This window comes from Marinobacterium sp. BA1 (genome assembly GCF_041155135.1).
GTDB classification, from domain to species: domain Bacteria; phylum Pseudomonadota; class Gammaproteobacteria; order Pseudomonadales; family Balneatricaceae; genus Marinobacterium; species Marinobacterium iners.
This window is the reverse complement of record NZ_BAAFHC010000001.1, coordinates 115,344-173,014: the sequence shown is the minus strand read 5'-3', so window position 1 is coordinate 173,014 and position 57,671 is coordinate 115,344. Positions and strand designations below refer to the sequence as shown.

At 52.2% G+C, this 57,671-nt stretch carries 54 protein-coding genes and 3 pseudogenes (2 of these 57 cut by a window edge); 14 read left to right on the top strand and 43 right to left on the bottom strand.

Annotated features, from left to right (window positions below):
• The 8 genes in view from ACAM29_RS00875 to ACAM29_RS00840 are tightly spaced (at most 52 nt apart) and all read right to left on the bottom strand, a layout consistent with a single transcriptional unit that may run on beyond the window.
• On the bottom strand, positions 1–189 hold the beginning of the coding sequence (locus ACAM29_RS00875; RefSeq protein ID WP_091824766.1) for a YaeQ family protein. The gene continues 360 nt to the left of window position 1, outside the view; 189 of the gene's 549 nt are visible here — the first part of the coding sequence; its start codon is at positions 187–189; the stop codon falls past the left edge of the window.
• Positions 190–241: 52 nt separating this feature from the next.
• Positions 242–949 carry a response regulator transcription factor gene (locus tag ACAM29_RS00870; RefSeq protein ID WP_369622870.1) on the bottom strand — a complete coding sequence of 236 codons (708 nt, stop codon included), beginning with the start codon at positions 947–949 and terminating at the stop codon, positions 242–244.
• Between the two features lie 22 nt (positions 950–971).
• Positions 972–2,888, bottom strand: a complete 1,917-nt coding sequence (locus ACAM29_RS00865; protein ID WP_369622869.1) for a 7TM-DISM domain-containing protein — start codon at positions 2,886–2,888, stop codon at positions 972–974.
• Positions 2,888–4,999 carry an HlyD family efflux transporter periplasmic adaptor subunit gene (locus tag ACAM29_RS00860; RefSeq protein ID WP_369622868.1) on the bottom strand — a complete coding sequence of 704 codons (2,112 nt, stop codon included), beginning with the start codon at positions 4,997–4,999 and terminating at the stop codon, positions 2,888–2,890. Before ACAM29_RS00860 ends, ACAM29_RS00865 begins: the two co-directional genes overlap by 1 nt.
• Positions 4,993–6,333, bottom strand: coding sequence for an efflux RND transporter periplasmic adaptor subunit (locus ACAM29_RS00855; protein WP_369622867.1), 1,341 nt, complete (start codon positions 6,331–6,333; stop codon positions 4,993–4,995). Before ACAM29_RS00855 ends, ACAM29_RS00860 begins: the two co-directional genes overlap by 7 nt.
• 9 nt (positions 6,334–6,342) lie before the next feature.
• The gene (locus tag ACAM29_RS00850; protein WP_369622866.1) at positions 6,343–14,127 is read right to left on the bottom strand and encodes a DUF4347 domain-containing protein; all 7,785 of its coding nucleotides are present in this window, start codon (positions 14,125–14,127) and stop codon (positions 6,343–6,345) included.
• Positions 14,128–14,175: 48 nt separating this feature from the next.
• A complete protein-coding gene (locus ACAM29_RS00845; RefSeq protein WP_369622865.1) occupies positions 14,176–14,916 on the bottom strand; it encodes an efflux RND transporter periplasmic adaptor subunit in 741 nt (246 codons plus the stop codon).
• Positions 14,916–16,472 carry a TolC family protein gene (locus ACAM29_RS00840; protein ID WP_369622864.1) on the bottom strand — a complete coding sequence of 519 codons (1,557 nt, stop codon included), beginning with the start codon at positions 16,470–16,472 and terminating at the stop codon, positions 14,916–14,918. The genes ACAM29_RS00845 and ACAM29_RS00840 overlap by 1 nt, the downstream gene beginning before the upstream one ends.
• Positions 16,473–16,695: 223 nt before the next feature.
• On the opposite strand from ACAM29_RS00840, the gene ACAM29_RS00835 reads away from it, so the two are divergent.
• Positions 16,696–18,033: a magnesium transporter gene (locus ACAM29_RS00835; protein WP_369622863.1), complete on the top strand. Its 1,338-nt coding sequence runs from the start codon at positions 16,696–16,698 to the stop codon at positions 18,031–18,033.
• A 3-nt stretch (positions 18,034–18,036) separates the two neighbouring features.
• Here ACAM29_RS00835 and ACAM29_RS00830 read toward each other — a convergent pair whose 3' ends face one another.
• On the bottom strand, positions 18,037–18,597 hold the full coding sequence (locus ACAM29_RS00830; protein ID WP_369622862.1) for a DUF1285 domain-containing protein: 561 nt from the start codon (positions 18,595–18,597) through the stop codon (positions 18,037–18,039).
• A 102-nt stretch (positions 18,598–18,699) separates the two neighbouring features.
• Here ACAM29_RS00830 and ACAM29_RS00825 point away from each other — a divergent pair, with 102 nt between their 5' ends.
• A complete protein-coding gene (locus ACAM29_RS00825; protein WP_091824742.1) occupies positions 18,700–19,662 on the top strand; it encodes a methylenetetrahydrofolate reductase in 963 nt (320 codons plus the stop codon).
• Here the strand turns inward: ACAM29_RS00825 and ACAM29_RS00820 are convergent.
• The 13 genes from ACAM29_RS00820 to ACAM29_RS00760 form a co-directional block, all read right to left on the bottom strand.
• Positions 19,653–20,402, bottom strand: a complete 750-nt coding sequence (locus ACAM29_RS00820; RefSeq protein ID WP_369622861.1) for a TIGR02281 family clan AA aspartic protease — start codon at positions 20,400–20,402, stop codon at positions 19,653–19,655. The two genes, ACAM29_RS00825 and ACAM29_RS00820, sit on opposite strands and share 10 nt — an antisense overlap.
• A 19-nt stretch (positions 20,403–20,421) precedes the next feature.
• A complete protein-coding gene (locus ACAM29_RS00815) occupies positions 20,422–20,796 on the bottom strand; it encodes a translation initiation factor Sui1 (protein WP_369622860.1) in 375 nt (124 codons plus the stop codon).
• Between the two features lie 58 nt (positions 20,797–20,854).
• Positions 20,855–22,171 carry a deoxyguanosinetriphosphate triphosphohydrolase gene (locus tag ACAM29_RS00810; RefSeq protein ID WP_369622859.1) on the bottom strand — a complete coding sequence of 439 codons (1,317 nt, stop codon included), beginning with the start codon at positions 22,169–22,171 and terminating at the stop codon, positions 20,855–20,857.
• Positions 22,172–22,178: 7 nt separating this feature from the next.
• The gene (locus tag ACAM29_RS00805) at positions 22,179–22,589 is read right to left on the bottom strand and encodes a type IV pilin protein (RefSeq protein ID WP_369622858.1); all 411 of its coding nucleotides are present in this window, start codon (positions 22,587–22,589) and stop codon (positions 22,179–22,181) included.
• Positions 22,586–22,918 (bottom strand): hypothetical protein, encoded by a 333-nt coding sequence (locus tag ACAM29_RS00800; RefSeq protein ID WP_369622857.1) that lies wholly within the window; start codon positions 22,916–22,918, stop codon positions 22,586–22,588. The genes ACAM29_RS00805 and ACAM29_RS00800 overlap by 4 nt, the downstream gene beginning before the upstream one ends.
• A gap of 13 nt (positions 22,919–22,931) precedes the next feature.
• Positions 22,932–26,021: a pilus assembly protein gene (locus ACAM29_RS00795; protein ID WP_369622856.1), complete on the bottom strand. Its 3,090-nt coding sequence runs from the start codon at positions 26,019–26,021 to the stop codon at positions 22,932–22,934.
• 10 nt (positions 26,022–26,031) lie between these two features.
• Positions 26,032–26,541, bottom strand: a complete 510-nt coding sequence (locus tag ACAM29_RS00790; RefSeq protein ID WP_369622855.1) for a PilX N-terminal domain-containing pilus assembly protein — start codon at positions 26,539–26,541, stop codon at positions 26,032–26,034.
• Complete coding sequence (locus ACAM29_RS00785; protein WP_369622854.1) at positions 26,538–27,554, bottom strand: PilW family protein; 1,017 nt, start codon at positions 27,552–27,554, stop codon at positions 26,538–26,540. Before ACAM29_RS00785 ends, ACAM29_RS00790 begins: the two co-directional genes overlap by 4 nt.
• Positions 27,555–27,556: 2 nt before the next feature.
• Positions 27,557–28,009 (bottom strand): type IV pilus modification protein PilV, encoded by a 453-nt coding sequence (gene pilV / locus ACAM29_RS00780; RefSeq protein ID WP_369622853.1) that lies wholly within the window; start codon positions 28,007–28,009, stop codon positions 27,557–27,559.
• Positions 28,006–28,524 (bottom strand): GspH/FimT family pseudopilin, encoded by a 519-nt coding sequence (locus ACAM29_RS00775; protein ID WP_369622852.1) that lies wholly within the window; start codon positions 28,522–28,524, stop codon positions 28,006–28,008. Before ACAM29_RS00775 ends, pilV begins: the two co-directional genes overlap by 4 nt.
• 246 nt (positions 28,525–28,770) lie before the next feature.
• Complete coding sequence (locus ACAM29_RS00770; protein WP_369622851.1) at positions 28,771–29,025, bottom strand: hypothetical protein; 255 nt, start codon at positions 29,023–29,025, stop codon at positions 28,771–28,773.
• Between the two features lie 57 nt (positions 29,026–29,082).
• Positions 29,083–29,607, bottom strand: coding sequence for a hypothetical protein (locus ACAM29_RS00765; RefSeq protein WP_369622850.1), 525 nt, complete (start codon positions 29,605–29,607; stop codon positions 29,083–29,085).
• A 33-nt stretch (positions 29,608–29,640) separates the two neighbouring features.
• On the bottom strand, positions 29,641–30,642 hold the full coding sequence (locus ACAM29_RS00760; protein ID WP_369622849.1) for an Rpn family recombination-promoting nuclease/putative transposase: 1,002 nt from the start codon (positions 30,640–30,642) through the stop codon (positions 29,641–29,643).
• Positions 30,643–30,905: 263 nt separating this feature from the next.
• Here ACAM29_RS00760 and ACAM29_RS00755 point away from each other — a divergent pair, with 263 nt between their 5' ends.
• Positions 30,906–31,214 (top strand): nucleotidyltransferase family protein, encoded by a 309-nt coding sequence (locus ACAM29_RS00755; protein ID WP_369622848.1) that lies wholly within the window; start codon positions 30,906–30,908, stop codon positions 31,212–31,214.
• Between the two features lie 55 nt (positions 31,215–31,269).
• Here ACAM29_RS00755 and ACAM29_RS00750 read toward each other — a convergent pair whose 3' ends face one another.
• The 5 genes and pseudogenes from ACAM29_RS00750 to ACAM29_RS00730 form a co-directional block, all read right to left on the bottom strand.
• Entirely contained in the window at positions 31,270–31,614 is a 345-nt protein-coding gene (locus ACAM29_RS00750; RefSeq protein WP_369622847.1) for a type II toxin-antitoxin system HicB family antitoxin, read from the bottom strand.
• The gene (locus ACAM29_RS00745; protein ID WP_369622846.1) at positions 31,611–31,859 is read right to left on the bottom strand and encodes a type II toxin-antitoxin system HicA family toxin; all 249 of its coding nucleotides are present in this window, start codon (positions 31,857–31,859) and stop codon (positions 31,611–31,613) included. The genes ACAM29_RS00750 and ACAM29_RS00745 overlap by 4 nt, the downstream gene beginning before the upstream one ends.
• Before the next feature lie 100 nt (positions 31,860–31,959).
• Positions 31,960–32,148: an Rpn family recombination-promoting nuclease/putative transposase gene (locus tag ACAM29_RS00740; RefSeq protein WP_369622845.1), complete on the bottom strand. Its 189-nt coding sequence runs from the start codon at positions 32,146–32,148 to the stop codon at positions 31,960–31,962.
• A gap of 254 nt (positions 32,149–32,402) precedes the next feature.
• Positions 32,403–32,648 carry a CopG family transcriptional regulator gene (locus tag ACAM29_RS00735; RefSeq protein WP_369622844.1) on the bottom strand — a complete coding sequence of 82 codons (246 nt, stop codon included), beginning with the start codon at positions 32,646–32,648 and terminating at the stop codon, positions 32,403–32,405.
• Positions 32,638–32,763: pseudogene (locus ACAM29_RS00730) on the bottom strand (BrnT family toxin); the annotation flags it as partial. The pseudogene ACAM29_RS00730 and the gene ACAM29_RS00735, both read right to left, overlap by 11 nt.
• A gap of 281 nt (positions 32,764–33,044) precedes the next feature.
• Here ACAM29_RS00730 and ACAM29_RS00725 point away from each other — a divergent pair.
• On the top strand, positions 33,045–33,281 hold the full coding sequence (locus ACAM29_RS00725; RefSeq protein ID WP_369622843.1) for a hypothetical protein: 237 nt from the start codon (positions 33,045–33,047) through the stop codon (positions 33,279–33,281).
• Positions 33,250–33,579: a type II toxin-antitoxin system RelE/ParE family toxin gene (locus tag ACAM29_RS00720; protein ID WP_369622842.1), complete on the top strand. Its 330-nt coding sequence runs from the start codon at positions 33,250–33,252 to the stop codon at positions 33,577–33,579. The genes ACAM29_RS00725 and ACAM29_RS00720 overlap by 32 nt, the downstream gene beginning before the upstream one ends.
• Positions 33,580–33,618: 39 nt before the next feature.
• Here ACAM29_RS00720 and ACAM29_RS00715 read toward each other — a convergent pair whose 3' ends face one another.
• A complete protein-coding gene (locus ACAM29_RS00715) occupies positions 33,619–33,933 on the bottom strand; it encodes an excalibur calcium-binding domain-containing protein (RefSeq protein ID WP_369622841.1) in 315 nt (104 codons plus the stop codon).
• Between the two features lie 96 nt (positions 33,934–34,029).
• On the opposite strand from ACAM29_RS00715, the pseudogene ACAM29_RS00710 reads away from it, so the two are divergent.
• A pseudogene (locus tag ACAM29_RS00710) lies at positions 34,030–34,167 on the top strand (integrase core domain-containing protein); the annotation flags it as partial.
• 48 nt (positions 34,168–34,215) lie between these two features.
• Here ACAM29_RS00710 and ACAM29_RS00705 read toward each other — a convergent pair.
• A complete protein-coding gene (locus ACAM29_RS00705; protein WP_369622840.1) occupies positions 34,216–34,560 on the bottom strand; it encodes a type IV pilin protein in 345 nt (114 codons plus the stop codon).
• Between the two features lie 463 nt (positions 34,561–35,023).
• Positions 35,024–35,137: pseudogene (locus tag ACAM29_RS00700) on the bottom strand (prepilin-type N-terminal cleavage/methylation domain-containing protein); the annotation flags it as partial.
• 287 nt (positions 35,138–35,424) lie between these two features.
• Between ACAM29_RS00700 and pilB the strand changes: the two are divergent.
• The 5 genes from pilB to ACAM29_RS00675 are packed head-to-tail and all read left to right on the top strand — an operon-like array spanning position 35,425 to position 40,082.
• Positions 35,425–37,143, top strand: coding sequence for a type IV-A pilus assembly ATPase PilB (pilB, locus tag ACAM29_RS00695; RefSeq protein ID WP_369622839.1), 1,719 nt, complete (start codon positions 35,425–35,427; stop codon positions 37,141–37,143).
• 12 nt (positions 37,144–37,155) lie between these two features.
• Positions 37,156–38,397, top strand: coding sequence for a type II secretion system F family protein (locus ACAM29_RS00690; RefSeq protein WP_369622838.1), 1,242 nt, complete (start codon positions 37,156–37,158; stop codon positions 38,395–38,397).
• A gap of 3 nt (positions 38,398–38,400) precedes the next feature.
• The gene (locus tag ACAM29_RS00685) at positions 38,401–39,258 is read left to right on the top strand and encodes an A24 family peptidase (protein WP_369622837.1); all 858 of its coding nucleotides are present in this window, start codon (positions 38,401–38,403) and stop codon (positions 39,256–39,258) included.
• Positions 39,258–39,869, top strand: coding sequence for a dephospho-CoA kinase (coaE, locus tag ACAM29_RS00680; RefSeq protein ID WP_369622836.1), 612 nt, complete (start codon positions 39,258–39,260; stop codon positions 39,867–39,869). The genes ACAM29_RS00685 and coaE overlap by 1 nt, the downstream gene beginning before the upstream one ends.
• Positions 39,870–40,082, top strand: a complete 213-nt coding sequence (locus ACAM29_RS00675; protein ID WP_091824692.1) for a DNA gyrase inhibitor YacG — start codon at positions 39,870–39,872, stop codon at positions 40,080–40,082.
• 18 nt (positions 40,083–40,100) lie between these two features.
• Here ACAM29_RS00675 and ACAM29_RS00670 read toward each other — a convergent pair whose 3' ends face one another.
• The 8 genes from ACAM29_RS00670 to ACAM29_RS00635 all read right to left on the bottom strand — a co-directional run bounded on the left by ACAM29_RS00670 (position 40,101) and on the right by ACAM29_RS00635 (position 48,677).
• Positions 40,101–41,387 carry a sugar transferase gene (locus ACAM29_RS00670; RefSeq protein WP_354406902.1) on the bottom strand — a complete coding sequence of 429 codons (1,287 nt, stop codon included), beginning with the start codon at positions 41,385–41,387 and terminating at the stop codon, positions 40,101–40,103.
• Positions 41,388–41,465: 78 nt separating this feature from the next.
• Entirely contained in the window at positions 41,466–41,921 is a 456-nt protein-coding gene (locus ACAM29_RS00665) for a nuclear transport factor 2 family protein (protein WP_369622835.1), read from the bottom strand.
• Positions 41,922–41,932: 11 nt separating this feature from the next.
• Entirely contained in the window at positions 41,933–42,715 is a 783-nt protein-coding gene (locus tag ACAM29_RS00660) for an SDR family NAD(P)-dependent oxidoreductase (protein ID WP_369622834.1), read from the bottom strand.
• A complete protein-coding gene (locus tag ACAM29_RS00655) occupies positions 42,712–43,428 on the bottom strand; it encodes a DUF6134 family protein (RefSeq protein WP_369622833.1) in 717 nt (238 codons plus the stop codon). The genes ACAM29_RS00660 and ACAM29_RS00655 overlap by 4 nt, the downstream gene beginning before the upstream one ends.
• Before the next feature lie 83 nt (positions 43,429–43,511).
• Positions 43,512–45,194, bottom strand: a complete 1,683-nt coding sequence (locus ACAM29_RS00650) for a methyl-accepting chemotaxis protein (RefSeq protein ID WP_369622832.1) — start codon at positions 45,192–45,194, stop codon at positions 43,512–43,514.
• 203 nt (positions 45,195–45,397) lie between these two features.
• Complete coding sequence (locus tag ACAM29_RS00645) at positions 45,398–45,871, bottom strand: RES family NAD+ phosphorylase (protein WP_369622831.1); 474 nt, start codon at positions 45,869–45,871, stop codon at positions 45,398–45,400.
• Positions 45,868–46,401 (bottom strand): antitoxin Xre/MbcA/ParS toxin-binding domain-containing protein, encoded by a 534-nt coding sequence (locus tag ACAM29_RS00640; protein ID WP_206835445.1) that lies wholly within the window; start codon positions 46,399–46,401, stop codon positions 45,868–45,870. Before ACAM29_RS00640 ends, ACAM29_RS00645 begins: the two co-directional genes overlap by 4 nt.
• 38 nt (positions 46,402–46,439) lie before the next feature.
• Positions 46,440–48,677: a heavy metal translocating P-type ATPase gene (locus tag ACAM29_RS00635; protein ID WP_369622830.1), complete on the bottom strand. Its 2,238-nt coding sequence runs from the start codon at positions 48,675–48,677 to the stop codon at positions 46,440–46,442.
• A gap of 259 nt (positions 48,678–48,936) precedes the next feature.
• Here ACAM29_RS00635 and ACAM29_RS00630 point away from each other — a divergent pair, with 259 nt between their 5' ends.
• The 3 genes from ACAM29_RS00630 (at position 48,937) to ACAM29_RS00620 (ending at position 50,396) form a co-directional block, all read left to right on the top strand.
• Entirely contained in the window at positions 48,937–49,635 is a 699-nt protein-coding gene (locus ACAM29_RS00630; protein ID WP_369622829.1) for a hypothetical protein, read from the top strand.
• A 339-nt stretch (positions 49,636–49,974) separates the two neighbouring features.
• Positions 49,975–50,193, top strand: coding sequence for a hypothetical protein (locus tag ACAM29_RS00625; RefSeq protein ID WP_369622828.1), 219 nt, complete (start codon positions 49,975–49,977; stop codon positions 50,191–50,193).
• Between the two features lie 17 nt (positions 50,194–50,210).
• A complete protein-coding gene (locus ACAM29_RS00620; protein WP_369622827.1) occupies positions 50,211–50,396 on the top strand; it encodes a tail fiber protein in 186 nt (61 codons plus the stop codon).
• Positions 50,397–50,495: 99 nt separating this feature from the next.
• On the opposite strand, the gene phbB is transcribed toward ACAM29_RS00620, so the two are convergent.
• The 5 genes from phbB to ACAM29_RS00595 all read right to left on the bottom strand — a co-directional run.
• On the bottom strand, positions 50,496–51,245 hold the full coding sequence (gene phbB / locus ACAM29_RS00615; protein ID WP_091824668.1) for an acetoacetyl-CoA reductase: 750 nt from the start codon (positions 51,243–51,245) through the stop codon (positions 50,496–50,498).
• Positions 51,246–51,432: 187 nt separating this feature from the next.
• Positions 51,433–52,797 carry an MATE family efflux transporter gene (locus ACAM29_RS00610; protein WP_369622826.1) on the bottom strand — a complete coding sequence of 455 codons (1,365 nt, stop codon included), beginning with the start codon at positions 52,795–52,797 and terminating at the stop codon, positions 51,433–51,435.
• A gap of 133 nt (positions 52,798–52,930) precedes the next feature.
• Positions 52,931–54,247 (bottom strand): DUF1329 domain-containing protein, encoded by a 1,317-nt coding sequence (locus tag ACAM29_RS00605; protein ID WP_091824665.1) that lies wholly within the window; start codon positions 54,245–54,247, stop codon positions 52,931–52,933.
• Positions 54,248–54,276: 29 nt separating this feature from the next.
• Complete coding sequence (locus tag ACAM29_RS00600; RefSeq protein WP_091824662.1) at positions 54,277–55,914, bottom strand: DUF1302 family protein; 1,638 nt, start codon at positions 55,912–55,914, stop codon at positions 54,277–54,279.
• A 13-nt stretch (positions 55,915–55,927) separates the two neighbouring features.
• A protein-coding gene (locus ACAM29_RS00595) for an RND family transporter (RefSeq protein ID WP_369622825.1) crosses the window boundary here: on the bottom strand, positions 55,928–57,671 show its 3' portion. Its footprint extends 689 nt past the window's final position; 1,744 of the gene's 2,433 nt are visible here — the last part of the coding sequence; its start codon lies beyond the right edge, outside the window — the gene reads right to left on this strand; it ends in the stop codon at positions 55,928–55,930.

The following is a 57,671-nucleotide window of genomic DNA, read 5'->3' as shown; positions in this document are numbered from 1 at the left end:
GACACACAGGCCACGGGTGAACTCCAATCGTTCATCGGCGCGCAGCATGAATGCCAACAATCGCACCATCATGCGCAGGTCGGTTTCAGAGGGGTGTCGCGCCAGTGTATGGCTGTAATCGGCATAATGGTGCCGATCCATGTCTGCAATCTGCAGGTGAGCTTTGAATACGGTTGCGTTTTGGGCCATTCCAGCTTAATCCATAAAAAACACAAAGAGTATAGCGCTTATAAAGCCAACCTCAACGTATTTGATCTGCCGAATGGTGTAATTCTATGTTTTCCTTGAAAATATACCCCTTGCCACGAATTGCCTTGATTGGGCTAGCATTAAAACTGTCCAATAACTTTGTGCGCAAACGGCTGATGATTTTTTCCAGTCGACGCTCATCATAAAGCATGAAGTCTTCTCCGAGTGCACGAATCAGGTGTGCACGTGACACATGAGACGGCTGAGATGTGGCCAGCTCTACCAGTAACACTGTTTCAGAAGCCGTCAATTCAAGTACAACTGTATGATGGGGGGAGTACAGCTTTTGCCCAATGACATGTAACTTCCATGCTTTTAGTTCTGCCTTTCGCATCCCCAGGCGACGCAACAGTGCATTCAACTGAGCCAAAAGCTCATCAAATTCAAAGGGCTTGGTAATATATGCATCAGCGCCAATAGATAGGCCGTCAATACGATCTCTTAATTCACTGCGCGCAGTCAGCATGATAATTCCAATTTCATCTTGACGGCTGATTTCTTGAGCCAATTCCATGCCATCCATATCAGGAAGACCCAAATCAAGAATCAATGTATCGTATTTTTTATCAGCATGGGCCTTCTTAAAACCTGCTGCAGTGCGAAATGAATCAGCCTTATAACCTTCATCAACCAGAAGACTATGCAATTCATCCCTAAGAGCATCATTATCTTCAAGAATAGCAATTTGATACTCTTTCATATTCACGCCCTTATCAGCCTAATCATAAACAACAGGTAAAAATAGTGCCATTCCTTCCAGAGTCAACCACCAGATCAGCACCGTGCTCTTCCATTATCTGTTTTGTCACATACAAACCAAGTCCAAGCCCTGGAACAGACGCGCGTTCATCTGCACGAAAGAACTGCTCATACATATGCTTCTTGACATGCTCACTCAAGCCAGGCCCATAGTCCTGAACGCTCCAATATAATCCGTGTTTTCCTTCGCGAACAGTTATATCAACAGGCGATTCAACAGGACTATACTTTAATGCATTATCTATTAAATTCCGCATAACAATATGTATAGCATCCTCTGATACCCGATATGAATTAATCATTTTAGAGGATGGATACCAAAACTTTATTCTTTTTTTATCGTGGTCATCAAAGCTTTTTATAACGCTCCAGGTTAGTTCAATTATGTCATATTCTGTGCCAGCATTCTTACCTGATCGTGCTTTGATGAGGCTCATACCCAAAAGCTCATTCGCTCTTTTAACTGAATCTCGAATACGAGTATAGCGTATACCATTATAGTCGTCTTTTTCTGTACGATCATTTTTCCGGATTAAAGCTTGTGTAGCCGAATCAATAACAGCCAGAGGAGTTCTGATCTCATGGGAGAGCATGGCCAGAAAGGTTTGATCACGCTCTCTCTGCAAACGTTCTGCGGATGCATCACGTGCTGCCAAGGAAGCTTCTCGTTGCGCCTGTTCAACAACCGATTCCGATTTTCGGATTGAGCACATTATGACGAAGTGCAAAGTCAACTGAAAAGAAAAAATCATGACTGGTGGGATAAGAGATTTCAAGCCACTAGCGCCTATAACACCATTAACATACATGGAATTCACGAAAGTGAAAAAACCGAACACAATAAAACCAGAAAACCTGATTTTTTTCTCAGTATCAAATTCCTTCCAACTTGGTAGTACTATGACAGACACTGCGATAGGAAACAGAGCAACAAACCAATTCAAATAGTTCATGACCTCAACAAACCTGCCTGTCAAAGTCATATAGATACCATAACAGCAGTGGAGTATCCCTAACAGAAAGAGCAGGTCCACCAAAGCCCTACCCTTGAAGTAAAAATCAACAAGTCTATAAAAGAACAGAAATGCCATAATGGCAGTAACCATTATTCCAATCTTGAAAACCGTGTTATGATCAGAACTATCAAGATTGGGGAATACTATATAGCCAAGCCCCACTGACAAAAGGATGGTTACAATAATTCCAATTTCATATAGGAAAAAACTAAGAAAAAGAGAGCTTTTTAGCCAAATGCTGTTTATCAAATTAATAATCAGCATCGTAAACAGAACACCAATTAAAGCACCTTCAAGTATTACGTTTAAATCTATAAATTTAATTATTTCAGCCTCAGGAATCATCTTCAAAAGCATTAAAGATGTACTGGTAGTCTTAAGCCGAAAATACAAATCAAAAGTACCGACAGGGAAATCCATTTCTACTATATGATGTCGATTATGCAAATCATGTTTCGGATCAACAACCTGATCACCCGCGACCAAGTGCTCAATTAACTCGCCCTCATGCAAAACAAATATATCAACCTGGTCCAGATATGAGGGTGTGATCGATAACCCCCATACTCTGGATGCCTCTTCAGGCCTTGATATTTTTGTATATCCCCACACAGCGGAACGCATATACCCTTCACTAATGGCGTCACGTGTTGGTATAAATTTTCTCTGGGCGTTTAAAGCAATGGCATCTTCAAGGGTGAGTGACTCTGAAGGATCTTTGTAAACGCTGATTTGCCCTTGGTCAAAAACAATTTTTTCATGGCCCAACGCGACGATCTGTTGGGTATCGGCAACAGCGAACCCCCAATAAAACAGGATAAAAAACAGCACACAGCTTTTTTGTATCAACTGTCTGGCGCGCATTAGAAACCAGACTCTCGAATGGCGATTGCAGCCAGTCGCTCTACATTACTCCACAACCAGCTTCTGGGGCTTCCTTCTAATATCAACACTCCAGGTTCACGAACGTTAACTGTATAAGACGGCTCTTGCTCTGTCAGTCTCAGGCTAACGCGATAGTGAGACTCTTCAGGTATCAACCTTTCTTCGGCCTGGCGTACTGCAATCGGCCCACCTGATAAAGAGCCAAGTTCGGGGAAAGGCAGTGCTGATACTGCGCTGAGGTCTATTTTCTCAATCACAACCGGCAGCGCTCTGCGTTGACCTGTACTGCTTACAAAGATTCCGGTGGTATTCTCGGTTACCAGATCAAGCTCGCGCTCGCTCAAAAAACCTTCTACCTTGAGTTCGGATGACGCCACAATTGTCATCAAATATTGACCTTCCCCAACCCATTGACCAGGTTGAAGTGTATCCATATCCGATATACGCCCCTGGATTGGAGCCATTACCGTCAGCCTCGATTGCCGTGCCTGTAAACGCTGCATTTGCGCCTGCAGCTGTCTTACGCGTTCGCGGTTGATATGTTGCTCAGCTTTATCTTCTACCGAGCTTGCCAACCTGGATAGCCGCAGCTCTGCCAATTGAAGCTCTTCGTGCACCAGCTGCATGCTGTTTTCCAACTCAGGGGCATACAGTTGAAGTAGCACATCCCCTTGATTCGCCTCATGTCCGGGTGCTGTATCAAGTGTCTTTACCTGTGCGGACTCTGGTGCAAATACATAACGGATATTGTCTGATTTTATAACAGCGGGGACAGCAACCTCTGAGGTTACGGGTAGAAGCCCTGCCGCCAGCACCATGACAGGAATACTCCATAACATAATTCTTACTGGCGTGAAGCTGAAGTCTTTCCAGCGTTCTCGCCAAACTTTAAGCTCTTTCACAATGGGCATAGCAATAAACCATATAATCTCCACAACAAATAACAGAATGCCGAGCACCTTGAAAAAGAAGTGATACACCAGCAGTGCTATACCCAGAAAGAGAAAAAATCGATATAGCCATGTAAACCACGCATATAGAATTAGAGTACGTGTTTTGGAAAGAGTAAGGGGCTCTGGCAGTGGATCATTTATCCCCCACAACCACTGGCGCAGTTTCCATCGCCCTAAGGCAAAAGAGCGCTGCTGAAGATTTTCAACTCCGATCAGGTCCGAGAAGGCATAGTAGCCATCGAAGCGTAAGAACGGGCTGATGTTGACCAGTAACGATGTAACCCAACTGGTTGTCGCGACAAAAAAAGCAGCGCTACGCAGGGCACCATCAGGCAATATACCCCATAAGCAGCTGGCAAGCATGGCAAGATAAAGCTCTGTTCTTACCCCCGCCGTAACGATCCTGAGCCGATCTCTGCGGGATCGCAACTTCCACGCATCGGTTGTATCGGTATAAAGTACCGGAAACATGACCAGAAAAGCCACACCCATCGATGCGACCCGACACCCCAGACGACGCGATACAAGTGCATGTCCTAATTCATGTGCACTTTTAACCATCACCAGGGTAATTGCATACAGGAGCATCCCCTCAAAGCTGAAAAAATGCAGAAAAGTACCTGCAAATGTATCCCACTGTCGGATTATGAGGAAAAGTCCGATAACACCCGCCAGCATGACACACTTTTCCATAGCTCCTGAAAGCAGCCATTGGATATGCGGCATGATTTTAGACAAAAAGGGGTCTGGCCGTACCAGTGGTATGCGTATGAAAAGGTAGTTATGCAGCATCCAGTTCCAGATGCTTTTTCTGTTTTGAATTTTCTGGCGATGGAAATAAGCCGATGCCGATTCTGATCGTGCCAGGACAAGGTTGTTGGCAATCAGGAAATCTGCAAATGCACGAATTTCCTCGGGGTCGTAGTGAAGCCCCAGTTCATTCAGTGATGCTGCCATTTCTGTCGGTGTAACGCCTGGCTGCCAATGGCGTATCAACTCCAGAGCAGGCCTTACAAGGCTGAAATAGCGGTTACGCACCCGATCATGCAACAGCCACCTGGGTGCACCATCTTCATCATGCGCACCGGGCATAAGTTTAAGGTTTTGCCTTAATACAGGTAATCGCGCTTCTACCATCCTATCCACTGCCTGAGGCTTGTAAGCGGCCGCCGGAATAAATAGAAGAAAAGGCTTACGCGCTCGCCGTAAATTTTTGCTGTTCCTTTCAGGCCAATACGGGGCAACATTTGATTATCGCCGGTTAAGTCTGCAATCAAACGATAAGCAACTTCTTGGGTTGCGGTCGAGCGGGGCTCATATGCTGCATGACGCAAGACGGCAGACCACGCATGTATCGGGTCATTATCGAGAAACACTTTTATATCAGCTCCCGGCGACAATACGATTGAGTCCTTTACCGGCAGCATGATCTCCAGTTCAATTTGCTCCGGGTCAGCAACCAACATGATGCGTTCGCCAACCTTGACTGGTCTGCCCCGCCATTCCATAGGGTCATCAAGTACGGCAACACCCGCAATTTCAGAACGAATATGCGTTTTTTCCAGCCGATCGCGAGCATGCTCCCATTGCAGAGCCTGCAACTTTACCTGTGCTTCCAGCTCTGCCAGGCGCGCTTTCTGACGCGGATCCATAAAGCCGCTTTGCTGAACCGTTTTCAACTCAGCCTGGGCCAACAGAAATGATTGCCGAGCAATGGATGCCTCGCTGCTTAACTCTCCCTCTTCCAGCTGAGCCAATACATCGCCCTGCTGAATTTCCTGATTGGGCTGTACTTGTATGTACTCAATCACACCATCAAGTGGAGCCGCAACCACATGCGGCCTGGATGGAATGACCTGAACGGGGGCCAGGGTGCTCAAACGTACGGGAATGGCCATCAAGACAGCCAACGCGATTGCAACGCCCATAACAACCTTGCGCTGTTTTAGGCGAGGCCACAGGCGCCGCAGAGGCTGGTGACGCTTGAGTGCAAATATGGCATGTCCGGCACTGTTGCCGATATGTTGGCAAATGCCTTTTTCCATTTCTGACCAGTCCTGCTCACGAAACAGCAGCAAAACACCCGTTGCTTCATTGTCTTTTGCTTCTATCAGCAGGGGTTGCCAAAGCAGATAATCAGGGGCACCAAACTCTTTCCATTCACTGGCAAGATCTGCGTCTACATCTGACCGGCGTACCGTTCTTTGCACGACACCCTGCTCATGCGAAAGAAGCGCTTTATTCAAGCGCTCAATCCAGCTGATAAAGGGCGATGTGTAATCAACGGCAGGAAGGTCAGACACTGCTTCCACTTTAGGCCGCTGGAGTTTTTCATCAATAAGCAAAATTGCCTGTGTGTACGGCACACAGGCATGCGTCTGGTTGACCAGCGTATAAAACAACTGCGCAAGGTCTGATGCCTTGCGCAGTTGTTGCTCCAACCCAAGCAGGGCCGCAACAGTATCGCTCACGAAGTCTCCTTAGACAGACTGTAGTAGCGCCATAAGCCTTGCTCCATACTGATCACGGGCTACCAGTTCGGTTTCCAACTGCTCCGACAAGGGAACAAAGCTGACTTCCGGCTCGACATCAGGCTGCGTTTCTTTCAGTTTTTTCAGCAGCTCTTCCAGATCCAGTTTGAGCTCAAGCACACGAACCTGACCATCCGCACCAATCGCCTGCACGCGGATAATCACTTCTTTCTGACCCACGGGCGCATTGTTGATGGTGACTGTACCCGTGGCAGGATCAAGGCTGATCCAGTCAGGCAGGCGCGTACCATCACCCAACGTGCCACTGTACACCTGGCTTGCGGCGTTGGGGCTTGTATCTTCGATATCAATAACAATCTCGGAATCAGCCGTTTGACTGATACTCGCTACCGCCAGCGACACAACACCGAATGCTTCTTTCTGTGCATCGCTGAAGATCACTTCACCCGAATCGGTAACAACAACATCAACCGAGGCTTTCAGGTTGATTCTGCCATCCGCCGTGCGGGTTTCAGTGACCAAAGCCCCTGTTTCAGACAGTACAATCCTTTCTTCGCCGGTGTCTCCCGATGGCTGTTCCTGTTGTGGTGCACCATTGTCTCCCGCGGTACCTTCTGCCTCACCGGTGCCAGTACCACCTGCCACAAAGCCCTCGGTGTTGCCCTTCATGAACCCGCTGTCACCCGTCGGATCAGAACTGCCTCCATTACTGACAAGACCTGTCGGCATGGAAGTGAAGCCTGTATCGATGGACTGTGTATCGTTTTCTGGTGCAGGTGGCTCAGAGCTATCACCCTTGTCATTGGTGTTACCGTCGTCCGTAATGACAGCCGTTACGGTCAGCTCGAACGTCCGCTGAACAAAAGCACCTTCTGCGTCAGTCGCAGTCAGTATGATGTTAAAGATACCAGACTGCTGCGCTGCACCGCTGATGATGCCCGTCACGCTGTCGTACACAAGACCATCAGGTAAGCCCTGGATCTCAAGGCTGGTCCGCTCTCGACTGAGTGTGCTGTCCTTGTCATCGAAGAGTACGCTGATATCGAGCTGATACTCTTCACCCATCTGAACCGTAGTTTCTTCGCGCGTCAGCTCAACAAAGGTTACTTCAGGTGTATCGTTGGTTCCTACAATCGTAAACGTCAGTTGATCAGAGTGGCTGGCACCTCGCTCGTCTGTCGCAGTGACTGTGTAACTGAACGTGATCCGATCGCCTTCATTGAGGAAGTCCAAATCAAGTGTACCGGCGTCAAACTCCCAGGCAATCTGACCATTATTGGCCGCACCCTTAACACCGGTGCTGAAGGCGCTTGTCAGCTGAGCTGCCAAACCTGCAGGCAGTTCTGCAACTTCCGACCCATCATTGCGTACCCAGACAATATCATTGTTCGCATCATAATTAACGTTGATGAGCACGTTGTTTTTGTCTGCGTCACTAAAGGTCACAGTGCCCGTTTGCGCCAACAACTGGTTCTCGGCATCTGTCGCTTCAATGAAGTCAGCTGCAGAAGACACGTTTACGACAGGCGCATCATTTGTTCCGTGGATGGTAAAGGTCAGGGTGTCGGATGAGGCTCCACCCGATGAGTCAGTAACAGTGATCCTGTAACTGAACCGGATGGTTTCTCCAGCCGCCAGGAAGTCGAGATCAGCCGCCGATACGTTATAGTTCCATGCAACCGAGCCCTGTCCTGCCAGACCCGTTCCCTTGACCGCCAAACCGCTCCAAAGGCGATTGGAAAGCCCTGCGTCAAGCGTACCTCCGCTCCAGGACATATCACGATTACTGCTGCTGTCGATTCTGAGCCGGTCGTTGGTATCAACATCATTGAAGAATACGCTGCCGGATTGGGAGAGGCTCTGCGCACTGGCATCTCCGCTTTCAACAAAGTCAGAGGCTTTCGTAACCTGAATCTCAGGCAGGTCGTTAGTCCCGCGGATCGTGAACAGCAATGTTTGAGAAGTCGCTGTACCGGTCAGGTCTGTCGCAACGATATCGTAGCTGAACGTGATCGTTTCACCTTCTGCCAGGAAATCCAGGCTTACAGCGGAAACATCATAGTTCCAACCGACATTGCCCGGGGCGTTAAGACCCGTACCCGTAACCGACAAGCCATCTTTCAGCTGGGTAGCCAGCGATGATGACAGCGTGCCATGGCTCCAGACCACATCATCTTTAACGTTTGAGCTGATTGCAATCCGGTCATTCGTGTCCGCATCATCAAATGTTACGGTTCCGCTCTGCGTCAACGATTGCGCCGAAGCATCACCGTCTTCGGTGAAGTCTGACGCCTGAGTGACCTGAATGGTCGGAGCATCATTTGTGCCATTAATGACAAAGTTCAGTGTAGTCGTATCGGTCGCGCCCAACGCATCCGTTACGGTGACGTCATAACTGAACGTGATCGTTTCATTTACTGACAGGAAGTCCAGATCCACACCCGACACGCTGAACGTCCAGTCCACACTACCTGGCGCACTCAGATCGGTTCCTGACAAGCTTAACCCGGCCCAAAGAGCACTCGCCAGCCCTGAAGGCAAGGTGCCATCACTCCAGACCATATCGTTATTGCTGCTGGAGAGGACATCAATCAGATCATCGGTATCGACATCATCGAAACGGAGACTGCCGGTTACCAGAATATCCTGTGCAGAACCATCCACAGCTTCATCCGTTTCATCTGCTGTGGGCGTGTCCACTACCGGTGCATCATTGGACCCGCGAATCGTGATCGACAGCACAGCCTGATCAAACAGATCGGTTGAGTCCTTGACGGAGTAGTTGAAGTACTCAGTCAGCGTATCGCCTGATGCCAAAGCCTGCACTGCCGCATTGGTCTCATCAAGGGTATAGGTGTAATTGCCGCTCTCATCCATCACGATTTGGCCGTAGGAGCCGCTGAGCGTGAAGTTGCCCGAATGAGTTGCTTCAACGCCAAACCCTTCCAGGTTACCTGTTCTCAGCGTTGCAATCGTCAGTGTATCGCCACTGTTCTGATCCGAGTCATTGGTCAGCACATTGCCGGATACCGGCGCTGTGGAAGGCGTTGCGTTGTCAACGCCACCGGCTTCGGTAATCTCGTTTGTGTCATTGACCGCAACCGGAGCAACAGCACCCAACTGAATCGCTTTGCCTTCAGACGTTACCGTTTCATTGTTACCCATATCATCCGTGTAGGATGCCTGCACCCTGACTTGATGCCCACCTTCGTTGGCGGTCACCTGATAGGTGCTGTAGGTTGCTCCTGAAATGTTGGTCCAGGTTGAGCCACCATTGGTTGACACCTGCCACTGGTACTGCGGATCTGCATCAGTGAGGCCGTCTGCGTCAGTGAGTGTAGAAGACAGAATGCCGCCAACGGTCTGAGGACCGGAAACGGATATGACACCCGCATCATCAAGGTCAGCCACAGCAATCGCATCTGACACCGGGCTTTCAAAAACGCCACTGTCATCGGTGTAGAACGACTGCACGCGTACCTGTTTGCCCGCTTCGGCTTGTGTCAGCTGCAGTGTCGCGGCCTGCGATTCCGGACGTGCAATATCCTGCCAGGTAGCGCCGTTATCAGATGAAACCTGCCACTGGTAACTCGGTGTACCTGTCAGGCCATTATTATCAGCGGTGGAGGCTGTGAGCGTGTGTCCTTGGGTGGCCGTACCCGTAACAGTGACCACACCGGCATCGTTGGCGCTGTAAGCGGCCACATCCTGGTCATCATTAGCATTAGCATCATTCAGGTAAAGCGTGAAAGATGTTGCTTTAGTGCTGCCACCATCAACTTCAGTGCCTTTGATCACAATGTTGAGATAGGCATAACCACCCGGCGGGTTACCGTTCAAGGTCAGGTTGCCCGTACCGTCCTGAGCCAGTGTCAGGCCGAAGTCGGAAGCCGGTGTTTCATCACCATTCTCATCAACAATCACCGCTTCGTAGTCAATACCATCCACGCGCGGCACGCCGGTATTGGTCTCATAACCGGTTAACACACCGTCAGGGTCGCTAAAGGGTGCCGCAAACGTCAGACCAAGCTGAGTACCAGCGGTTATCGTCTGGTCATCCAACGGCGCCGTTGCCAGTACGATAGGGTCATTCGGGTTGGCAACTTGCAGCGTCAAGGCCAAGGGATCGGACGTTACGGGAGAAACTCCATCATCAACCGTTGCCGTGACGACGATGTCAAGATCGGCAGTACCGTCTGGCGGGTTGCCCGAGAAGGTTCCGGTTGCAGTGTCAAAAATCAGCCAGCTTGGCAGGCTTCCGCCGCCAGTCGGTTCAGCTGCATAGGTAACGGTGCTGTTTGCCGGCGCTTCAATATCAAAAGCATTGGCTGGCAGTGTATAGCTACCCTCACCGGCGCCATCAATGAGCAAACCCGTCACACCTGAGGCGTTTGGAGTTGCAGTAACTGCCGGTGTGCTGTCACCCGAGTTGTAAACTGTCAGCTGGAATTCAGTAGACGCACTGGCCTGGGAGTAACCTAGCTGCTTATCGTCTGTGGCAACAATCCTGATAATCCGATCCTGAATCACACCACTTCCTGACAACTGGCCGTTATTGGCATCAAATACAAGACCTGGCGCTTGACTGCCATCAATAGCGGTTGCAACACCTGTTACCGGATCGATGATAAAGGCGGAATAACTCAACCCATCAGGGCTATCGGTATCTGCAAACGTATCAACCGGAACCTGCAGCGTCCACGGCGCTGCCTGCGCATCAATCGATGCCCAGTTCATCTCATTGACAACAACAGGGGCCTGATTATTGGCCGTGTCAGTCAACGCCAGCGTAAAGGCGCTTGTCGCTTGAGCTGCACCGTCATTGGCACGAATCTCAATGGTCAGATCCTTGTCTGCCCATGTGGCACTAGGATCACCGCTCAGTGTACGCGAGACCGCATCAAAAGTGAGCCAGTCAGTTGCACTGCCGTCAGCCGTGTTAACACCTGTGACCTCATAAGGTGTTACCGGAACGCCATCAACTTCAGTTACCCATGCACTGTACGTTAGCCCTGTACCTTCGGCGTCTGTAAAGGTGTTGGCCGGCACCTGCCAAGTCCAGGTTCCATCACCGGTGAAGCTTTGCCCGGGCAATGCATTCACAAGCAGGGGCGTATCATTCACGCCGTTAAGAGTGATGGTGAAGTCCTGCAGCGCAACCCCACCATCGCCATCACTGACCTTGAACTGGAACGTATCAGTGACAACCTGGCCTTCGCGCAAGGCGTTGATTGCATCCCACTTGTCCGGCGTATAGGTCCAGGTATTGCTGTTGTTGGTATCCAGTACCAGGGTGCCATAGCGACCTGACAGCTCCCAAACACCTGCCGATGTTTCAGTACCACCTCGAATCACCAGTGCCAGTAAAGCTGCATCGGTTTCGATATCACTAACCTGCAACTGGCCTGTCAGTACATCACCTGGCTGAACTGTCAAATCTCCAATGACAGCATCAACATCGCTGGTTTCTGTCAGGCTGGTGCTGTTTTCCGTACTGTCGAAAACAGGAATATCGTTCACCGACGTAACCGATATGGACAGTGTACGTGTCTGCGAACTCAGACCATCTTCAGGGGTTGCCTGAGTGGTATCGTATGTCACGCGGCTGCCATCGGTTGTGCCGGCGCCTTGCCCTGCCCGGGTCTGGTCGACACCTTTCAGGCTCAGGGCATCCGGGGTTCCGTTGTAATCAGCGGCAGGGTTGAAGCGAATACGCGTATCGGCTGCCAGCAAGAGCGCGTCGGTTTCACTCACGGTTCCAATGTCGTGCCAAGTCGAGCTTCCCGCTACCTGGTACTCCCACACACCATCGGTGGCGTCACCCGCGAGCGGATTGGAAGTGATAAACACGCCACCAAGGGTGTCACCGTTATCAACATCCGAGAACAACGAGCCGAACAGCTGGGATACCGTACGCCCGTCGTTGATGGCCTGATCTTCCAGAATGGTCGGCAACTGTGCATCACCTGCCAGTGAAGACGGGTCGTTTACCGGCGTTACGGTCAACGCCATGGTGTCACTTTCGGTCACGCCGTTAATGTTACGTGTTGAAAGCGTAACCGTCTTGGAAGTTGTTGGATTATCTGAGGTGTTTTGGTACATCACCTGAAGCGCCAGGTTCGACAGTACCTCGTCTGTAACAGCGGCCTCTTCTACCCTGATATTGTCGATATACATTGAAGCGCCAGCTGCCGTACCGCCTGTTTTATCAAACGTGCCTGACACAAACACAAAGCTGTAATTGCCATCTGCGGGCACTGATACAAACTCAGTACCGGCGCCACGGGTACCCCAGTCTGCAAACACCAGCTGCGCAGCGCCCGTATCCACATTCATGAGGTAAGCAACAACATGGTAGTCATCGTTGATATTATTGGCTTCCCAATCGAACTGCAGCACCATGCCGGTACTTGCAGCAAAAGAGTCGCTATACGCTGCAGGGCCATGCACCACACCATACCCGGTAGTCGTCAGGCTTGTTTCCTCAAGACGCAGGCGGTTACCACTGATCTGTACAATACCGTTGTCATAGGTGCCATAGGTGGTGCTTGAAGGATGACGGTCATTGTCATCACGGCCAGGTGTTTGGGACGGGTAGTATTGTGAACCCGGCTCAGGAATTACCCAGGTTTTTCCATTGCTGAACGTAATGGTGGTAGATCCCAGGTTCACATGAGAGGTATAGGCGTTCCAACCTTCGTTAAACGGGCGCGAGAAGTCACCGTTGGTAACTGGGTTGGTGCCCGGAATCGTGGCATTGTCAAAATTGATCTGAAGTGCCCGACCACCCTGTCCGTTATGGAAGTTGTCAATTGTGCCAATTTTAAGCAAGGCATTACCGGCCCCCTGGCCGATATAGACAGTGCTGCCCTGCACCGACACCTGGTCTTTAACTGTCGGGCTATTCGAGCTGTTCAGCCGCAGAATATCCTCAACTTGCTTGCCACCGGTCACTTCAAACCGAACATAGCCTGTACCATAGTTGTCGCCATTGCTGAGTGTGACGCCATTCCCCAAGGATATTTCACCTTGCTGTTCGGTATAGGTTTGGTCGGACCAGCCTGCAATGGTCAATATATGGCTGTAACCGTCAACGGCCTGGCTTGTAGTCTCGATTGCACCAGCACTGGCTTCCAGCTCCCAATCACCACCTTGCTCCTGCGCCCCCGTCAGGTCAGTTGAAGCCGCCACATCAGCGTCAGTCAGCTCAGCAATTTGATCAATAAACGCCTGGCCTTCGCTGTCTGCACCGACCGAGCAGCCGTACAGCATCAAGTCACCATCTTCTGAAAGACTTTGCCCAAGCTCAGCAAGCAGTTGCGCGTTGTCACTCAGATTGCTTTCATCAAGCGTAACCGTGCCCAGCTGCAAGGTACCGACATCACCATGGCTGTACAGGTGAATGGCATCAATACCGCTTTCTCCCTGCAGGGTGGCTAGCATTTGCTCCAGACCGTTTTGGTCAGCATCAAGCAAAAAGACTTCGACATCGTCACCAAGCCCTTCAACCAACGCCTGATAGTCTTCTACCCCTTTATCAACAAATGCCACTTCGCGACGATTGCCACTGTCACTCGACGTGGGTGCCGGAGCTGCAAAATGGACACTCTGCTCGGCCGACTCACTGTGTACTGCCTCATCCTGAAACGCTACATCCGTTGTCATTTCAGCCGTCGTTGCGACCGCCGCACCATCAAGGAGGATGCGCGGTTCCAGCGCAGTAATCAGGGGTTTACGACGAAAGCGGACTGGGCTTGAGTTCTGCTTGTTCATGTTTTTATCCCTTCATGGACGGGGCCGACAAAGTGTCGCCGGTATTTTTTATTGAGATACAGGTGCAGCAAATACAGCGGTTGCACTCATTCCCGGAATTAGATTTGGATTATCCTGCAACGAGACTCGCAGCAGGACGGTTTGGCTGACCGCATCAATTGCTGGACTGACCGCCGCGATCGCGCCTTCTGCACTCACAGGCGGCTCATCAATACTGAAGTGGACCGACATTCCGGCCTCAAGCCACGTCAACCAGGCAGCAGGTACAACCACCTCTGCCTCCAGCTGCTGATCCGCGACCACTTCAATTAACTCTTGCTGCTGGCGAATGTTTTCATGCGCCCGTGTCAACACGCTGACAACACGACCATCCCATGGCGCTCTGATTTCGCATCGGTCTGTATTCAAATCAGCAATTTTCAATTCGGCAAGTGCCTGAGCGTACTCAGACTGCGCAAGCGCCACGTCCATTTCACCAATGGAGTTCAATGCACTTAATTCACGTGCATTGTCGCGCTTGATACGCGCCGCTCTGACCTCTGCCGCTACCCTGGACTTTTGAGCTTCATACAAAGCACAGTCCAGCCCCACGACTACATCGCCTTTGGAGAATCGTTCTCCCACCTTGAAAGGCAAGCTGGCAACGCGGGCAGCCAGCTCACCGGACAAAATAGCTCGATGCGGAGCCGTGATTACGGCCCGCGCTTCGAAGGTCTGAGCTGCCGCAAGGGGTGACAGCAGCCAAGTCAAACAGGTGGCAACAACACCCGTTGACAGCTTTACTCGCATCAAATCACCTTATCTTCAGAGGTGTCGCTTTCCGTTTCAGCGGACACCTGAGCACCCGTTTCAGGCTGCTCGGACTGCCACGCACTGAAGCGCTCCCCGATCTGCTGGCTCAGTGACTCCAACGAGTAAGTAGCGTAGTCCTCCGGCAGCAAATCCATGCCCATGCTGACGTACATGCGGCCATAGCTGTTCTGCAGGTCGGCATAGGCCACATCACGCCGCAGTTCAGCCAGCAGGGTATTCAGTGACTCGCGAATGAGGTCAAGTTTCGAAGTACGTTTCAGCTGGGCAGCATTGCGTGTTTGATCACCGATACGTTCAGCTACGCTCAAGTAGTCCCCGGCAAGATCAAAGCTTTTCATCGCTTCCTGGTAACGAATGCGTGCCAAGTGAACCTGAGTCAAAACAGCCATCGAAGCAGCCAAACGCTGCTCTTCCGCGAGCGCTTCACGGGTTTTGGCCATGCGGCGCTCGGCACCCACTTTGAACACATCAAACAGATTCCAGCTTATTTGTGCGCCAAAACTGGTCCAGTCCTGATGCAGCACATAGTCACTGCTGTCGTTGTAAACACCCGCAGTCAGGTTGATTCCCGGAAGCATGTCGATGATGGCTGCACGAGCCTCGGCCGCCGATATACGCTTCTGGTAATGGGTTTCAATCAGCTCAGGACGCTGCTGCAGGGCAAGCTCTTCCATTTTGTACACTGGCATTGACAGCTGAGGCACAGTGAAGTCGGGTGCCTGAACATCGGCCAGGTCAAACTGCGTGCCTGGCTTGAGGCCCATCAGACCTGCCAGTTCGGTTTTTGCACCCATCAAGTCCTGGCGCAAAGACTGCAGGGCACGCAGAACATCAAGCAGCTCGCGCTGGTAATACAGTGCCTCCAACGGCGGCAGCAAGCGCTGGCTTTCAACCTTCTGTGAGTCTCGCAGGGCACCGGAGGCTTCATTAATCAACGGATTGATTTTGCCAAGGAGACGCTCAGCAGACACCGCACGCCAGTATGCTGCGCGAACATCCTGCGTGATGTTATGCAGAACCTTACGCTCACGCTCTTTGCTGATCAGATAGCGGTCGGCATGCTGCCCCGCACGAACATAGGAAAGACCAAAATCGAGCACATTCCAGGCAAAGGCCACATCATACGTGCCCCTTTCTTTATCCTGGGACACAGAGTAACTGCCACTTGCAGGCGTCAGTTCGCCGGTAACGGGATCAAGGGTAGCGCTCTGCGAGGCTGCATATTCATCACGCTTGGAATACCCTGCCGATGCAGTCAGACTGGGCAGCATCTCGTGTGAAACCAGATCAATTTGGCCCTGAGCCAAAGCCGCTTCCAGTGCTTTCAGCTTTCTATCGCGATTATTTACAACAGCCCGAGCGATTGCTTCATCAAGAGAAATAGCGCTTTCAACAGCCACGTCCTGGGTCAGCAACTCAAGGTCCGATTGGGCAGTTGTCGCAAGCTGATCAGTTGAAATGCTGTTCGGTGTAACAGAACAGCCAGTGATGGCCAGAGCAAGTGAAGTGGCTAGCAGAGTCTTTTTAAACATTATACGTCTGTCCTTTACGCCGAGCTGAAGAAAACGAGTGTTTGTTTTTATAGCAGATATACAAAGTGGAAAGCTGACCAAAGCTGACATCTGTTTGTTATTTTTTTGCGACAGATCAAAAACCACCCAAACCACCCCGAAATCAGCGCCGATTACCCAAACAGAAGCAATCAGGTTAAGATCCGCATGAGTTTCCTGCGCATAGAAAGAAGGCTTACGCCCCATGAGTGACGACATCAGCCAGCACATAGACCAGATGATCCGCCACGATGACAACCCCGGCGGACAGCCTCTGCCTGAGTCATTTGAAGCGCTGGAACCGGATCAAATCGCGCTGCTGCTGGAATCACTGCCACTGGATGCACGTCAGCATGCCTGGGAGCATGTACCGGCAGAGCTGCATGCAGATGTACTGGTCGCCATGCGTGGCGAGGCACGCGAGAGTCTGCTGCGTCACTTTGACAGTGCCACTCTGGATCAACTGATTTCGGACCTGGATGCCGAAACGCTGATAGAGCTGGCCGAGTCTCTGCCTGAAGAGGTGGTGGATATCGCGCTGGCACGCATGGATGACAAACAGCGCACGCATTACGAACAGAGCGCCCGTTACGACGACAACGCCATTGGGCGCTATGTTGACCATGAACTGCTGATACTGCCGCATAACAGCCGCGTACGAGATGCTCAACGACTGCTGCGGCGTGCGGTGCCCGAATATACCGAACACCTCTGGCTGGTGGATCGAACTGGCCGCTATACCGGTGCGGTTCCGATCACAGCCCTGTTCAGCGCGGCCTCACACCTGCCGCTGACAGAGCTGTGCGATTCTGATCTGGAGCCACTTCAGGCCGAAACCGAGCTAAAAGAGGCCGCCGACCGCTTTGAACTGGCGGCCGTAGCCGCACTGCCGGTGGTGGGTGACAACGGCCTGCTGTTGGGTCGCATGCCGCAGCGCCTGAGCACAGAAATTCTGCATGAAACCTACGAAGCCCAGTTGATGGCTACAGCGGGCCTTAATGAGGAAGAAGACCTTTTTGCGCCGGTAATGCGCAGTTCACGCCGCCGCGCAACCTGGCTGGGCATCAACCTGCTCACTGCTTTTCTGGCCTCCTGGACCATTGGCCTGTTTGAAGGCACGCTGGAGCAGATCGTGGCCCTGGCCGTACTGATGCCTGTCGTGGCTTCAATGGGCGGCATCGCCGGTAGCCAGACGCTGACATTGATCATTCGCGGCCTGGCACTGGGGCAGATCACCACCGCCAACATGATGCCACTGCTGAAAAAGGAGCTCAGTGTAGGCGGCCTGAACGGTGTGCTGTGGGCACTGGTCATAGGGGTGGTAGCATCGCTGTGGTTCAGCAGCGCCGCCATTGGTGTCGTCATTGCGCTGGCGATTGTGATCAACATCGCCGCTGCCGCGCTCTCGGGTGTCCTGATCCCGGTGGTACTCGAACGCTTCAAGATCGACCCGGCCCTGTCAGGCTCGGTCATCCTGACCACCGTGACCGACGTGGTGGGCTTTGTGGCTTTTCTGGGACTGGGAACGCTGCTGCTGTTGTAACCGCTACGACAGCTTGCCCAGACTGAACACCTCACCGGCACTGTCCAGCACCAGTTCGGCACTATGCCCATGCTCTATCATGCGAGCCCGCTCCACCAACTGATAAAACAGATTGCGCGCCAGCTTGCCCTCCATGCCAAAGCGAATCATCAGATAAGGTGAGGGCTCGCCGGTTTTCGGATCGGTCTCGACCCGTATCGGATGTTCAGCATCGGCCCGTACCCGGTCGCCAGTGGACGTGGTAAAGATCAACTCCGGCCCGTCATCTCCCACTTGATGCTCCACCTGGGTGACCCAAAAAGGCACATCATCCACCTGTATGCCGACTTTCTCGACCGGTGTTTTCAGAAAATACTTATCCCCCTCCCGCCAGAGCACACGCGCAAACATCCTGACCATCGCCTCGCGCCCAATGGGAGAACCCTCGTAAAACCAGCGCCCATCCGCCGCGATTCGCATATCAAGATCGCCACAGAACGCCGGGTTCCACTTTTCCAGCGGCGGAATCTCAGCCTCGCCTTTCAGTTGCGAGCTCAGCTGCGCGGGGTCAAACGTTGTACTCATGAAGATGCCTCACAGAGTCTGCAGAAGATTTCATCATCCTCTTCACTAAAATGAATATAATTCACAAAACAATCAAGACCAACCGGATAATGGAAAGCCACCATGAGCGATACCCTGCAACATAAATTTGCCGACCCTCACCGCAGCGTCTGTTTTGTGGGCACCACCCCACCCAAGGCCAGCACCGAGGAGATGCAGATGCAGGAGATCGCCGAACGCCTGCTGGCCAGGCTGGACACACTGGAGTATGACGGCCTGATCGTCTACGACATCCAGGACGAGAGCAGCCGCATTGACACGCCGCGCCCCTTTCCCTACATGGAAACCCGTGACCCGCGTGACTATTCACGCCTGCTCAGCCAGAAAAGCGGCAAACCGATCATCACCTACAAAAGCGTTGCCCAACGTGACCGCGCCGATTTTGAACACTGGCTGGAACAAAGCTGGAATGAGTACGGTGTGCGCAACCTAGTACTGGTGGGCAGCCCCTCATCTGAAGGCGACATCAAGCTGTCACTGAGCGAGGCCTACACCGCCCTGCAGGAACACCAGCACCCGTTTCATCTGGGCGGTGTGACCATCGCCGAACGCCACGCGGTAAAAGGCAACGAGCACGAACGCCTGCTGGGCAAGATGAGTAACGGCTGTGAATTTTTTGTATCGCAGGCTGTATACAATGCACAGGCCACCATCGACCTGCTCACCTCCTATGCCCGCAGCTGCAAGGAAAAGGGCCTTACACCACAGCGGATCATTCTGACATTCACCCCCTGCGGCAGTGCCAAAACGCTGGAGTTTATGCAGTGGCTGGGCATATCGGTTCCAGAAGCCACCCGCTACCGCATTCTGGATGCGGAAAAGCCGCTGGCGGAATCGATACGTATCTGCCAGAACAACCTGGAACAGATTCTGGATGCCTGCCTGCCGCTGGGCCTGCCGTTGGGGTTGAATATTGAAAGCCTGACCAACCGCAAAGCCGAAATTGACGCCTCAATCCAGCTGTATCAGTTGCTCAAGGCTACCCTCGACCTGCGACTGGCCGAACGGCACCTGGCTCAGGGCTGAGTAGGCTCATCCTGTTTAGCTACAGACGTGGTTTGTGACTCTTCCAATCGCGCCTGTAGCTTCTCCAAATTCCGACGCGCCGTATCGTATTTATCTCTTTCCCAAATAACCACTGCACGCTCAAAATCAATGTCGTATTTTACCGAACGGAGAAAATCCATTCCCAGCAGACCATCATATCGACCAGGCTGCTCATGTTCGATAACACTGGCAGAGACCGACTGCAACTTGTAAGGGCCCACTTCAAACCGGTCAAGTGTCACCTTTCGAGTTTCAATCATCGCCCCGCCGGCAACCTGTGCCCTTCCGCCCTTGCTTGTCCCTACGCCAAGCCCACGTAACGCATCATCGTGAATAATCGTAGAGGTCGCGCCAGTATCGAGAATCAGACTCAAGGTGGTATTCCGGCGCCCAACCGTCACCTTGACAGGCACCATCACACTATTACCCTTGATTTCAACCGAAGTTTCCAGCTGACGCATGTATGCACGCATCGAATCAATCTGACTTTCAATTGACTCATCACCTGTACCATCAGCACTTGGCAGCTGGGCAGTTTCCACTTTGTTATTCACCTGACGGCTTTGTTTCACCACAATGTCATCACGGTACTGTGGAGGTATCTGACTCTTCCGGTCCACATAAATTTTGCGTCCGTCTTCATTGACGTAGTGATAAACCTCAGCAAAAACTGGCTGAGCTGAAAGACACATACCCAATAAAAAAATACACTTTTTCATCCCTGTACTCTCCTGACTATCAGCCGCCTGAAAGTTTCACCTTGTAGCCTTCAGCTTCCAAAGCCTGCCTCAACACTTCACGATGATCGCCCTGAATTTCGATCACCCCCTCTTTTATCGCCCCGCCTGTACCGCAACGCTGCTTCAGTCGTTTGGCCAACACTTTTAACTCTGCACTGGTAAGCGGTACACCACTGATAGTCGTAACCCCCTTACCCTTACGCCCTTTTGTTTCGCGACGAATCCGGACCACGCCATCAAGTGTAGCCAAACGTTCAGCTTCGCTCAGCTCGTCACACCTGCATTGCCCTTTCGCCTCGCCACAATCCGGACAGTGCTGACCACTTTCAGTTGAATATACCAAGCCACCGAGTTGGTCACGTAAACTAGCCATAGCGTACTAATACCCTGAATACTGATTCTGATCTAAAAACCAAACTCTATTATGGCGCTTAAAGCCCAACCCCACCAATTTGGCGGGCAAGATAACTCGCATAGTTATCAGTCATGCCTGAGATAAAATCCAGTGCTCTGCGGTAGCTATCGTAAAGCGGCCAATCAGCCTCAGGGGCATGTATGCCCATCAAACTGATAATCTTCTGGCTGCGATACCCCAACCCGCCACGGCCTTTGCAGTTTTGCTCATACACCGATTCCATGAATGCATCCAACAGAATGCCCAGTGTTGTATAAGCGCCCACTTCAAGTTCCGCCTTGCGCGTATCGGGGAACACCCGCTCACGCGCCACACGTTTGGCGGTGCTGATCCCCTCCCGCACCAAAGGGTCACCATCCAACAATAATTCACCGCTGTACGCACCCGTCATGATCGCCTCATACCGCTGTACAAACACCTGCACTACCGAGTTGACCATATTCTCCATTGCCTTACCCCGTAAGGCAGAAATCTTGCGACGGGCTGATGCCTGAGACGCAAAGATGGCATCATCAAATTCAAGATCGCCACACAACAGCAATAGAATCTGTTTTACATCTTCAAAACTGAGAATATGTAACTCTATGGCATCTTCGAGATCAAGGATGGCATAGCAGATATCGTCCGCTGCTTCCAACAGGTAGGCCAAAGGGTGGCGGCACCAGCGTCCCTCCCCCTGAGAAACCAAACCAAGGTCACGCCCCAAGGCATTCAGAATTTCATGTTCAGAGCAGAACACACTGAACTTGCCTCGCCGGCCTGCATGCTCCACTTCCCAAGGGTACTTCAATAGCGTGCCCAACGTCGGGAAGGTTAAACGCAGCCCGCCATCAAATAGATGGTTTTCAATGCGTGTGACCACCCTGAAGCCCTGTGCATTACCTTCAAACACCTGCAGGTCCATCTGCTCAAGCTCAGACAGAGGCTCTAAACGCTGGTCATCCTGATGGCGACTGAACCAGTCACGAATGGCATATTCACCGGCATGGCCGAAAGGCGGGTTACCAATATCATGCGCCAGGCAGGCCGACTGGACGATCATGCCCAAGTCATGCGGAGTAACCCAAGGAGGCAACTCATCCGCTATCAGCTCACCTACTCGGATACCCAGGCTACGGCCAAGGCTGCCGACCTCCATCGAGTGCGTCAGGCGGGTATGAATATGGTCGTTGAGGGCAAAAGGATGTACCTGCGTCTTGCGGCCAAGACGACGGAAGGCGCTTGAAAAAATGATCCGATCATGGTCTTTATGGAAATGCGAACGCCCGACTTCATCGGGCGTCAGCTCTGCATGACCGTAGCGCTGGGTTGTTAACAACTGCGCCCATTGCATCACAGGATTACCAGCAATCGTCGACACTTCCTGATGTAACTGCCTTCACCCCGGCCTGATTCACGGACAGGGTCCCACAGCGGTCACCTGCCATGATTCCCTTGGGAACGGCTTGCAAAGTGTAGTTCTGTGCATCCACATTTTGCAGCTGCAAATCATAGAACTTGGTATTGCCATCCCTTGGTGCCTCATTAAAGGGCAACACAGGCGCATTGGCTGCAGCATCAACATACCGACCGTTTGCTGTGTAGTACCGTTCCATAAACTGGGCCAACTGCACAAGATTAGCCCGTGCATCGGAACGTCGCGAGTCTTCGACGTAGCGCTGATATGCAGGATAGGCAATGGCTGCCAATATCCCGACTATCGCGACTACAATCATAAGCTCGATCAGGGTGAAGCCTTTCGTTTTCATCATTTAATCAACCGATGTATGTACTCAAGTTTATAGGGCTCCGGTTTTGAAAAGTCTGCGTCAAAGAACACTTGATCACCCACTCTAAGAGAAGAAGCATCAGTCTCGATGTATTTACCTGGCCACGAGACGATCTGCCCCACCTTCGTAGTCAAATGAATCTGAAAATGAGAACCGTCAATGGTAATAATCCGTGTACCTGTATCAACGCTTTCAACTATACCAGAGCCTTCTTCCTCAGGCCCACCCGACGAAGTCACCTTCTCGGCATGGGCTGTCATAGCAACAACCATTGTAAGCCCAATCCAGACTGACTTATTAATATTCAGCATGCTAAAGACCCTTTCAATAATGTTCTCGCCAGCTTTGGCGACCAAGAGCACCTGTACCCGGATTTTCAGTGATTACTGTATCTTTATTGATAACTTTGAGCTCTGTATTTTCATCAATCGCGATAATAGTCGGTTCAACTATTTCCTGATTAAACTTCATGCCGCTGGGCACACCTCGTCCGCCAGGAACAACATCAAGCCCATCGAAACGACTATCCTTGTTAAGATCAAAGACTGAATACGACAAAGCACTGCCTGTGACAGCATCAAGCTCCATCAACCAGCCCTCAGACTCACTTTTGCACGGATCCTCCTGGATCAGCGGAATCAATGTGGTAAATATAATCTTACCGTTACGCAATATCGGATTACGGGTTGAGCGCTCTCGCGTTGTCGGCAGGTCCATATACCAACCTCTGTGGCTTGACCAATTTGGCTCATGCTTGCTTGTTGTACGCAACGTATAGGTTTCAGACCCATAAGTCTGCACACCTTCATAAAGCACGCTCTGTTCGCGCATAGAGCTTCTACTGCTTACACGATCACTGTTACTACCCTCATTTTTATCCCATACCGCGTAGAAACTTTGACCATCTGTACTACCGGCTGTTTTATCAACTGTTTCCAAATATTTGCCAGTACCGAAGAAAACCAGGAAACCTCCTTTAGGATGGCGAGAAACTGTAGGGCGAACAGTAATCGGCTGCCGATTGGATGAAGTACAAGTATTACCATGACAAGCAGTAAACAACGGCAATTTATTCTGGCCTTGTGTATAAGCCACATCCCACTGACTAGTATTATCAGATGTTAAATCAAACTTCCATAAATTACCAAAGAGGTCACCCGCATAAACATAGTCAGCAATATTATCGTTATCAATGTCTACAGGTGCCACCGTAGCCAGGCCATTAGGCCTTTCATTATTAGTTGGATCATCGTCAAATCCAATGCCCGTATCAATTTTTTTGATCAACGCACCTGTAGCGAGGTCAACAACATATAAAACCGCATTACCTGTGCTGCTGACCTTACTATCAAAATCGCTATCTGTATTGTTATAACCATTACCAAAGACAGCGGCCCACGTGCCAGTACTAAGTTTTATAATTGCAGGCTGACTGTAGGTGTACCCCAAATCAGGGTCAGTAAATTCCCACATAAAAACATTATTGGCATTTGCTTCGTTCAAATTTGAAGGATTTGTTACATCCAACGCAAACACGGACTGACCGCCCCGATTTAGCCCTGACACCAACACAGACTTCCAACTATTGCCTACATAGGCATCAACCACTGTCGGACTTCCATCAACATAAAATCGATGCTCATACGTTTGCTTAGTCAATTGAGAAAGCTGACCCATCAGGTTAGAAGGAATAAAAGCAAAGCGTTCAACACCAGTATTTACATCAAACGCATGCAGCATCCCGTCATTTGCACCTACGTAGATCATTTCATCCCGATTTTTATTAGACTCTTTAAAATCTGAATAGTTATCCGCCTCCAAATCATTAGGGTAGCGGAACGCTGGTGCTCCTACATATTTTGGCGCTGAATATACAATATCTCCCAATACCGAGCGCCTTTCACGAAAATTATGTACTGCAACCCCTTCCAGTGAGCGGTCGCCACGTATGTACTTGAGAACATTTTCATTATTTTCAAGCAAGTCACGCTCTTCAGTATTGAGAACATTCCAGCGGAAAGCACGTCCCTCGTTACCTCGATTGTATATAATTCGACGTGAATTCCAGCCCGGGATCAGGTCAGCCGCATTCGTCCAGGCTGGAACCAGTTGCAAATAAGTATTACTTGAAGGGTCTATATCATACCTATAAGCACTCAGATTGCCTGACCAATACTGGCTATTGTATTCGGGAAATATTGAGACCGTATCCTGTGTTAATGTGCCTTGGGTCGATGCGGACGCAGCAGAACTGAGGACTTTATCAGAAATATCAGCGAGTGCACTCTTAAGTACGGCTGTTAGCTGCTCTGCATTGTTAGCTGTGTAATAGCGACCATTACCTGCTTCAGCTGAAGCCTTCAGTAAAGGGTGATCAAGCGCAAAACCTACCGTATATGTGTACATATTTTGGCGCAAGAATTCAGGATCATTATAGCTCACACCTGCATTGTCATTACCCGATGTTTTCATATCCAGCTCCCAAGCAAACTCGGCAATGTCATCCAAGTAAAGGCTTGAGCCATCATTATTCCAATCAGGGAGTACTTTTGGTATTCCCACTATTGTATCACCGGATATATTTTTGCTTTCAAAACCATCTTCCGTAGGCTCACCATCGGTTATAATAACCGTAAAGTTTTTCTGACAGCGATACTGTATGGGTGATCTAAAATATGGTCGATCACCCCATATTCCGCGCAAACCTCTGAAGTAACGTGTGACTTCATAATAAGTTTCTGAAAGTGGTGTCCAGGTTTCACTATCAAGATCATCAATAGCATTATGAAGCGTTGATGTACCCGCCCCACATTCAGCTACAATTTTACCACCCTGTGAGTTGTAAAACTTTGTTATACCAAAACGTACATCTTCAACATCATCAACGATTGACTTGGCAACAGTTTTAGCAACTTCCATCCTATACTCATTGGGCAAAACAGATTCTAAATCAGTCGAGTAGGTTGTTGCAAAGTCATCCAAAACCCATTTAATGTAATGCCCGTTGTAGCGGCTACTTCTACCACCAACAGGATCAGGCAACTTAACCCTTACTTGATTAAAGCTCCCATTATAAAAAGCAAATACATACCATCCACTTTCTCTACGAATGTTGCTAAGCGTATAATCACTTCGGTTATTAATATAATACCAACTACCGTTATTATTGCGATATACCCAATCATTACCCGCTGTATAGTCAGAGTTGGGTATAGTGGTTGGGTCATAATCCTCATGCCAAATAACATTATTCATGCTGCCGGAGTTATCAACAACCATCATAACATTGGGATCTACGCGTGAAGACAAAACGGTCAGAGGCTCATTGGGTATTGAAAGATTATTAACAGCAAGAACCGACGGACTAAATAAAATAAAAAACAGCATTCCTACAGAAATATTTGGCCATTTCATATTAGTCACCTTAATTAAAGCGTTTAGCATAAGTAGTCTCTAATACAGTCGTCGAGTTGACAGTTTGACCACGCCCCTCAGAAATAACCCTGTAAAAATCACGCCCTTTGCGCACATCAAAACCAGTTACCAGGTCATCTGGGAGAAACTCCATCTCTTCCATTACCATGACAGGATCGGACGATACATTTTGCATATCTTGAACACCCTCATCACCATATTCCATGGCCACAGCACCAAACGGAAAACCCAAGGTCAAATCCAAGTCGCCAGACTTGGTTAACCACCCTGCAATAGGAGGTGCCGTGCTCAATCCCCGCAGCCAAGCCTCGCGCTCTCTCAAGCCAGCTTCTGCCGCCTGAAAGGAAATATTTTTATCACGCAGGTTGCCTGACATCTTCTCTTCCATGGTTGTTGTTTGCATGGCCCCAAATCCTATGATGGCTATCAAAATCAGCATGATCAGCGCAACAACCAATGTTGCACCCCGCATTCTTTGAATTGGCCTGATTTCTCTCATGGCAACCGGTTCCTGATTCCTACATTTGTCGTGAAGACCCTTCTGAGGCGGCCGTCGCCTGGGTCAGCCAGTGCATCCCAAGGTACTGGTAATGCCTGAGCCTCATCAATGACATTTGTTGAAAGACTTGAGGCAAGCAGATTCACTTGAACAGCCACAACATCATCCCAGTCGGCTACAGCACCTGCTGCCACATAGCGGTCTGCCGTTTGGTTACCATCAGTATCTTCACCGTATAGCAGCTGCATGTCTTCAATACCGTTAACCAGTTCTTCATCGACCGCAGCGCCTGTGTTAAAGCTCGCACGGCGAAGCGCTGGCTGGCCGTCTATGCCATTACCAATGTAATAGGCTGTACTTTGAAACAGGAAAATCTGCATAGAGTCATCATAAGCATGACTCCATTCTGTATTAGGATTTTTGTTGCCCGGGGTACCGCTCGCTGGTCTTTGAATGCTTTGTGCGTTTGCATTATTGCCTTTTTGAAACAGGTCACAGCCTTGCGAGTCTCCTACAAACATTATAGTACCTGCTTCAATACCACTGGGCCCATCAAGTGAGATAGCCGCAGCATTTGCGGGTGTATTACCACTCGCCGTCACACCAGAAACAGTAGATGCACTCTTCAACATCAGCACATCACCTCTCACGTACTCAGGCAGAGCTGCCGCAAGTGTACCTGCTGAATCATCCCAGCCAACAATGGGATCATTCAGATCAAACAGGGTGTCATCATAAGCAGCGCTGCCTTCATCAAGCAGGTTGTTTACCTCACCTTGGCAAGCCGATTTAAAGCCTGCCTGGCGGATATCCCGCGACAAAAAGAAAATGCCAAAACGTCCACTTTCCTGCACACGAGACAAGGCCTCAGTTGTTGCCGCCGTGCGGGCACCACTGAGGTACACCGTCAAGACCCCCATCAAAATAAGCAGACCAATCACAAGAGCTATCATCAGCTCTACCAGGCTCATACCCGCCTGCGCTTTGGGCTGTTTTAAAGGCTTGTGCTGCATACTTAAATGTCCGTTTGGAAAGTCAAGGAACCAACGTCCGCATCATCGCTGGCATCTCCAGCATCATCCACCACCTCACCGCGCTGATCGTTCCAGTTGATGGTAATTTGAACCGCATTATCATTTCGTACAACGTTCGCTGCCGCACCACCACCAAGGGTAGCGGCCAAACGCGCATCCCAGTTGGTACGATACCCACCTGCACCATCATCGAAGTCACCGTCGAGCGCTTCAAAGCGTTGTGCCCGCATGGCATCAGCCAACTCGTAAGCCAGAATAGTAGCTTGTGATCGCAGGTAGGAACTTTGATTGCCCTTAAGCGTGTATACCTGCATGGACAGCAATCCCAGTAACCCGATGGTGATAATCAGCATTGCGATAATCACCTCAACAATATTGAAACCCGATTGCTTTGCAATAGGTGTATACGATTGTCGCCTCATCCGATTCTTCATGGGCACCCTCCTTTAAACACCGACCCTGTTGGCCTGAGGCAATAATTTTGTGACTCACCGTGCACATTTACTGAAAAGCCAACAGCAGGGTCCGCCCGGCCATCACGCGAAAAGGTGATTTGATTCGCACCTGCCGCTACAGCTGCAGTCGCGACCGGGTCCCAGGCACGAATAACCTGCAGCACATTTCCTCCCGCATCCATCTCAAGCACCATTAGCCCATCAGCCCAAGCAGCGTCCCCACTGCAGGCCGTACCGGCAGCGTTTCGCTCACACAGCACAACCCCCCCACCGGCCGGTAACTCACGAGTGATTGCTTCAGATCGTGCAAGATTCACGGCAGCAATGAAGTCATCATTGGCACGGTTGAGACGACTGTTTTCGAAGAAACTTTGAAAGCTGGGAATGCCAATTGCGAGGATGATCGCGAGAACTGCGACCGTCACCATCACCTCGACCAGAGAAAACCCTGCATCAAGCGTGCGACGTACATTCAATGAGTATTCGGACTCCACGCTATATCTCCTTTAAGCGCCGACATACGCTCATTATGGCAGAGAACCGACAGGCTTACACAGCAGCAGCCAAGGCAGGGAAGAAAACCCGCCGACATGGACTACTCCGTCGGTCCTGAAGATTCACCGTTGCAACCTCTATCGTGCTTCAACAGCCTTCCTGTCCACAATAAAGCAACATAAAGACCAAATAGCAAGTTCAACTGATGCATTACCGGTTATATATTGATCAGAAGCAAGAGCATGCTAGTCAGACCCCGTATAAAAGCCACGAGGCGAGCGCTCAAGCACATGACGGTGAGAACCTTTGCGCCCGATGCCTACCTTGATGACAACCATGGGCTCTTCATCTACTCCGCCAGCCTGAACAGCGTGGTGCGAAACATCTTTTACGCGATAACGGTCATTTTCAAACACAACAAACTCTCCAACCAAGGGACGCGCCGCCAGGTTGACGTTGGCTTCATGACCATCTTCGAAGCACAACCTTGCATGAAACACTTACCCACTCCTTGTGTGACTGCCATACAAACCCGAGTATAGCATTTTGCAGCCGGTTCAGTTCCGCCCTGCCACCTTACCGTTAACAAGGTACACGTACTGACGCTTTCCATCGCGCTTATATACCCACTGCTCACGATACTCACCAGACTTGTGCTGTGAACGATTAATTTCCAGAGGACGGCCCCAGGCATCACGCACGTCGCTTTCGGTCATCCCGATAATCACCTCACGGTTGAATTTAGCTGAGGTGATGCGATCTTTTCTGGCTTGTTCGCGCTCTTTTGCCTCTCGCGAAGCAACAGCCTCACGGGCACGCTGATCAACTATTCGCTCTGATTCACGGGCTTTATGTTCACGTCGCTGGATATATCGCTGAGTATGATCATCCAGCGTATGATTGGCGGGCTTATCTGCAGGCGCTGGAACATAAAGCTCAACCGGCCTGCCGCCTGCCTCACAGGGAGTGCTTTGGTAGACTTTGCGGTCGCCGACGGTGCAGCTGTATACCTGTGCAGCGGCTTGCTGAGTCGTGAGTATCAGTGCGACCGCAATGGCGGCTGCAGTAACTGGCTGTAACATGGCCTCGCTCCCTGGCTTCTCAAGATCGGCGACTCAATGCTTACCCAACAGTACCTCAAGGCTCTCGGCTGCAAGAATGCCTTTTGTCCAAGCATCCAACTGATCGGACTCTGCATGATGGATTCGCTGTGCAGCCCAGCCAGGTAACGGGCCGAACTTCAACTCAATCAAGGCAACCAGTGTTTCACGGCGACCTTCAAGACGACCTTCTTGCCGACCACGCTGGATCCCGGCCTGCTCGCCCTGCAGGCGCTCTTTCTTGACCAGATTCTCTAAATTTTCGGCCAACATGTCTTTGTCCTCTACCAAACTGTTGAGCTGATCCAGATGCACATCCGCGCCCAGGCGCTTCAGGTGACGCTTGATCCAACGGGTAACTATCCGGTCGGTGCGGTCCTTGTGTGGGTCAGCCTGAATGATCGCGACAACGCGGTCAACAGCACGCTGCAGCGATGCCCAACTATCGCCTGCGTTCTCGACACTGAACATTCCACTCAGGGGCGTCGTTTTCAGCCCGAGCTCTGCGTCTGAATAACGCCCCTCATCCACCAGATAGTAGCGCAAATGCGGCTGATAGACCCGCAGAAAAGCCGGTGGTTCCGGTTGAACCAGGTCATAGATATCCTGTTTGGCCGTCCAACGCTGCGAACCGTTATACAACACAATCGGCAGCACAGGGGGCAGCCCTTGCGTGGGTGTTGCCTCCTTGTGCTTCAGCAGGTGATCGTAAAAACAGGCAACGTAGTGCATCAGCCGGATCGGCATGGTCTGATCCACCTGCGATTGAAACTCCAGCAGGATGTACAGATAGACCCGCTGGGTGATGCCGTCCCAGCTGACCTCGACCGACCAGACGACATCTTCAAACTTCTCTTCAAACAAGGGCGTGATGTAGTTGCCGCTGTGGTTCTTCAGGGTACTGAAGTCCATAATCCGTGAAATTTCGGGCGGAAAAAAGCCCTCGACCAACTGCTGAACGAACTCAGGGTAGCTAAAAACCTCTTTGTACCCGGTATCGTGGTGCTGACTTGCCATGGTTACTCCTGTTTACCACTGTGCAGTCGATTGATATCAGCCCAACACGGCTCAATGCTTACCCAACAGCACCTCAAGGCTCTCGGCCAACATATCTTTGTCCTCTACAAGCCTTGGTCTCCAATTCGGGTCGAAATACGTTAAACTAATCAACGTTCAAGTGACAGCCACGCTTTCGTCTACTGACAAAACCGGGATCGTTCCAATGACCACAACTCCACCCTACACTCTGGATCTAACCCCTTTGCGCGATGCCACTCCCCTTGCCTGATATCGAAATAGAACCCCACCACTGGGCAATTGTGGCTGACATCCTCGAACAGCAACTGCCCGAGCATGAAGTATGGGCCTTCGGCTCAAGAGCGCGGCACAGCGCCAAACGTTACTCTGATCTTGATCTGGCGATCATCAGCAACGAACCTTTACCGCTTCAGCTGCTGGCCCGCGTGAACGCGGAGCTTTCCGACTCGGACCTGCCATGGCGCGTAGACCTTCTCGACTGGGCAACGACCGGGGAAGCGTTTCGCAACCAGATAAGGCAGTGTTATTGCGTTGTTAAAAAACGCCGGTAAACATGGAGCAGATGGCGGTATTTTACTCTGCCCCCCTTTTTCCTCATTTTTGCTCTCACTGCCCTGCATGATTCATGATGTATTCACTCAAAGCACGACGCGCCAGGTCATTGAGTGAAATATTTTCTCGGCTGGCAACCACACTGGCAGCCATATGAAGATCGTGACCGACCCTCACATTGAACGATCCCTTACAGGGAGTATCGGGCGCTTTACCAAGCGCAATACAATCTTCAAGATAGCCATCAACCGAAGCCCTGAACTCATGCTCAAGTGCTTTTAGATCAACGGCTTCATATGTGACCAAATCGCGGATAAATGCCAGCTTTCCATATAGGGTGCCACTTTCGATATCTGGCTCGATTGTACCCAGATACCCCTTATACTTGAGATATGTCACAAATAGCCCTCCCGCTTTAACGCAGCGCGTACATCTTTCAATGCGCCGCCTTTAATATGGTTTTCTGGATGAGGCTTGTGCAGACGCAACATATGACCAGTATCCGCGTTATAAAAACGCACCCGTGAGCCTGCCATTTCCTGCATTTCATAGCCCAGACGGGCAAGTAACGTAACAAGGTCAGACCACGCAAACGTATTGCTTGCAGACGACAGCTTGGACAGCAACTTTTCACTCTTACCCATCGAACCTCCTGTTCTTGCGACCAACTATAGTTGCAAAACATCATGCTGACAAGTTAGCTCTGCTGCCAACAGTTACCGTCACAGAGTGGAAGGCAAAAATTTACTCTGACCCTTTTTCCAACTTTTCTTCAAACAAGGGCGTGATGTAGTTACCGCTGTGGTTCTTCAGGGTACTGAAGTCCATGATCCGTGAAATCTCGGGCGGAAAAAAGCCCTCGACCAACTGCTGAACGAACTCAGGGTAGCTAAAAACCTCTTTGCACCCGGTGTCGTGATGCTGACTTGCCATGGTTACTCCTGTTTACCACTCATCAGTCTCTTTTTATTTGATCACTGTACTGCATGACTCACGATATATTCACTCAAAGCACGACGCGCCAGGTCATTGAGTGAAATATTTTCTCGGCTGGCAGCCACTGGCAGCCATAAGCCTCCGATAGATCAGTTATCTTCAGTAACAGCTTGCCACGTTTGTGTTGCTTGATTTCTTGAATACCTTGGAGGATCTCAGCCCCCCCCAAAAAATCCCGGTTACACATCTTTCTACCTGCCAGACCGGTGTTCCCCGACCTCTTCCAACCGTTCAGCCAGCCAGACTTTGATGATTGACTGACGCGTCACGCCGAGCCGATTAGCCTCGCGATCAAGTGACTCAATCATCCACGTCGGGAAGTCGACATTGACACGGCGTTGCTTCTGGTTGGGACGGGACACCGTTGCCATATCCAAATCATCCACAATATCCAGTTCGTCATCATCAAACTTTTTATCGAACGCCTTAGCCTTCATAGATTGCTACCTCTGCCTTTCGTGAGCGCCTGACCGAAATAATTCTGATAGCTTCGCCACGATACGTGATCACAGCAGACCAATGCTTGCCATCAATTCTACCGACCACAAGAAAGCGCGGCTCTTCTGCTCATCATACTCGAAGTGTCTCATAGGTATAAAAAATATACCTAAATACACCCATTAACAAGCCAAGATGCTTTTGGAAAAACACGAAAGTCATCAGCCGACTATCGGTTAGTTTCCGCTCAGGGTTGCGATGCAGCCCTTCAACATGTTGCGCTTTGCGACAACTTGTCGCAAGATAAGACCAAGCATAAAACCAACGACAAAGAAACTGAAAAAACACTGATAACTGAAAGAAAAGTCCGCTTACAACGCAATGAGGAAAGAAAAATGGCTACTAGTGTCCGCCTTGACGACGAGTTCGTTGAGGACGTAAAAATTCACTCAGCAGCCTCTCACCGTACAGTGCCGAAGCAGATTGAACACTGGGCGAAGATTGGGCAAATTGTCGAAGACAATCCAGATCTTACCTATGAGTTCATCCGCGAGGCGCTGATCGCCCGTGAGGCTGTCACCGCCGGTCAGGTAACCAGGTATGTCCGGAGAACAAAACGCACAACACGTTAAGGTGTATGAGAGCCCTGTCTTTAAGAAGGCGCTCGATAGACTCCCTGATGAAGATGTCGTCATCATTGAGGATGAAATAGACACCATCATTGACGATCCTGAAATCGGGGAGCAGAAAAAAGGAGACCTCAGCTATCTCCGCGTCCACAAGTTCAGCCTGAATGGGCAACAGGTTCTACTGGGCTACAACTGGCAAAAAGAGCAGCTTACTCTGCATCTTCTGAACATAGGCCCGCACGAGAATTTTTATGAGAAAGCCAAGAAACGGCGCAAGGCCGATCTAAAATTCATCAAGTGATTAATTTCACAGGGAGTTCACGCTCTTGGAGACCATTACTCAAAACCGCGTGTCGTTCTCGCAAGGGATGCCGTCACGGTCGCCATCCATTTTGGTATTGGGGCAGTAACGATTGAAGTATTCGGCTTCGGCTCTTGAACGCATTTGGCTGCAGTGTTGCCGACCGTCACAGGTGAAGGTCTGTGCAGGTTTTACGGATTTGGAGGTAGATACGGGCGAAGGCTCGCGTGACACTGTGCGGTGTGTAGAGATAGCGTGCGTATCAGGGATTGTCGCTGATGGCAAAATACCGCGATTCTGGTAGTAGCTCCAGCCTGCTACCGCGATCAGCGCTGCAATGATCAATTTTCTCAAGACTATACCTGTCAAATATCGTTATGCATCCGTTGCTTCAATGTAGCGGATAAGGCCACATGGCGGAATGATTAATTTTACTCTGACCCCTTTTTCGAATGGCGAGTCGATTACAATGAACAACGACCGCACTCATCACTGGGCTATCAGACACCGCTGGAATTCGCCTCAGCATTTCGGAGGCAGATAACAGAATCAACAACCAACGACATTACCAGAAGCCGGTTGGATTAAATGTTGGGGGCAGGTCATGGGCCCGTACCCTTTTCTCCTTCTTCCTCTTCATGGCAAAACAGACCCATCCAGCCGGCACACGCTGTTAGAATCCAAATCACAAAAAACACCGATATCGCCTGATCCTTGAGGGTATGCAGTCACGTTGGTCCTATCAGGTGACAAGGTGATACGAGAGCATGCAGAAGTGACAGGAACAGGCAAGGAACTGGCTGCCTCATTGAGCGCAACAAAGACAAGATTACTGAAGCCTTTAGCTTCTGCCAAGCATGCGTTATTAGCAGAACGCCGGATATTATCAAGATATGCAGGCAAGGAAATCGCTACCAAGACACTGACGATTGCAACAACCGTCATTAACTCGATTAAGTTAAACCCTTGTTGCCTGCTCATCACACCCTCACCTATAACCAAAATCATTATCTAGTTTTCTAACTACATATTTCCACATTTTGCTAGTTATTGAACCGGTGGCAATTTAGGTCTGCCAGATCCGGCTGAAAGCCTCACGGTTACTGGCATCTTTCCGACAGAAACTGCCGCCGGGTTAATATAGTGCCTTCAACAAAAAAGCCCCTAAATCGGGGCTTATCATTTCTGAAAGGGATAACCCTTTAGTTACCTATTACCAGCTACCAGTGCAGGATGCCGATGCTGTACAAGTAACTGTACCAGTACCCGGCAGGGCAGATGTGGCACCAATTGTCGGTGCGGCTGCAGGGGTAGCGCCTGCAATCACGCCAGTAATTGCACTACAAGCAGTCGGTGTAAATGCAACCATATTCTCTTGCTCAGAGAAGGCGATTAAAGCAGAGTTAGCGACCCCCTTCGCTTCAGCCAAGCATGCATTATCTGCCGCCTTGCGGGTATAATCTTGATAAGCCGGCAGCGCGATCGCAGCCAAGATACCGATGATCGCTACAACGATCATCAATTCGATCAGGGTAAAACCCTTCTGGTTATGGGTCATCATCTGTTTCTTCATTGTTTGTCTCTCCAGCGAGTTAACATTCCATCGATACGACACCGAGGACAACTCCTGTCGCCTCTGATGCTGAGTTGATACTAGGACACCCCATTTCGCGTGTCCAGCCTTAACACAAACTTAACGCTAAATTAAGTTGAGCTGAATCAAGCAAGAGCCATTTTACCCTTGGCTGTTTACAGTTTGAGTGCCGCTGTGCTTTGATTGCGCCTATGATTGCCGCTTACACTACAGCTCACCACATTACATAGCTCAGCCTTACAGGAGTTACGGTGCAAAGAGGATCACAACCCCTTTCGGGGCTGGCCAAACGACTGGTCAACGACGGTGTTTTCTCGGCCGAGGTCGCACAGGATGCAGTGGCCGAAGCCCGTGAGGCCAACACAGCCTTTATTACTCATATCATCAAGCACCGTCTGATCAGTGCCAATCGCGCGGCGGTTGCGGCATCTGAAGAGTTTGGCTTGCCTCTGCTTGATCTTGACGCCCTGCCCGACAATTTTTTTGAGCATGAGTTGATCTCTGACGATTTGGTCAGCAAGCACCGCGCCCTTCCACTGCTGAAGCGTAACGGGCGCCTGTTTGTGGCGATGTCTGACCCGACCAACATCCAGGCACTGGATGAGATCAAGTTTCATATCGGCTCGCCCACCGAAGCGGTCATCGTTGAAGATGATAAGCTGACACGCCGCCTTGAGCACTACCTCGACAAGGCCAATGATGCCATGGGCGAATTGGACGATGCAGAGCTGGACAGCATCGATCTCGGTGATGATGGCGCCGCTAAAAAAGAGGAAGAGCAGACTGCTGAAGAGGCCGCCAGCGAAACCCCGGTGGTACGCTTTATTAATAAGGTGCTGCTCGACTCAATTAAAAAAGGGGCTTCTGATATCCATTTTGAACCCTACGAAAAAACGTACCGCGTTCGCTGCCGCATTGACGGTATTTTGCAGGAAGTACACCGGCCACCGTTGAATCTGGCCTCGCGCCTGACGGCACGCCTGAAAGTCATGTCGAAAATGGATATTTCCGAAAAACGCTTGCCACAGGATGGTCGCATCAAGCTCAAAGTATCGGCCAAGCGTGCGATTGACTTCCGTGTAAACACCCTGCCCACCCTGTGGGGTGAAAAGATTGTGCTGCGTATACTGGACCCCACCAGTGCTCAGCTTGGGGTTGAAGCGCTGGGCTTTGAGCCCGACCAGAAAGAGGTCTACTTGGGTACACTTGAGCAGCCACAGGGCATGATTTTGGTCACAGGCCCCACCGGCTCGGGTAAAACCGTAACGCTGTACACCGGCCTGAATATTCTGAATACAGAAGAGCGCAACATCTCTACAGCGGAAGACCCGGTCGAGATCAACCTGGAAGGGATCAACCAGGTACACGTTAATGCCAAAGTGGGTCTGACCTTTGCCGAGGCACTGCGCTCATTCCTGCGTCAGGACCCCGATGTTGTGATGGTGGGTGAGATACGCGACCTTGAAACCGCTGAAATCGCGATCAAGGCGGCCCAGACCGGTCACATGGTCTTGTCGACTCTGCACACAAACAGTGCACCCGAGACTCTCACGAGGTTGCGTAATATGGGTGTACCCGCATTCAACATCGCCACCTCCGTCAGCCTTATCATTGCACAACGACTTGGGCGCAGGCTGTGCGAAAGCTGCAAGGTGCCGGTACATTTGCCGGAAGCCGCCTTGCTGGAACAAGGTTTTAGCGCTGAAGACATTCCTGGTTTACAGTTGTACGATGCCAACCCTGAAGGGTGCAGCCGCTGCAACCGTGGCTACAAGGGGCGCGTCGGTATCTATGAAATGTTGAGCATGAGTGGTGAAGTCGCTGAGTGTATTATGGATAACGGTAATTCTATCGATATACTCAGAGTGGCCAAGCAGCAAGGTTTTAAAACATTAAGGGAGTCTGGCCTGTTAAAAGTGGCCAGCGGGGTAACCAGTCTGGAAGAAGTTAACCGGGTGATCAAAACCTGACAGGGATAGATTATGGCAACAGCAGCCAAGCGCAATCAGAAAGATGAGAAACAGCTTACATTTGCCTGGCAAGGCAAGGATAAAAGCGGAAACATCAGCAAGGGTAAAATTGATGCTGTTGACCTTGCATCTGCCAAGGCATTGCTTCGACGCCAGGGAATCAACCCCCACCGCATCAAGCGTGAAAGCACATCTATTTTCAGCAGCCGCAATAAGCCAATTAAACCTGTTGATATAGCTTACCTTATCCGCCAACTGGCCACGATGATGAAAGCAGGGGTTCCACTGCTGCAGGCACTCGATCTGGTGGGTAATGGCGCCGAGAAGGTCAAACTTAAAAAGCTCATTTACGATGTAAAAGGCGACGTTAACAGTGGCCTTGATTTCGCCAGCGCCCTGTCGCGCCACCCGGATTACTTCGACAGCCTTGTATGTTCACTTGTGCAGGCCGGGGAACAGTCCGGCTCGCTGGAGACCATGCTGGACCGCATTGCCACTTACAAGGAAAAGACAGAATCTCTCAAGAAAAAAATCAAGAAGGCGATGACCTACCCCATCGCGATTATTGTTGTCGGTATTGCCGTATCTGCCATTCTGCTGGTGAAGGTTGTACCTCAGTTTGAGGCCATTTTCACAGGCTTTGGTGCAGATTTGCCTACGTTCACCCAGCTTGTAGTGGGTATGTCGGAGTGGATGCAGAAATGGTGGTTTGTTGTTCTGCTCTCCATCGTGGCGCTGTTTTTTGTATTCACCAAGCTCAAAGCCAAGTCTGAAAAGTTCTCTGACTTGGTTGACCGAGCTGTGCTGCGCCTCCCTGTTTTTGGTGGCATTTTACAGAAAGCAGCTGTCGCTCGCTTTGCACGCACACTTGCAACTACGTTTTCCGCCGGTGTTCCTTTGGTAGAGGCACTTAACTCAGCCGCTGGGGCCGCCGGTAATGTGGTCTACCGCAATGCGATTGTTCAGATTCGAAATGGTGTTTCCACTGGACAGGCACTGCAACATGCCGTGCAGATGACGGGTGTATTCCCGGTGATGACCGTGCAGATGATTTCCATTGGTGAAGAGGCCGGCTCGCTTGATCATATGCTGGACCGGGTTGCTACCTTCTATGAAGAAGATGTGGATAATGCCGTGGACAACCTTTCCAGCCTGCTGGAACCAATGATTATGGTCATTCTTGGCGTGCTGGTGGGCGGGCTTGTTATTGCCATGTATCTGCCGATCTTCCAGCTGGGCCAGGTGGTTGGCTAAGCAATGATTGAATTATTAATGACAGAGCCGCTGGTTGCGGCTCTTTTTGCTTTGGTTATCTCACTGCTGGTGGGCAGTTTTCTGAATGTGGTGATACTGCGCCTGCCGGTTATGATGCAGCGCGAGTGGGATGCAATGCTGCAGGCTGAGGCTGATGCGTCTGCGCCCGTACCTCAGGAGCGCTTCAACCTGATGGTGCCTCGTTCACGTTGCGGTAGCTGTGGCCACCTGATTCAGTGGTACGAAAACATTCCAGTGGTCAGCTGGCTGTTTTTACGTGGCCGCTGCAGTGATTGCGGCACGCGCATCTCGGTACGCTATCCGCTGGTCGAGCTGATCACAGGTTTGATTGGGGGCTGGTTGATCTGGCATTTCGGCCTGACACCTCAGGGCATGGCACTGGTGGTGCTGAGCTGGGCGCTCATTGTGCTCACTTTTATCGACCTGGACCACCAACTGCTGCCCGACAGTATCACTCTGCCCCTGTTGTGGCTGGGGCTGCTGCTGAATACCCAAGGTGTATTTACCTCGCTTGAAAGTGCCGTATTCGGTGCGGTCGCCGGCTATCTTGTACTCTGGGCCGTTTACTGGCTGTTCAAACTGGTGACCGGCAAAGAAGGCATGGGCTATGGTGACTTCAAACTGCTGGCTGCCATCGGTGCCTGGGGCGGGGTACAGGTACTGCCGCTGGTGATTTTGCTGTCATCGGTGGTGGGTGTCGTGCTGGCGTTCAGCCTGATTGCATTACGTCGCCATAGCGCGCAAAATCCACTTCCGTTTGGGCCCTATCTGGCAATTGCCGGGTGGATCGCACTGGTCTGGGGTGATCAGATCATTTCCGCTTATTTGGGGAGCTTTTGATGCTGGTAGCAGGACTTACAGGTGGAATCGGCAGTGGCAAGAGCGCTGCATCCGACTGCTTTATCTCACTGGGCGTTCCGGTGATTGACGCCGACCGTGTAGCTCGACTGGTAGTAGAACCCGGCAGTGAGGCACTGGACAAGATTGCCGCTCACTTTGGCGACCACGTCATCCAGGCCAATGGCAACCTCGACCGCGCTGCACTGCGCCGTATCGTGTTTGACAAGGAACGCGAACGCAACTGGCTTGAGGCGCTGCTGCACCCTCTTATTCGCGATCACATTCTGGATACACTTGAACAGCTGGACGAACAGGGCCACGCCTATGCCATTCTGGCTTCACCCCTGCTGCTCGAAACCGACCAGCACCTGCTGATCAGCAAGGTGATTGTGGTGGATGCCCCCGAGGCACTGCAAATCAGTCGCACCATGGCTCGCGATAATATCGAGGAAGCACAGGTACGCCAGATTCTGGCGGCTCAGATGCAACGTGAAGAGCGCCTGAAGCACGCTGACTTTGTGCTGGACAACAGTGGCAACGAAGATCAGTTGCGCGAGTCGGTCAACGCCCTGCACCCTCAACTTTTGCAACTGGCACAGGAGGAGGTGTAAATGGCCGGCAAACTGCTCGACTGCCCTCAGTGCGGTATACCCACCCTCTACTCCATCGATAACCCGGACCGACCGTTTTGCTCAAAACGCTGCCGCATGATCGACTTGGGTGAGTGGGCCAGTGAGGGGTATCAGATAGCGGCAGAGCCGGAGTTTGATGAATTCAGCTCAGATATGCTGGAAGATCCGGGCATGATGCAAACACGCCATTAAAGCACACCTCAGCTCGTTTCAACGGGCGCCAAAACCGGTCAGAATGACACGCAGAGTGCGCAGTACAATCAACAGGTCCACCCACAGCGAGAAGTGCTTGATGTAGTAAAAATCATGCTCGATCTTGATGCGGGTTTCGTCACTGTCACCAGCATACCCCTGCATTACCTGCGCCCACCCCGTAATCCCGGGCTTAACAACATGACGGTAGGCGTAAAAAGGGATTTCCTGCTCAAACTGTTCCACAAATACAGACTGTTCAGGGCGTGGCCCTATCAAACTCATGTCCCCTTTCAGCACATTGAAGAACTGCGGCAGCTCATCAAGCCGCGAGCGCCGCAAAAAACGCCCCAACCGAGTGATGCGCTCATCCCCCGACTGTGCCAGCAGCTGACCATTCTTTTCGGCATCATGACGCATGCTGCGAAACTTGCAGATTTTGAAAGGACGCCCTCCCTGCCCCACCCGCTCTTGAATAAACAGTACCGCCCCGGGGGAATCCAGCTTAATGGCGACCGCAACCAACAGCATCAGTGGCAGCCAGGCAGGCAATGTGACCAGCACGATGATGATATCAATCAGCCGCTTGAGTGACTCATAGGCGGGTGATGGCTGCAAACTGCCAAACTCATTTTCGGACAGGTGATCGATACGTACACGGCCGGTAATGGATTCGTTCAGCTGCTTGATATGATAAACCGGTATGCGATTGAGCGTGGCATGGGCCAGAAAGCGCTGCCATTGGGGCGACAGTTCCGCGTGAAGATCAGCTACTACGGCATCGAAACGACGACCGCCAAAACTCGGCTCGGCCAGGGTGTGAAACCGATAGAATGCGGTCGATTCAAGCCGTTCTGTTCTGACTGAAGGTACTACGGCGATTTTTTGGGTACGAAAGCGACGTCCTACAAAAATGGCTGCGCCACTCCAGAAACAGGCCGCAATGAAGCCATACAGGTGCCAGTGCCACAGTACCGGCTGGTTTAGCAACAGAATAATGGCGCTGACCAGAAACCAGGCAAGGGATACCGTTGGCAGTATGTGTGCAAGCGAACGCGCACCGGGATAGATGCGCAACCGGCTGAGAAAAAACAGACTTAACAGGTAAGCACCGACCAAGGCAGTCAGTGTTACGCTACCCACTGACCAGCGCAACTGCATGTATTCCGGTGCCAGCAGCCCCAGCGGCAACAGGTACAGGCAAACGCTGCCAAGCACAAATTGAAACGGTAACCCCAGCAGCAGCCTCTCATACCAGCGTGAGTGACGGCGCTCATAGTGCGGAATATGTGGGGCTACTGACATGGAGAATGTTTCACGCTGCTGACATCAAGCTGCCAGTATACGCGTTGAAACCTTAATATTCAGCGTCTGTGAACGGTTTCAGTTTGGAGGCGGCAGTGCCATTTTGCGTTTAACCCGCCGCAGCAATGCGCCGATCAGCGGCAATTGCAGGTACACTGGGGCACTGTCCCAGTAGTCCAGATGCTCCGCAACCCTGCCCGCCTGATCCAGCCGGATTCGGCTGCTGCCTTCTACCTTCAGCTCACCGATCACCGGCACCTGAGCGGCAAACTGCCAGCGTAGCCAGGCACACTGGTTGGGCTCATGCCAGCAGACTTCGAGCAGTTCAAAGGCCGGCTTTCCAGTACGTTCAAACATGTCATTCAGCAGCGCCCGCACCGAGTGGCGTCCGTAAAGATCATTGAACGGGTCACGAAAGTGCACATCTGGTGCCAGCCGCTCGCACAGGTCGTTTACCCGGTCAGGCGTCAGGCTTGCGAAGGCCTCGGCATAATCGCGCGCCTGCTGTTCTAGTTCTGTGGTGTCTGCTTCCATGATGATTGTGCTCAAAACCCAGTGCTGCGTTTGATGAGTTTGAAGTAGAGACCGTAGGGTAGCATGCGCAGTAGGGCCAGCGTACGCACAAACGCCGAAGGGAAGCGGATCTCGAAACGGCGGCTTCCGAGCCCCTTGACCAGCTGGTACGCGGCCTCTTCTGGACTGATCAGCTGCGGCATGTCGAATGGGTTCTGGTCGGTCAGAGGAGTGCGCACAAAGCCGGGGTTGACCACCTGCAACTGCACGCCACTCCCCTGTAGCTCGACCGCCAGTGCTTCGCAGGCGTTGACCAAAGCCGCCTTGCTTGCTCCGTAGGCTGCGGCTGTCGGCAGACCTCGATAGCTTGCCAATGAAGCTACACATGCCACTTGCCCATGCCCTCGCTTGCGCATGCGCGGCAGCACCGCTTCCAGCCCGGCCATGACCGCCAGAAAGTTGATGTCCATCAGACTGCGACAGGTTTCCACCGACAGCTCGTCCAGTGTCATGGGTGTATGATTACCTGCATTGAAGACCACCAGGTCAGGCAGGCGCCATTGCGCCTCGATCCAGTCCAGTGCCCGTTGATTGGCACCGGGTTGGGTGACATCCATTTCCAGCGGCAGTATACGTCCGATATAACCGGCTTTTCTGGCATCATCCGCCACCTGTTGCAATATTTCACGTCGACGCCCACTGATGACGACATCACTGCCCTGCTCTGCCAGCCTGAGGGCCGTGGCCCGGCCAATACCGGTGCCGGCACCGGTGATCCATACCAAGGGCCAACGTGGAATGCCGTTGATATTCATGGTGCCTCCTTAAGCGCCAATGGCACTGGCTCAGGCTGTAATCGCACACGGATGCGACTGCCATCGCGAGCACTGAACTCCATGCCCAGCCAGCGACCATTTTGATCGTACCAGCTGTGAGTATCGTCCAGATCCCCTCCCAACTGGTAGTGAGTGGCCACTATTGCTTCGTTGCCAAGCTGCACTGTTTCACGCCCCAGTTCGGTGACATTCAACTCGCTCACCTCGCCGGTCAGTGTATTCAGCAGCTGCTGCTGTAGTGGAAGCTGAGGGTGCCAGTGATTTGAAGTAAGCAGTCGCTGACCCAGAGGCTCACAAACTGCCGCCTCAACACGGCACAGCCGATCATTTTGACGCTCAATGCGGTGTAATGTCAGCGCTCCATCGTCATCAATTCTGACGTTCAATTTCTGCAGCTGTCCATCAGTCGACCATTGCTCTTGCGCTGCATACTCAAAATGATAGTTGAACAGTGCCAGTACACGAATCTGCAGCTGCATCTCTATATCGACCTGCAGTCGGTCGGCCTGTTGGTCAAACCGAAGCCGATAATGACCTATGGTTTTGCCTTTGCGCTCAACGCTGTATAACGCTTCAGTGCCGTACAAATTCAGTGGCGACACAAAACCCGTGCCCACCCCGACCTGAGCGGCAGCTGCCTGAACGGTCGCCAGCAACAGAGCTGACACCAAGATGTGACGAAGTATACGCATAAAAAATCCCCCGCTCACTGATACGCGCTCGAAATGCGGGCGGTTCAGTCAACGAGGGATTATCGGGTAGCAAGTGGCGCCGGTTACGCCTTGAAGCGGGATACCAGCTGGTTCAGGCGTGTTTCCAGTTCGCCCATCTGGCTGGCGGTGCCGGCCAGTTCTTCTGCATTGTGCGTGGCCTTGTCAGCAATATCGGCAATCTGCTGTACGCTCTTGCTGATTTCGTCAGCCACCGCGGTCTGTTCTTCCGCTGCACTGGCGATCTGGGTATTCATTTCAGTAATGGTACTGACCGAGTGGGTAATCTGCTGCAGCGAGTTGCGTGCTTCATCGGCCCGTTCGATGGTGTCTTGACTTTGTGCCTGCGAGCTTTGCATCTCGATAACCGCATTGCGTGCGCCGGACTGCAACCGTTCGATCATGCGCTGAATTTCGTCGGTGCTCTGCTGAGTACGAGTTGCCAGGGTGCGCACTTCGTCGGCAACAACGGAAAAGCCACGCCCCTGCTCGCCGGCTCGAGCCGCTTCGATGGCCGCATTGAGCGCCAGCAGGTTGGTCTGCTCCGCGATGGACGAGATAACGTTGATCACTGTGCCGATCTGATCGGCATCGGTGCCGAGGCTGGCAATGACCTCTGCCGAACGGTTTACGTCATCAGCCAAGCGGTTGATCGATTCGATGGTATGCTCAACCACCTTTTGCCCATTTACCGACTCGCCATCGGCCTCACGAGCGGCATCGGCTGCCTGAGCAGCACTGCCAGCCACTTGCTGAACCGCGGCTGCCATCTGGTGAATGGCGGCAGCGGCCTGTGAGGTTTCACCTTTCTGTTTATGGGCATCTTCATGGGTTTGGCTAACCACATGTTTCATCGACTCGGTTGACTGACTCAGTGAGCGCACCGCAGTTTGCACTTCGCGTACCAGTTGCTGGATTTTTTCGACAAAGTCATTGAACCCCCTGGCCACATCACCGACTTCATCATCGGTTTCAACCGGCAGGCGCTGAGTCAAGTCACCCTCGCCGCGCGAGATATCCTTGAGGGCCGCAGCAGTCTGCTGCAGCGGGCGTACCATACGCTGTGCGACATATAGGGTTACCAGCGATACCAATACCAGCAGGATCAGCGCAGAAATACCGATGATGCCCAGTGTGGTTGCGACTGAAGAGCGAATCTGATTTTCCAGTTGCGCAACGGCGGCATCAATATCATCGATGTAGAAGCCGGTGCCGACAACCCAATCCTTACCCGGCAGCGCCTGTGCATAACTCAGTTTCGGTGCATCACGCCCCAGCTGTGGCTTTTCCCATGAATACTCAACAAAGCCTCCCCCGCTGCGCCCTGCCTTGACCAGCTCTTGGGTGAACAGAACACCTTTCGGATCTTTCAGGCCCGAAAGATCTTTGCCAATAAGCGAAGGGTTCGTGCCATGAACTTTCGTGACCCCCTGAGGATCAAAAGCGAAGATATAACCATCCGTGCCAAAACGCATGGCATTCAGCACTTCGGTTACCCGCTCCATTTTTTCATCGTCGGTGATGCCCTTGCGCGCCAACAAAGGCTGCACGGCGCTGATCGCCTGCTCCACGTAGTGACGCAACTCGGTTTGCTTGGTGGCCAGCATATCCTTACGGATGCGCTCCACCTCTTCATCACCCATCGCCTGCATCTGCACGCGAACAATGATCATGATGGCCGCAACCACCAGCAGCAGGGGCACCAGAGACAGGAGCAACAGCTTACCCTTCAGTCTGAGTTTGCTCATCTTTAATCCTTACATAGGCAGGGGGTTTAAAAATAAGCTTAGTTTACTGCAAAACATTCTGTTGTTCTAATAAACATTCGTTTTATGCCTGGATATTGATTTATCTCAATGCAATATCCATGAAGCATTGGTGGCGAAGACCACACCGAAGCGGAAAACGGTTCAATTGCAGCCCGTACACACTCCGTGTTTCGGCATACAAGTCAGAGAGTCAGGCGCGGATCGTAGTCAAATTGAGTGATTGCACCGACTCTGATTTTGCTGATATCAGGGTGCGCCGGATTGAGCAGGTAGTTGTACTCACCATGGATTGCAGCACTGGGAACCTGCATAACCAGTGAGATCTCATCCTTGACCCAATTATCCCCAACATTTCGAACAGCACTTGCCAGCTGGGGGCTGTTCCAGTTATCAGGCAGGTCGTTCAGATCGATATGTGTGACCAGCGTGGCATCAAAGCTGACTTCGAGCTTGGCATATTGCCTCAGAATGTCGGGACGGCGCAGATGCACGAGCAGTTCCAGCGCTGCCTGGGCAAGGCTGGTACCGAGGTACACAACCCGAACCCCTTTGCTGTTCCAACGGCCACCGTACAGAAATGCCCCCTCACCAGAGAGCATCGCTTCGGGCGTGCTCGCAAAGGCTGGGTCAGCAACACGCCAACCCGTTAGCCTCAACTGAATACTCCATGGCGGATGCGCCCGATCAGGTCTTCAACATCACGTGCTCCCATTTCTGTACTGGCGTAATACATGGGGGCTTCACCCTGTAACAGGTCATGAGGTGTCTGCAGCCACTCGACTGCAGCCGCATCGTCGCCCTGCATCATTTCAAGCGCAAGGTCCTTGATTCTGGCAAGGCGTACAACGCGATCCGATTCATCAACATGCAGGTAGCCCTCTTTCTGACGCCGCCTCAGGGTTGCAATGGACATGGAAAGACACTTGACCATTTCTGCCCGAGTAGTTGCGTAGGCTTCCTCAAGCATCTGGACTGAAGCGGCAGGCAGGCCATCACGAATACGACCAATAATTGCACTGTGGTCGTTATTACAAACACCCGTTACGACGCAGACTAGAGTAGAACCCTGACCTGACCGCGTAACCTTTTGCGTCTGGCGCTGCGAGACAGGCCGAATACTGCCTGCCCTTGGCGCTTTCGCAGTAACAGGCCCTTTTTTCGGAGTTGCGATATGCGCCGCTTCCATTTGATCACCTCAAACTGTTCAGATGAACAGCTTAGTCACTACGATGAACGATGGCAAGTTAATGCAATATTCTTAAGCCGCCTCGCATTGGCTACCACAGTGACTGAAGATAGCGCCATGGCTGCGCCGGCGATGGCCGGGTTGAGCAGCAGGCCAAACAACGGGTACAGCACACCTGCCGCCACCGGAATGGCCAGGCTGTTGTAGATAAAAGCACCAAAGAGGTTCTGTTTGATGTTACGCACTGTTGCCCGCGATATGGCGATGGCATCCACAACTGACGTAAGGCTGGAGCGCATCAGTGTGACATCGGCAGAACTGATCGCCACATCGGTGCCCGACCCCATGGCGTAACCGATATTCGCCTGCGCCAGCGCCGGTGCATCATTGATGCCATCACCCACCATTGCAACGATCTTGCCTTCTGCCTGCAGATCCTTGATCACCTGCTGTTTCTGCTCCGGCTTGACCTCGGCGATGACACGGTCGATACCCGCCTGTTTCGCGATCGCGTTGGCGGTGCGCTCGTTATCACCCGACAGCATCACCACTTCCAATCCTTGGCGATGGAATTGAGCCACTGCTTCGGTGCTGTCTTCGCGCAGCGGATCGGCTACCGCGAGCAACATCACCGGCTGTTTGTCCACCGCCATCCAGATCAGAGAGCGTCCGGTTTCACTGAAGCGCTCGGCATGTGGCTCAAACTCAGTGGTATCAACCCCCTGCTCTTGCATCCAAAGTTGATTGCCCAACAGTATGCTGTTGCCTTCGACTTCGGCCTGCACCCCACTGCCGGCGGCAGCTTCAAACGATTGGGTGTCTGTCAGTGTGATCGCTTTGTCGCGGGCGTATTCAACCACCGCCTGTGCCAATGGGTGTTCGGAATGCTGTTCGACACTGGCGGCCAGCCGCAGCAGCGCGGTTTCATCACCTTCGCAGTGCAGGCCGACAACCTGTGGCTTGCCTTCGGTGAGGGTGCCGGTTTTATCCAGCACCAACGTGGTGATCGACTGCGCCTGCTGCAGCGCTTCACCGTTGCGAATCAGCACACCCTGTTCGGCTGCACGCCCCACGCCCACCATCACAGACATCGGCGTCGCCAGCCCTAGGGCGCAGGGGCAGGCAACGATCAGTACGGTCAAGGCCGCCACGATTGCATAGGGCCAGGCAGGCGCCGGTGCCAGCCAGAGCCAGAACACAGCTGTAAGCAGCGCGATAAGGATCACGACCGGTACGAAGATGGCCGAAATGCGATCGGCCAGCCGGCCCAACGCCGGCTTGGCGTTCTGGGCTTCACGTACAGTGGCCACAATCTGTGCCAGTACGGTTTTCTGCCCCACGGCGCTGACTTCGATCAGCAGACTGCCCTGCCCGTTAACGGTACCGCCCGTGACAAGATCACCGGGCTCGCGCTTGACCGGTACCGGCTCGCCGGTGAGCATGGACTCATCCACATGGCTGCTGCCCTCCAGCACTTTGCCATCGACCGGGACCCGCTCGCCGGGGCGAATACGCACATGATCTTCCGGTAACAACATTGCCACCGGTACTGACTTGCTTTCGCCATCACGTACCCGCATCGCTTCACGCGGCTGCAGATCCAGCAGCTTGCGAAGGGCATCGGTGGTATTGCCGCGGGCGCGGCTTTCCAGCGCTTGCCCCAACAGGATAAAACCGAGAATCATCACCGCCGCTTCGTAATACAGATGCATCGCGGCGTCAGGCAATATGCCGGGAGTGCTCGCGGTGATAATCAGCAACCCGGTGGAGTAGACCCAAGCGGTGCCGGTACCCAGCGCAATCAGGGTATCCATGTTCAGGTCACCACGGAATAGCCCCAGCCAGGCGCCTTTATAGATATGGCCTGCGCTGTAAACCATGATTGCCAAAGTGACCACGCCCAGCGCGACGCCCTGAAGCACTCCCCCTGTGGTATGCAGGTCGGGCATCCAGCCGATCAGCATGGCGAGCATCAATACACCGCCTGCCGTTAATGCAACCAGACTTTTACGCAGGGTCAGGCGATAGGCTTCACGCTCCTGCTCGGCCCGCTTCTCGTAGTCGTCTTGATCCTGCATCAAGTCAGCACCGTAGCCGGCTGCCTCCACCGCCCTGATCACTACACTGGGGTCGGCATCGGTCTGTACCGAGGCGGTACGGTCAGCAAAGTTGATCGCGAAGTCCTGAATGTCTTCGGTACTGTTGAGGGATTTTTCGACACTGCGCACGCAACCGGCGCAGCGCACGTTGTGCAGGGCAAACTGATAAATGGCCATCTTGAACCTCATGTGATGGTGTTCGATGGCTTAAGCATAAACCCTGAAGTGGGGTATAGGGTCAAGAATCCTATTTAACAACTTCTCCTGTTTCCAATAAAACGGTCATTGAAAAACTCGTTTGACAACCGATCCATAATGAATGCAAACTAATGTTTTAAAAGAAAAATAAAACAAAATCGTCTCCCTTAGCAGACAAATACATATTATTTCGATATGGCTCATAAGGGGCGAAAGACATGAAAAGGACTTTCATCAAATGCATCTATTATTGTATTACTTTCGTCATGTTTTGCTCACCGCGCTATTCCTACTCCTGATACCACCCGCCCACGCCAACATGCTGATTCCCGATGGCGCCAGCTTTTCGTTGCCGGCAGACAGCACATTTGATCTTTCATGCGGTGTTTTGGACGTACAGGGCGGCCTGTCCCTTAACAATGCCGAAGTTTCCAACATTATGAATGTCGACATCGCCAGTGGCGGCCAGCTCGATGGCGGTGATGGCATTATACAGTTGAGTGGAAACTGGCAGAATGAAGGCGTTTTCAATCCGGGTAATGGTACTGTCATCATCGATGACAGCTGCAGCACCTCTGATGTCGTATTTAGCGGCAACACTGTGTTCAATAATCTGACCATCATTGATAACGGTGGTCGCTCAATCTTTTTGCCGAGCGGCCGTGCTTTAACGGTCAACGGTACTCTAACGCTCCAGGGCAATGGAACAACGCCTCTGCAACTGCTTTCCAACGATGGCAGTCAAGCCACAATCATCCTTGGGCCCAGCGCTCAAGTCATTCGCAACAATGTAAACCTTGCCAGCAATGTTCAAATAGGCACAGGTTTTACACCGGCAGTTGCCATACCTACTCTAGGATTACTGCCCCTTGCTCTCCTTGCTCTGCTTCTGGCTATTGTCGCCGCCTGTGGTCTCAGGCAGCGCAGGCCCGCCTGAGACGTAAAACTCTTTCAAGAGGCATTGATATGCTCAAGTTTACTCATGCTTTACCAATTACACTGCTAGTTACTCTGGGTACCGGCTCCGCTCCTCTGCTGGCAAGTGGTGATATTACCGCCACCCTGCCAAGTTCCGGCGGCGGTTTTGTTGTGGAAAGCACCACAGGCACCGAGTTTTTCCGGATCAACGATGACGGAACGATACTGATGCCTGGCGTTCCAGGCTCTCCCGAAGCCGATACAGTGCTTTGCTATAAGGCAACAGGGATTTTGGGCCCCTGTGCTGCAGGAGTCGCGGCTGGCCCAGAAGGACCAGAAGGACCTATGGGCCCCCAGGGTGAGCAAGGTATTCAAGGGCTGCCTGGCGCTGTTGGAGCTCAAGGGCCTGTGGGTCCCGCTGGTCCACAGGGGGACACTGGCCCTGCTGGACCACAAGGACCACAAGGACCACAAGGACCACAAGGTGATTCTGGCACTGTCGGGATTTTTGGTAGCAACACGAGCAGAGGCCTTGCAGGCAACGGCCGGGATTGCTTCATTGGTGAAATCATACTGACCGCTGGTAATAGAGGAGTGGGTATACCCGCGGCGGGTCAGCTTTTAAGCATCAGCAACAACACGGCACTATACAGCTTGCTGGGCACAACGTTTGGCGGTAATGGTACAACCACTTTTGCACTGCCCGACCTGCGTTCCGCTGCACCGAATGGCACTACGTACACAATCTGTGATAATGGAATCTACCCTTCATCGAGATGACAACTCTTGCTACTTGATATTGCCTGCAAGCGAAAACAGGGCATACAACGAAAAAGGCGACCAACCTGGGCCGCCTTTTTGTTATCTCTCCCACATGTATCAGAACATGTGCAAACCACCGTTGATAGAGAAGTCAGCACCGGTGATGTAGGCCGATTCGTCTTCCGCGAGGAAGGTCACGATACGGCCGATTTCGTCCGGCTCACCCAGACGCCCTACCGGAATGGACTTGGCGATTTTTTCCAGCACGGAATCATCGATCTTGGCAACCATCGGCGTCATCACGTAGCCCGGTGATACGGTGTTGACGGTAACACCCTTGGCCGCCACTTCCTGCGCCAGTGCCTTGGTGAAGCCGTGGATACCGGCCTTCGCTGCAGAGTAGTTGGTCTGACCGAACTGACCTTTCTGTGCGTTAACCGAGGAGATGTTGATGACACGACCGAAGCCCTGATCGATCATCGGATTGATCACCAGGCGAGTCATGTGGAACATGGAGTCCAGGTTGGCGCTAAGGACTTCATTCCACTGTTCCCAGCTCATTTTCTTGAACTGGCCATCACGGGTAATACCCGCGTTGTTCACCAGCACATCCACATTACGGCCAGTGAGTTCTTTGACGGTTTCGATACAGGCAGCGCAGGATTCTTCACTGGTGACATCGCCATAGGCCACATCGATTTCATAACCCGCCTTGCGCTGCTCTTCCTGCCAGGCTTTGGCTTTGTCGTGGTTGCCGCCACTGTTGTATCCCGCTACAACATGAAAGCCGGCGTCGACCAGCTTGCGACAGATTGCTTCACCCAAACCACCAGTACCACCGGTTACCAATGCAACTTTTTTACTCATTGTTTACATCCCTTTTCCATAAAGTGAGCGCCTGCTCCGCCTCTTGCGAGGCTGGGGGCCGTCAGGCATTTTTGGTGCGTTGTGTTGTTGTTTTGTTTTTAAAATCTGTGCAGCAATTGATTCCATCATAGTCTGTTTTGACCATGGCAGAAGTATGACTTTGGTGCAAGGAGATTGTAGCGCCGGACTATGAAGCGGCGATGACACCGGACTCGGCATCCAGTGTGCGCAGATAGCGCAGCACCCAGTAACGCGCCACCATTGCAGTGATGGCGTTGGCGATCACCAGCGCAACAAACATGCCGGTGAGGCCAAACAGCAGGTTACCCAGCCAGCCCAGGGGAACGTACATCAGGAACAGCCGGAACAGGCTGATGCGCATGGCACGCATCGGCTGATGCAGGGCGTTGAAGGATGATGCGCTCAGGAATGTGACAGCCTGAAAGCCGAAGCCGGCAGGCACTATCAGCATCCAGAGCTGCAGCCAGTGCGCCACTTCAGGATCGTCACTGAACATTCTTGAGATCGGGCCAGACAGCAGCACCAACAGCGCGAAAATGATCAGCTGCCACATCAGTGCAAAACGTATGGCACCCCGGTAGGCAGATTTGACGCGTTCCAGCTGCAGGGCACCGAAGTTCTGGCTGATAAACGGTGGCAGCGTCATCGACAAGGCCAGACAGAACAGCAACGACAGGGATTCTATGCGGGCACCGGCACCGAAGGCCGCCACAGCCTCGGCACCATGTACCGCCACCAGTGCTGTCAGCACACCATTGGCCAGCGGTGTCATCATGTTGGAAAGCGATGCAGGCAGGCTGATCGAGAGCAGCTGGCGCCAGTGCCGCAGCATCGGCTGCCACTGTGGTAACGCCAGCAGCAACATTCCCTTGCGGTGGTAAAGCAGATGCAGTGCCAACAGTGTGGTGATCGACCAGGCCAGTACGCTGGCCATGGCCGCCCCTTCAATGCCGAAGGCCGGCACGGGGCCCCAGCCAAAGATTAGCAGCGGGTCCAGCACCATGTTCAACAGCGACGAGATCAGCATGATGCTGGCCGACAGGCGCGTGTCGCCTGAAGCCCTGAAGGTGCTGTTGCACACCATGTTGAGCACCAGAAACACGGAGCCTGCAAACCAGACCTGCATGTAACCACGAATCAGCGGCATCAGCTCAGAGGCTGCGCCCATCAGGCTGAATATGGGCTCGATCAGAAACTGGCCCCCTGCTCCGACCACCGTCATCAGTACACAGGTGAGCAGCAGGTTGTCAGTTGCCAGCCGTGCAGCGGTTTCGCTGCTGCCGCTGCCTATCAGCCGCGCCAGTGTGGCCGAGGTGCCAATACCCAAACCGATCGCCAGACTGACCACCGAGAATGAAACCGGGAAGGTAAACGCCAGTGCCGCCATTGGTTGGGTACCAAGGCGGGATACAAACCAGATATCGGCCAGATTGAACAGCATCAGGCTGACGATGCCGAACATCATCGGGACCGTCATGCGCACCAGTGTCGGGCGGATGGGCGCGTTGAGCAGGTCGGGACGCCGTGACATGCGATACCTGTCTGGTTAAGTGTATTGGGGCAAGAAAGTGCGAGAGTTTAGCAAAATCGAAGCTCAGGCGCAGGCAAAAAAAGCCCGGGACAGTGCCCGGGCAAATGTTGACATGATGAGTGAAGGGAGTGGATCAGCGGCCGGAGGCGCGCATGTTCTGCACACTGAACTTATCCACAGGGCTCATCTCTGGATCGACGATGCCCTTGAACTGTCCGGTGGTGCAGTGTTGTGCCTGGATATCGATCATGGTGAACGAGTCATCGATCGCGACACCAGTGCCCTTGTTGATCGGCAGATGGTGATCGGGATGCGCCTGACCGATGGTCCAGCTCTTCCACATGTCGCCCTTGCGGTCATAGGTGATGTTGCGCGGAATGATGAATGTCTGGGCATCCATGTAATGCTCACGCTTGCTGATCGGGTGGTTCGGATCAACCGGCTCAGACTCAACAACATAGACCTTGCGCAGCTGCCAGGTGATGTTCGGGAAACAACCACCCTTGCCACCGAAGGCGATGACCTGATAGCCATCTTCATCCTGATGGGTCTCGGTATCCAGCTCCATGTCATTGTGGTTATACATCGGCATCAGCAGGTACTTGGTGCCTTTGTAGGTCCATTTCATGTCACTGATACGGCCGTTGTAGCCTTCGAAGTCCTCGATCATGACATCGGTGCCCAGGAAGGCATCGGTTGTCTGACCGGTAGAAAGACGGCGCACTCGACGCTGGAAACCCAGATAGAGGTAGGCGTTATCCACCTTGGTGTCATCTTCGAAGCGATGGATCAGCAGCTGCGTGTCCTTCACGTCGTAGGGCTCCAGCACCTGCACGTAGATGCCACGGAACAGTTCTGACGGGTTGGGCTCAATCTTCGGATAGGGCTCCTGAGAAGTACGGTGGGTGAAGTTCAGGAAGTGGAAGTTCATCTTGATGGTACGTTCCTGCTTCCCGCTAGCCATGTCACGCGTGGTCCAGTAGAACGGCATGATGGCAGCGGAGTCACCCCAGTTGTAACCGTACTTGTAGTTCCAGGCCAGCTTTTCACCCGCACGCGGGTCATCCAGTGAAGGCTCCTGCGGGAACGGGCGACCTGCAACCGTGGGCGAAATTTCACCATGACCAGCCCCCAACTGCACATCAGCCGAGTACTTGCGCGTAGCCTCTACGTAACTCGGGTGCAGCGAAAAATCGGTGGTTTCTCCAACCTTGATTTCGGTGTCGCCGTTCTTGACGAACATGTACATGGCCGGGTCCAACGCATCCTTGAACTGGTCCACGTTGCTCTGGTTAATGGTCATGCCCGGCTGCAGCCCGTTAAAGCTGGGCACGCCATCCTTGTAAGGGTAGAAGGATTGCTGAATTACCTCTTCTGGAATATCAGCCGCCTGAACACCGGCTGCCATCGTCATGGCGATAGCCGCAGAGAAAAAAGTCTTTTTCAACATGTTGGTATCCTTATTATCGTTGTCGTACATCAGAAGCTGTAACGCACGCTGAACTGGAGTTCGTCTTCCTGATTGGCTACACCAATCGGGCCATTGAGGAATCGGGCCAGAGGCTCATACTGCTCCGGTCCAGCCGCACCACCGGTCGGGTTCCAGGGAAACTTCTTGTCGCCACCTGTTTTTACGTTCAAGCCAACGTTGAACATCCAGTGGTTATCGGGTGTCCAGGACACACTCGGAGCAAACACCGTGGCCTCGGCAGCAAAGTCATGTGCAACAATGATCTGCGGGCTCAGGCGATTGTTTTTGTAGAAACCCTTGAACAGCATGGTAGCGATCCAGTTGTCTTCGTCATTTGGCATATCCGCTACATGGTCAAGAATATGTTCACCGAACAACTGAGTTGAGAACAGGAAGGCACTGCGGGTGCCCAGTTCAGGAATGATGATGTTTTTGTCGAAACCGATGACGTAACGCAGCATGTCGGTTTCCTGATGCCCCCACAGGTCTCGCGGTTGTTCCTCGCCCTGGGTGTACGCCAGTTCAAGACGCCATACAGCATCCATATTCATCGAATAGTAATCGATTGAACCACCCAGCAGGTTTACCCGTGGGAACTCGATATTGAATACACCATCAGCCGAGGGAACGGCCGGGTTTGCATTTCGCCAATGCAACGAAGGCATCTGCTGACGATAGGTCAAGGCATTCAGGGAGAAGGTTGTATCACCATAGACACCTTCCCACTTCAGACCCAGCTGAGTGTTGGCAAGGCTCCAGTTTGGCTCTTCCACGTCATGAATGATCGGTATTCCGGCGCCAACCGGGCCAAGATATGAACTGAAGAAGCACCCGGCATCCACAATTCGATATGACTGGCCACAGGTACCCAGATTGTTGGGGCGGAACTTGTCAAAATTCCACACCATGGACAGGTTGGAGTCATCCAATACTTTGTTCGGACCCATGCGCCATTCGGCAGTCAGCATCCATTGCGGAATACGGATATCTTCAAGCTCGTCATAGATGTTATGACGCGAGTAGTCCACCGGGTTGATCACGTCGAGTACGCGGAACAGGTCTGTCTTACCCCACACCACCTGTTGCTTACCCAAGCGGAAGGACAGTACGTCTCCGTTGGTCAGTTCCTTGTCGGCACTCAGATAGAGTTCACGGATGAAGTCGAGCTGATCATTGAAGTCGGGAAACCTGGCATCCCGTTCTTCATGATCCATGTAGCCATCCAGGTTGTTACACAACGTCGGATCATTTTCACATGGAAAAGAAACACCGCCCTGCCCGGCATTCAAAATGGTATTGGATGACAGCGTGGAGTTGTCATGCCAGTTGGCCCCCAGGTAATCCTCGGTAGCCCCCTTGCCGAACTCACTGTCATTCAGGTCATACACGCCGTCATAGGTGCCGCGAAAGGTACCGTTCAGCCTGAGTGAACGCAGGCTGTCGGTTTCAAACACGGTTTCAAACTGTGCCTGACCGGTGTTGCGGAACTTGGACAGCCCTACGCCATCACGGAAGTAAGTTGCATTTTCCACATAGCCGGCCCAGGTGGTATCCGCTGCGAAGGCCGGTACCGCCAGTCCGGTACCCAGCGCCGCCGCAACGCCGACTGCGAGATGAGAAAATGTCGTTGTTATTGTTTTCGACATGGTTATTGGCCTCTTATGCCTTGGTTGTCATGACACACGAATCCTCTGCATCCGAGTCGGCATGGATCACACCATCCTCGTCCGCATAGGCTTTACAGATAAACTTGGGCTTGAATACCAGTACCCAACTCGGCACCAGCAGCATGGCGGCCGCGCCGTTGAGCACCACCATCACGATCAGCAGCAGTGCCGCTTCGGCCTGGAAGCGCAGATCCGACAGCACGACCCACATGACGATGCCGGCAATCAGAGTGATGGCGGTGAAACTGATCGCCAGCCCTGTGGTGCGGATGGCTCGCTGTACGGCGGCACTCAGATCGCCCAGTACCACCATCTCGGCACGGATGCGATCCATCATGTAGATCGAGTAGTCGATACCGATGCCCACACCCACCGCGATGATCGGCACGGTATTGGAGTTGATCCCCATGCTGCTCAGGCCCATGTAGGCGTACGTCAGCGTGGTGGCAAACAGCATGGCACCAAACATCATCACGCCCGCCATCAGCGAGGTGTAGAAGAAGGTGACCATGGCGAAGATCAGCAGGAATACCAGCGGCAGCACCCAGAGGTTGGTCTCAAAGGCGGCTTCGTTCTGCGAGGCGATCACCCCGATGGTGCCGCCGGCCAGGCGGATGGTCAGACCTTCAACCTTGCCTTCATTCTCGGCTATCCACTGCTTGGCAGTATGAATGGCACGGCGCAGGGTTTCGCCCTTGTGATCCTTGTAATAGAACACCAGGTTGGCCACGCGCTCATCGCTGTCGACAAACTCCTTCAGCGCCCCAGGAATCGGGTTCGACATCATGTAGGTAAACATCAAGCCACCCACATATCGCTCGTCATCCGGAATTTGCGCCCAACGTGGGTCGTTGTTGTGCAACAGGCGGTTGACCTGTTTCACCAAATCAGGAATCCCCTTGGAGCCACCGACACCGGGGTCCAGCATCATGTGACGCTGCAGATCTGCCAGCGCTGCCAACACCTCGGGACGCTTGATACCACCCTTTTCATCCATTTCAGCCACGATGTACATCTCTTCCGAGCCCGGAAAGCTGTCATTGATCGCCTTGGATGAGAGGTTGTAGTCATGATCCTGATACAGAATGGGCGAACCCGGCTCTGATTCGCCGATCACCACATGGGATGAGAAATAGAACCCGGCTGCCAGCAGCACGGCGGATATGCCCAACGCCTTTTTGGCCGCCTTTTCACCACTGATCAGGTCCGCACAGACATAACCCACCTTGCGGAACAGGTTATGTTTGATGGTGGTATTTTTTGGCTTGGGCAAAATGGACAGCAACAGTGGTACTGCCAGCAGTACGGTCAGAATGATGCTCAGTGCCCAGATAGAAGCGTAGTGCGCCAGTTTGGTATTGAGGGGAATGGAACCAATGGCAATCAGCAGCAGACCAATGGCATCGGACACAACCCCCAGACTGCCGGGCCTGAACAGGCTCTCGAACGTGAGCCGAGCCGCCACCTGCTGGTTGTCGTGTTCATTCAGCTCAAGGTAGTAACGCTCGACCAGCTGAATGCCATGTGACATGGCTCGGGCCGATATCAGGAAAGGAATAACCAGGCTCAGCGGGTCAAGGTTATAGCCGAACAGCGAGATGATCCCAACACCCCAGATCGAGGAAACAATCACCCCGGCGAGCGGGATGAAGATGCCGTACGCCTTGCGGAAATAGAACACCAGCAGCGCCAGCATGATCAGTGCCGTGAACAGGAAGATCTCGATGATTTGGCCC

Coding starts and splice junctions, on each gene's coding strand:
- ACAM29_RS00870 (WP_369622870.1), bottom strand. CDS start 949: ATGAAAGAGTATCAAATTGCTATTCTTGAAGATAATGATGCTCTTAGG.
- ACAM29_RS00865 (WP_369622869.1), bottom strand. CDS start 2,888: ATGCGCGCCAGACAGTTGATACAAAAAAGCTGTGTGCTGTTTTTTATC.
- ACAM29_RS00860 (WP_369622868.1), bottom strand. CDS start 4,999: ATGGTAGAAGCGCGATTACCTGTATTAAGGCAAAACCTTAAACTTATG.
- ACAM29_RS00850 (WP_369622866.1), bottom strand. CDS start 14,127: ATGAACAAGCAGAACTCAAGCCCAGTCCGCTTTCGTCGTAAACCCCTG.
- ACAM29_RS00845 (WP_369622865.1), bottom strand. CDS start 14,916: ATGCGAGTAAAGCTGTCAACGGGTGTTGTTGCCACCTGTTTGACTTGG.
- ACAM29_RS00840 (WP_369622864.1), bottom strand. CDS start 16,472: ATGTTTAAAAAGACTCTGCTAGCCACTTCACTTGCTCTGGCCATCACT.
- ACAM29_RS00835 (WP_369622863.1), top strand. CDS start 16,696: ATGAGTGACGACATCAGCCAGCACATAGACCAGATGATCCGCCACGAT.
- ACAM29_RS00830 (WP_369622862.1), bottom strand. CDS start 18,597: ATGAGTACAACGTTTGACCCCGCGCAGCTGAGCTCGCAACTGAAAGGC.
- ACAM29_RS00825 (WP_091824742.1), top strand. CDS start 18,700: ATGAGCGATACCCTGCAACATAAATTTGCCGACCCTCACCGCAGCGTC.
- ACAM29_RS00820 (WP_369622861.1), bottom strand. CDS start 20,402: ATGAAAAAGTGTATTTTTTTATTGGGTATGTGTCTTTCAGCTCAGCCA.
- ACAM29_RS00815 (WP_369622860.1), bottom strand. CDS start 20,796: ATGGCTAGTTTACGTGACCAACTCGGTGGCTTGGTATATTCAACTGAA.
- ACAM29_RS00810 (WP_369622859.1), bottom strand. CDS start 22,171: ATGCAATGGGCGCAGTTGTTAACAACCCAGCGCTACGGTCATGCAGAG.
- ACAM29_RS00805 (WP_369622858.1), bottom strand. CDS start 22,589: ATGATGAAAACGAAAGGCTTCACCCTGATCGAGCTTATGATTGTAGTC.
- ACAM29_RS00800 (WP_369622857.1), bottom strand. CDS start 22,918: ATGCTGAATATTAATAAGTCAGTCTGGATTGGGCTTACAATGGTTGTT.
- ACAM29_RS00795 (WP_369622856.1), bottom strand. CDS start 26,021: ATGAAATGGCCAAATATTTCTGTAGGAATGCTGTTTTTTATTTTATTT.
- ACAM29_RS00790 (WP_369622855.1), bottom strand. CDS start 26,541: ATGAGAGAAATCAGGCCAATTCAAAGAATGCGGGGTGCAACATTGGTT.
- ACAM29_RS00785 (WP_369622854.1), bottom strand. CDS start 27,554: ATGCAGCACAAGCCTTTAAAACAGCCCAAAGCGCAGGCGGGTATGAGC.
- pilV (WP_369622853.1), bottom strand. CDS start 28,009: ATGAAGAATCGGATGAGGCGACAATCGTATACACCTATTGCAAAGCAA.
- ACAM29_RS00765 (WP_369622850.1), bottom strand. CDS start 29,607: ATGTTACAGCCAGTTACTGCAGCCGCCATTGCGGTCGCACTGATACTC.
- ACAM29_RS00760 (WP_369622849.1), bottom strand. CDS start 30,642: ATGGCAAGTCAGCACCACGATACCGGGTACAAAGAGGTTTTTAGCTAC.
- ACAM29_RS00745 (WP_369622846.1), bottom strand. CDS start 31,859: ATGGGTAAGAGTGAAAAGTTGCTGTCCAAGCTGTCGTCTGCAAGCAAT.
- ACAM29_RS00740 (WP_369622845.1), bottom strand. CDS start 32,148: ATGGCAAGTCAGCATCACGACACCGGGTGCAAAGAGGTTTTTAGCTAC.
- ACAM29_RS00735 (WP_369622844.1), bottom strand. CDS start 32,648: ATGAAGGCTAAGGCGTTCGATAAAAAGTTTGATGATGACGAACTGGAT.
- ACAM29_RS00725 (WP_369622843.1), top strand. CDS start 33,045: ATGGCTACTAGTGTCCGCCTTGACGACGAGTTCGTTGAGGACGTAAAA.
- ACAM29_RS00720 (WP_369622842.1), top strand. CDS start 33,250: ATGTCCGGAGAACAAAACGCACAACACGTTAAGGTGTATGAGAGCCCT.
- ACAM29_RS00705 (WP_369622840.1), bottom strand. CDS start 34,560: ATGAGCAGGCAACAAGGGTTTAACTTAATCGAGTTAATGACGGTTGTT.
- ACAM29_RS00690 (WP_369622838.1), top strand. CDS start 37,156: ATGGCAACAGCAGCCAAGCGCAATCAGAAAGATGAGAAACAGCTTACA.
- ACAM29_RS00685 (WP_369622837.1), top strand. CDS start 38,401: ATGATTGAATTATTAATGACAGAGCCGCTGGTTGCGGCTCTTTTTGCT.
- coaE (WP_369622836.1), top strand. CDS start 39,258: ATGCTGGTAGCAGGACTTACAGGTGGAATCGGCAGTGGCAAGAGCGCT.
- ACAM29_RS00675 (WP_091824692.1), top strand. CDS start 39,870: ATGGCCGGCAAACTGCTCGACTGCCCTCAGTGCGGTATACCCACCCTC.
- ACAM29_RS00670 (WP_354406902.1), bottom strand. CDS start 41,387: ATGTCAGTAGCCCCACATATTCCGCACTATGAGCGCCGTCACTCACGC.
- ACAM29_RS00665 (WP_369622835.1), bottom strand. CDS start 41,921: ATGGAAGCAGACACCACAGAACTAGAACAGCAGGCGCGCGATTATGCC.
- ACAM29_RS00660 (WP_369622834.1), bottom strand. CDS start 42,715: ATGAATATCAACGGCATTCCACGTTGGCCCTTGGTATGGATCACCGGT.
- ACAM29_RS00655 (WP_369622833.1), bottom strand. CDS start 43,428: ATGCGTATACTTCGTCACATCTTGGTGTCAGCTCTGTTGCTGGCGACC.
- ACAM29_RS00650 (WP_369622832.1), bottom strand. CDS start 45,194: ATGAGCAAACTCAGACTGAAGGGTAAGCTGTTGCTCCTGTCTCTGGTG.
- ACAM29_RS00640 (WP_206835445.1), bottom strand. CDS start 46,401: ATGGAAGCGGCGCATATCGCAACTCCGAAAAAAGGGCCTGTTACTGCG.
- ACAM29_RS00635 (WP_369622830.1), bottom strand. CDS start 48,677: ATGGCCATTTATCAGTTTGCCCTGCACAACGTGCGCTGCGCCGGTTGC.
- ACAM29_RS00630 (WP_369622829.1), top strand. CDS start 48,937: ATGCATCTATTATTGTATTACTTTCGTCATGTTTTGCTCACCGCGCTA.
- phbB (WP_091824668.1), bottom strand. CDS start 51,245: ATGAGTAAAAAAGTTGCATTGGTAACCGGTGGTACTGGTGGTTTGGGT.
- ACAM29_RS00610 (WP_369622826.1), bottom strand. CDS start 52,797: ATGTCACGGCGTCCCGACCTGCTCAACGCGCCCATCCGCCCGACACTG.
- ACAM29_RS00605 (WP_091824665.1), bottom strand. CDS start 54,247: ATGTTGAAAAAGACTTTTTTCTCTGCGGCTATCGCCATGACGATGGCA.
- ACAM29_RS00600 (WP_091824662.1), bottom strand. CDS start 55,914: ATGTCGAAAACAATAACAACGACATTTTCTCATCTCGCAGTCGGCGTT.